This window comes from Arthrobacter sp. TJ-270 (genome assembly GCF_058269075.1).
Genome location: NZ_JBZCNB010000003.1, coordinates 169,615 through 226,089, shown reverse-complemented (window position 1 = coordinate 226,089; position 56,475 = coordinate 169,615). Strand labels below are relative to the sequence as shown.

Here is a 56,475-nt window from a genome sequence, read left to right as displayed (position 1 = left end):
TGTAGCGGCCAGGAGAATTCACCTTCCTTGACTCCACGTTCACGCAGCTTCTCCAGGGCCACCATGACTTCACCGACGACGTCGGCCTGGTACTGGGTAACGGCCCCGTTGCCGATTCGGACGGGCGCCGAGTCGGCGTAGCCGGGTAAGTGACCCAACACCTTCTCGGGCAGGTTGCGCTCACCGGAGACGCTGTACATGATCTGCAGATCCTCCGGATCGCCGGCGACCGCGCGCAGCAACCAGTTGCGCCATCCGAACGCTTCATCCTGGTAGCCGTGCGTCATCATCGCTTCAAGGGTCAGCGCCGCATCCCGCAGCCAACAGAACCGGTAATCCCAGTTGCGTTCACCACCGAAGGCTTCGGGCAGTGAGGTGGTGGGAGCCGCGACGATGCCGCCCGTATCTTCGTGTGTCAGCGCACGAAGCACCAGAAGCGAACGCTTGACGATCTGGTCGTACTCACCCTGTTTCTCACAGCTCGCCGCCCAACCCTGCCAGTAGTCGATCGTCGCCTGCAGTGTGGCGTCGAAGTCCAACGGCGTGGGCTGTGGACGGTGTGAGGGGTACCAGACCAGCTCAAGGTCGACCTTCTCACCCGCCTGCACAATGAACTCACCCGCGTGGCGATGGTCTGCAGCATGGGGCAGATGTGTGCCGCGCAGCAGCAGGGCATCCGGGCCGGCCATGGCGAGGATGCCGGCTCCACCGTCTTCGTTGGTGCGCCGCACCCATGGCAGGACCTCCCCGTAGCCGAAGCGCACCACGAGTTCCTGCCGCATCGGCACGGCTCCGCTGATCCCTTCGATACGGCGTGCAAGGGACGCCCGGCGGTCGTGAATGGGCATGTAGTCGGTCACAAGGACCTCGCCGGCCTCCGTACGCCATCGGGACTGCACCACGAACGTTGAGTCGATGTACTTCCATTCCACCAGCTCCGCATTGCCGGCGTCATAAGCCGGAGCAACCAGCCATCGCCCGTGGTTCTCGTTGCCCAGAAGAGCGGCGAACACGGACGCCGAATCGAACCGCGGATAGCAGAGCCAGTCGACGCTTCCCCCTCGGGACACGAGCGCGCCTGTGTGGAGGTCGGAGATCAGTGCGTAATCCTCAATCGGCATAGCCATGCGTTAACTCAATCACATACGACCGATGGTGGGCTCCCTCTTCAGCCGGCGAAGAACATCGGCCGGTCGGTTGGTCGTGATTTCCTGGACGCCGAGCTCCCGGAGCAGGTCGACGTCGTCGTCCGTGTCCACGGTCCAGACGCGGAGCCGCAGCCCCGCCGCGAGCCATCGTTTCACCCGCTCGGGATGCGCACGCACGTACTCGATTCCGGGCCCGGCGATCCCCACCGCTCCGCTCGCAATGATGCGCTCACCCTCATGCAGCGCACGGCGCAGGAGATTCATGACGGCGGCGGCGGTGAGGGGCCCCAGGGTTTCGCGCACGTCATCCGGCTTGACGTCGGCGACGAGCTGGCAGACAACGTCGGCCGGGACGCGCTCCAGCAGGTGCCTCACCGAGTCTGGATTGAAACTCATGAAGGTGATGTGCAGGTTCGCGAGGCGGGAGGTTTCCGGGTCATAGCCCTCCCTCATCAGGAAGGCGACCAGGCGTTCCTCGAGCTTGAGGCCGAAGGGGCTCGGGTGCTTCAGCTCAATCGCCAGCTCCAGTTCGCGCCCGTCCTTGCGCAGCAAATCCAGCAGGTCCTCAAGGGTGAGCAGCTGATCGGCCAGTCCGCCGTACTGCGGCGGGATCCTGGCACCCTTCCATGAGGCGAAGTCCAGCTCGCGCAGTTGCCGCAGCGTGTAGTCACCCACTTCCCCCGTACCGCTCGAGGTGCGGTCCAGGGTGGGGTCATGGATACAGACAAGCTGCAGGTCCTCCGTGAGGTGCACGTCGCATTCCACGCCATCCGTATCTTCCGCGAGCGCCTGAAGGAAGGCGGCACGCGTGTGTTCAGCGAACTGCTCGCTCGCGCCCCGATGTGCAAATACCAGGTGTCTGACCGCTTGTTGTTCTGCCACAGGCCTTACGCTAGCGAATCAGCGGCGTGACTGTGCCCGCCGGTGACTGGTTAGATTGGGAATCCAGCACCGATGCGGAGGACTAAGTGAGCATTGCGTTGACCGATACGGAGCGCGCGGCAGGTCTGAGGCGGATGAAGACCGTTGCAACGGGCCTGCTCGCCGTCATGGCGGTGATCTTCCTGGTGGCGTTCGCGCTGCAGGATCAGTATCCGTGGCTACAGTATGTTCGCGCCGCCGCGGAGGGCGGCATGGTGGGTGCTCTGGCCGACTGGTTCGCCGTGACGGCCCTGTTCAAGTACCCGATGGGCCTCAAGATTCCTCATACCGCGATCATTCCGCGCAAGAAGGACCAGATCGGAACGTCCCTGGGGCAATTCGTGGAGGAGAACTTCCTCGAGGAGTCAGTGGTGCAGGAGAAACTCACGTCGCTCGGGATCGCCCAGCGCGCCGGCTCCTGGCTCTCACGGCCGGAGGGCGCCGACCGGGTGGCTGTGGAGGGGGCTGCCCTGATTCGTGGCGCTTTCACCGTGCTGGATGACGATGCAGTCCAGAAGGTCATCGAATCCATGGTTCGCAAACACTTGGTTGACCCGCCGTGGGGTCCGCCCGTCGGGCGGATGGCCGAGCGGATCTTTGAGGAGGGACACCACCACCGCCTCGTGGACCTGCTGGTGGATCGGGCGGCCGAATGGGTGGACACCAATTACGACGTCGTCTCCCGCGTAGTTTCCCAGCGCTCCCCTACCTGGGTGCCGCAGTTCGTGGACGGACTGGTGGGCGACAAGGTGTACGTTGAACTCGCGAAATTCATGCGGGCCGTTCAGGCGGATCCGCAGCACGATGTCCGGCTCTCCATTGACAAGTACCTCAAGGACCTGGCCCAGGACCTGCAGTATGACCCGGCGGTCATCGCGAAAGCAGAGGAGATCAAGGCCGGCATTCTCGACGACCCACGCGTGCACGACGTCGCTGTCCGGGCCTGGTCCACGGTCAAGACGGCACTGCTGGAAGCAGTCAATGACCCCGACAGTGAACTGACCCGCAACTTCAAGGCAGCGGTCCGGGATTTCGGGCGCAGACTGACCACTGACGAGGACCTCGCCGACAAGATCAACCGGTGGATTTCCGACGGCGTCGGTTATCTCGTGCGGACCTATCGCAGTGACGTTGCCGGCATCATCTCCGAGACGGTCGAGCGCTGGGACGCCGAGGAGACTTCCCGGAAAATCGAACTGCAGGTCGGTAAGGATCTCCAGTTCATCCGGATCAACGGCACCGTTGTCGGCTCCCTCGCAGGGTTGCTGATCTTCAGCATCGCGCACGCCCTGTTCGGCTGACGCGAAGGGGCGGAATCAGTCCCGGCTGTCCTTTTCGGACGCAGTCAGCTTCTCAAGTTCGGTCAGCAGCTCACCAGGAATGACGGTGGGCGGCGGACCAAAGGCTTCCCTGGTCGCGTCGATGACCGTACGCCCCATCTTGTGGTTGGCCACACCGCCGACAGCTGCACCCACGCCAAACGGTAGGGCCCTGCCCAACAGGGCTCCGCCCTGGCGTGCGAGCATACGCTTGAGGAAACGTTTGCGGATGCTGGCCCCGATACTGCGGACGGAGGGGGCAGACATCGACCCGCCCACAACGTTTCCCCAGTGGCGCGTCACTCCGCCCGCGGATGATCCGATAGTTGCTTGAATCAGGGCTGACCCTTCTTCCCCCATGAGAATGCCCATGACGAGGGTGCGTGCCCGCTCGGGATCCTCGGTGGAGATGCCGTGCAGCTCTGCCACCGACTGGGCATAGAGCGCCGTTGCCTCCAGAAAGCCGACCGTGGCTGCGGCTGAGAGGCCCAGCGCCACTACCGTGCCGATTGCAGGCACGACGGCGGTACCCCCTACCGCGGCTCCGGCCGTTGTGATTGCTACGAGATAGTCCCGTTCAAGTTTTGCGCTCAACTCGGCCGCCGTGGCCGTTGGGTCTTTCCTACGTAGCCTTCGGATATTCGCCAACACTAACGGCCGCTGGATGTCGATAGCCCGTTCCACCGCGCGCTGGACGCCTGGTTTCGGTTGGCCGTGGCGGTCGAATACCGCTCCGCTGGCGAATTTCCCCGCAGGGTTGAAGCGAGCCATTACTGATCCTTCCGTCGAGTAGTTCAAGTTTGGGTTAGGAGGGTTGTGGCTGTCACGCAAAACGCCCCGTCGGGTGGCGCCGACGGGGCGTTCTAGCGGATCTCGCCCTAATTAGGCGTGCGAGCGATTCTTGGTGACGGCACCGTAGATGAGGAGAACGATGATTGCTCCACCAATGGCAAGCAGCCACGAGGAAAGGGAGAAGAATTCGTCCACTCCGACATTGAAGAGCAGGTTACCCAGGAAGCCTCCGAGAAGAGCTCCGACCACGCCGAGGACAAGCGTGATGATCCAGCCGCCACCTTGACGCCCCGGCAGAATCATTTTGGCGATGGCGCCTGCGATAAGACCCAGAAGAAGAAATGCTAGAAAATTCATGAAGTACTCCTTTATTGAACTTCTATCCGCGCGACATGTTTGTCGATTTCGACGGTGCACCGAAGTGCAACTGATACCACCCTACTTCATCAGTGAGCTTAGTAAACGTTTTGGCCTTGCCAGTGCAACCATTAAACTCCTGCTTCGATACTTTGCAACCATCCGTAATCAAAACTTCACCGGCAGCAGGATTGACCTGCAATAGCGCAGACGGCAATTGTGTCCGCGCCGCCCGATTCTCCCGAGCCCGATGCCAGTACGGTGATTACGTAGAGCGTTATTCGCCACCTGTTGCGGCTACTGTGACAAACGGAAGAATTTCCCAAGCAGGTCAAATCCCTGAGTAGTTGGCAGGAGAATCGGTTCCTCCATCGTCCTGATTGCGATCGGTGCAATCCTCGCCTTCGCCGTCGGGATCTAGCCAAACTCCACCAGTCGGGTTCTCGAACAGCCCGGACGCCTGTCAAGCCACCCGCGCCTCTGCGCGGGTGGCTTCCCTGCTTAAGGCGGTCCGTCCAGATTCGAAACGATTACGTCACACCGATCTGTTTTTTCTTCTGTTTTTCGTTGACAGGCAAACACAAACAAAGATAGAGTCACTGAAACAGACACGCATGTGACACTAGTCACCGGCAAGGAGGGCCAGCTTGTTCGCCGAAGAACGCTACAACAGGATCGCCGCACTGGTTGCCTCCGAGGGCCGCGTAAGCGTCGCGCAGCTGGCCGCCCGTTTCAACATCACGAAAGAAACCGTCCGGCGTGACCTTGCTCTTCTGGAGAAGGACGGGCTCCTGCGCCGCGTTCATGGCGGCGCCGTCCCGGCTACCAGCGCAAGCACCAGCGAGCTCAGCCTGACCAGCCGGGAGGGCCGCAACCAGGCGGAGAAGGCCCGTATCGCCAAGGCAGCCTTGACCATGGTTCCAACGGAGGGCTCAATTGTGCTCGACGGCGGAACCACAACCGGCAGCCTCGCATCGCTCCTCGCGCAGGAAGCCAGTGAGCAGCTCCTGATCATCACCCATTCCGTGCCGGTTGCCCACACCCTCATCGGCTCATCCCTCCAGCTCGAGTTCATTGGAGGGCGCGTCCGCAGCCTCACCAGCGCGTGCGTTGGCAGCGGCACTGTGGCGCGGTACAGCGGCTTCCGCCCGGACGTCGTTTTCATCGGCGCCAACGGTGTGCATCCGGAATTCGGACTCAGCACCCCAGACCCAGAGGAGGCCTCCGTGAAGGCGGCAATCGTTCGATCGGCGCGCCGCGTCGTCGTACTGGCGGACGCATCAAAGCTGAACGCGGAGACGCTCGTCGGTTTCGCTGATCTCAGTGAGATCGACGCACTCATCACAGATGTCCAGCCGGAGGCCGGTCTCGCCCGTGCGTTGGCTGACGCGGACGTAGAGCTGGTGGTCGCATGATCGTCACGCTTACCGCCAATCCCAGCCTCGACCGCACGATCGAGCTCGCTGCTCCGCTCACCCGCGGCGCAGTGCAGCGTGCCAGCGCCAACCGTCAGGAATCGGGAGGCAAGGGTGTGAATGTCTGCCGCGCGCTTTCGGCCGGTGGCACAGAGGCTCTTGCGATTCTGCCCGGCCATGACGAAGATCCGGTTCTCATCGGACTTCAGGCCGCGGGCGTGCCTTACCGGAACCTGCCCATCTCCGCGGCGCTGCGCAGCAACGTGACCATCACGGAGCCGGACGGCACCACCACCAAAATCAATGAACCCGGCCCGGCGCTGTCACCCCAGGACGCCGACGCACTCATTGACCTGGTAGTGGACCTGTCCGACGGCGCCCGCTGGCTGGTTCTCGCGGGTTCCCTGCCGCCGGGGCTTGAGTCGGACTTCTATGCGGCGACAGTACGCGCGGTAAGGAACCGACACGGTGACCGGGCGCCGCTGATCGCGATCGACGCATCCGAAGCAGCGCTCATCGAGGCGATTGACGGTAACGCCGCACCGGACCTGCTCAAGCCGAACGCCGAGGAACTCTCCCAGCTCACCGGGCTCGGCGCCGGGGACGACCTCGAAGGCCGGCAGGAGCTCGCTGTCGAAGCTGCCACGCGACTACTCGACCGGGGTGTCCGCGCGGTACTTGCAACCCTGGGCTCCAAGGGCGCCCTGCTGGTCACGGCCGACGGCGCGTGGCATGCGCAGCATCCGCCCATCACTGCGATCTCAACGGTCGGTGCGGGAGACTCCGCACTGGCCGGTTACCTCCTGGCGCATACCCGCGGCGCCAGTGCCCCCGATTGCCTGCGCCAGGCGGTGGCTCACGGCTCTGCTGCGGCATCCCTACCGGGATCCACAGTGCCGGCCCTGCACCAAACCACACCGGACGCCGTCACTGTCCAGGCACTCACCCCAGCCAATACCTCCCCCAACCACCCATAACCTCCGAAGGAATCCCCATGTCCGCAATGATTACGCCCGAACTTGTCGTTCTCGACAAGTCCCTGGGCAACGACCGCGCCGACGTCATTCGCCGACTCGCCGAACTTGTGGTGGCGCAGGGCCGCGCCGACCAGGTGGAAGGGCTGTTCGCCGACGCGCTGGCCCGCGAGGAGAAGACAGCCACCGGCATCCCCGGCGGAATCGCCATTCCACACTGCCGCTCCACTTCTGTTCTTGAGCCCACGCTGGCGATGGCCCGCCTCGAGCCCAAAGTCGACTTCGGCGCCAAGGACGGACCGGCAGACCTCGTGTTCTTCATTGCCGCTCCGGAAGGTGCCGACCAGCAGCACCTCAAGCTCCTGTCCAAGCTGGCACGCTCCCTGATCAAGAAGGACTTCAACGCATCGCTGCGTGCCGCCGCTACCGAGCAGGAGATCGTGGCCCTGGTTGAGGGAGCGCTCGAAACGGCACCGGCACAGAAGGAGGGCGGCGGCGCCACTTCCGCTACCACCCCCCAAGGCGGCGGAGCCACTGCCGTTACCACTCCCGAGGCGGCCGACCCCGGAACCACCACGCCGCCCGAAGCAGCCCGGACCAAACGGCTTGTGGCCGTCACTGCGTGCCCCACTGGGATCGCCCACACGTACATGGCCGCCGACTCACTGGTCGCCGCCGCCAAGGAACGCGGCGTCGACCTCCAGGTTGAGACGCAGGGCTCGTCCGCATCCACTCCCCTTGACCCTTCGATCATTGCGGCGGCAGACGCCGTGATCTTCGCTGTCGACGTCGATGTCCGCGACAAGCACCGCTTCGCCGGCAAGCCGGTCATCAATGCGCCCGTCAAGCGCGGCATCGATGAGCCCGGCGTCATGGTGGATGAAGCGCTCGCAGCGGCGGACAATCCCAACGCTCGCCGGGTCGCCGATTCCTCGATGCAGGGTTCCGACGACGACGGCCGCGGCGAGAGCGTCGGTGGACAACTGAAGCGTGCGCTGCTCACCGGCGTCAGCTACATGATCCCGTTCGTTGCCGGCGGCGGTCTCCTCATTGCCCTGGGCTTCCTGCTCGGCGGCTACGACATCACCGGCTTCGCTGACGACATGGTCCTCAACAACAGCCTGTGGAACCTCCCCACGGAGTTCCCGGAGACGGCGCAGGGCGCGCTCGGCGCCTACCTCGGCGCGGTGTTCTTCAAGATCGGCGCCCTCTCGATGGGCTTCCTGGTGCCGGCGCTTGCCGGATACATCGCCTACGCGCTCGCCGATCGTCCGGGTATCGCTCCGGGCTTCGTCGCCGGTGCGGTTGCCGGCTTCATGGGCGCAGGGTTCCTCGGCGCGATCGTGGGTGGCCTGCTGGCCGGTTATGTCGCCATGAAGATCGGCAAGCTGGCGGTCCCCCGCTGGCTGCGCGGCCTCATGCCGGTGGTAATCATTCCTTTGGTGGCCTCGATCATTGCATCCGGTCTCATGCTTCTGGTACTCGGCGGCCCAATTGCCGCCCTTACCGTTGCCCTCAACGACTGGCTCTCTGGCCTCACCGGCACCGGTGCCGTACTGCTCGGCATCATCCTCGGACTCATGATGGCGGTGGACCTCGGTGGCCCCATCAACAAGGTGGCCTACGCCTTCGCAGTCGCAGGGCTCGGCGCAGGTGCCGTGGCCAACCAGGCTCCGTGGCAGATCATGGCCGCGGTCATGGCCGCCGGCATGGTTCCGCCGCTGGCAATGGCCCTGGCAACCGTCATCGACCGCCGTCGGTTCTCCCTCGCCGAGCGTGAAAACGGCAAGGCTGCGTGGCTCCTCGGCGCTGCTTTCATCTCTGAAGGCGCCATCCCGTTCGCTGCCGCGGACCCGCTGCGCGTCATCCCTGCAGGCATGGTCGGATCTGCGATCACCGGGGCCTTGATCATGGGCACGGGCGTCACCTCCCAGGCACCGCACGGTGGAATCTTCGTATTCTTCGCAATCGGCAATGTCGTTATGTTTGTTGTATCGATCCTGGTGGGCATGATCGTCTCGGCTCTTGTGGTGGTGGCACTGAAGCGGTTCGCTGTACGCAAGCCGGCCGAGGCCACCGCCTCCGAATCGGTTGCAGCCTAGTCCCTAGCTGAGGAGTTGGACCATTGAGCACTTTCACAGGCGTAGGAGTGAGCCCCGGTCGCGTGATCGGGCCGGTGCGGCAGATGCCGCGTCCGGTCTCGGAACCGCCCGCCGGGGACAGATGGTCCAACACCACGGTTGATGATGAGACTGCACGGCTGAACACCGCCGCCAAACAAGTCCAGGCCGAACTCCGGGGGCGGGCTGACTCCGCCACCGGCGACGCCAGGGCAGTCCTTGAGGCGACTGCCATGATGGCGGCAGACCCAATGCTCCTGAAATCGGCCAACACCCTCATCGTGGCCGGCACCTCCGCCGAGCGTGCTGTCTGGGAGGCGGGCGCCCAGGTAGCTGACATGCTGAAGGGACTGGGCGGTTACATGGCGGAGCGGACACAGGACGTCCTGGACGTCCGCTCACGGATCGTCGCCGAACTGCGCGGTCTGCCGGCACCCGGCATACCGACTGCCGATCATCCCTTCGTCCTCGCAGCGGAGGATCTTGCGCCGGCTGATACTGCCACCCTCGACCCGGAGCTGGTGATCGCGCTGATCACCAGCTCCGGGGGGCCGCAGTCCCATACGGCGATCCTTGCCCGCGGGCTGGGCCTGCCCGCCGTCGTCGCAGCCCACGGCGTGGAGGATATCGACGACGGCACGGAAGTTTTCGTCGACGGCGCCGCCGGAACTGTGCACGCCGGGCCGGGAGATGTCGAACGGACTGCCGCCGCCCTCTGGGCTGAGCAGTCGCAGGCCCTCGGCAGCTACAGCGGCACCTGCACGACGACGGACGGTCACCGGGTTCCACTGCTCGCCAACGTGGGTGCCGGTGCTGATGCACGCAAGGCGGCTGAAGCCGGTGCTGAGGGCGTGGGGCTTCTCCGCACAGAATTCTGTTTCCTCGACCGGGATACCGAACCGACGGTTGCCGAACAGGCTGCGGCGTATCGGGAAGTGTTCGAAGCCTTCCCCGAAGGGAAGGTTGTGGTGCGCACGCTCGATGCCGGCGCAGACAAGCCCCTGCCGTTCCTCACAGACGCCACCGAACCGAACCCCGCCCTGGGAGTTCGCGGCTACCGGACCGAACTGGCCACTCCCGGGGTGATGGACCGCCAGCTGAAGGCGATCGCCGAAGCGTCCGACGGCGCCACCACGGACATCTGGGTCATGGCGCCCATGATCTCCACCGCCGAGGAAGCCCAGCGATTCGCTGAATCCTGCGCGGCGGCGGGTCTGAAGGTCCCCGGGGTGATGGTTGAAGTGCCGTCTGCAGCCCTGACCGCCCGGCCCATTCTTCAGCGCGTGAACTTCGCGTCAATCGGCACCAACGACCTCACTCAGTACGTGATGGCTGCCGATCGCCAGCTTGGACCGCTCGCCGCCCTCAACGACCCCTGGCAGCCTGCCGTCCTTCAGCTGATCCGCCAGACAGTAGCCGGCGCCGACGCTGCCCGAAGGGATGCTGCGTCAGGTAGTGAAAACAATGGTGACGACGAGAAGTCCGTCGGCGTGTGTGGCGAGGCGGCCGCCGATCCGGCCCTCGCCGTCGTACTGGTGGGTCTGGGTGTCAATTCACTGTCCATGAGCGCGCGGGCGCTGGCCGCGGTAGCCGCCGTCATTGGTTCGGTGTCCCTCGCCGAAGCCAGGGACATCGCCGAGCGTGCGTTGGCTGCCACTACTGCTCTTGAGGCACGCACAGCTGTGCGAGCCTCTTTACCGATTCTCGAAACGCTGGGCCTGTAGGCTCGCAGAAACGCAACCGGAAGGAAGATCATGATCGAACGCAAAGCAACCGTAGCCAGCCGGGTGGGGCTCCATGCCAGGCCTGCAGCCATCTTCGCCGAAGCGGCGGGGGAACTGCCCGTTGAGGTGACCATCGCCCTTGAGGGCAGCCCGGCAGACGAAGCGATGGACGCATCAAGCATCCTGTCCCTCATGAGTCTCGGAGCCGAGAACGGCGATGTAGTTGTGCTCCGTTCGGAGGACGACGGCGCAGAGGAGTCGCTGGACTCCCTGGTGCGCATCCTCGAGACTGACCACGACGCCTAGCAGCAGATCCTGTAGCGGGCCAACTCCCGCAAGTTATACGAAATAGGTGCGTCCACCCGTTCTAATGGACGCACCTATTTCTGTGTAACCCGGAGACCCCCCACGGTCACCGGGAGTTACATAATCATAATTTTGACACACCATGATGAAAACGTGAATAGTGTTTCTCACTTCGATTGAAAAAATTTTATCGTGGGCCGCAGGCGGGCCGAGAAGTATCAGTGCTCGCCCGCAAGGAAATTCACGGAACGGTCCTTCTCCGCGCGCTTGCGGGATGACCAGATCATAGTGAGGCCAACCGTCACCAGGACGATCCCACCGAAAGGGAGGAGCACTTCGGCCGCCCCAATATCGAGCGGGAACAACAGAAGCACCGCCATCATCAGCACCATCAGCAACCCAGTACCAATCAGCGCGGCGGACACCCGATGCAGGCTGCGGCGGCTGCGGTCGCGCACGCTCGCAAAAGCCGGGCCCATCAGGCAGGCAGCTACGAATCCCGGGTAGAGGCGGCCCATGTCTGCGTACCAGTGCACCGTGGGCTGATCGGAGTAGGCGGCAAGTCCGGTAGAGGACTGCGGAAGATCACTCAGGGCGAATAGGACCACCGTCACGAGCACTGTCAACGCCAGAACCGCCATTCCCACCGGTCCTTCGATGCACCTGCGTGCACGGTCCGATCCGAAGGCGGCCGCACAGCGCACCCCCAGTAGCAGCATGACGACGTAGAGGCTGATCCGGATTACAAGGTTCGCCAGATTCGCTCCGCCGAGCAGGCCGTCAACGAAAAGATAGATCGGTGACAGGCTCAGCGCCACTGCGAGCGAAAGAAGAACCAAGACGGCAAACATGCTCCGGCCCTTGCCGCGAACAGCGTCCGGCAGGCGCATGGCCGCGAAGATGACACAGAGCGCGAGCGCCAGCCACTGTATGAATGTTCCACCGTTCATCCGAGGTTCTCCCATAGCGTCTGTTCACGTGAATCGTCCTGCTCCTGTTTTCGCAGGCGCTTTCCCAGTCCGTCGAGCCGGTCCCGCGCTATCAGGATGAGCTCTGAGTCGGGCAGGGCGCTCAGGACCTGCTCCCGACCGTCGTCGGCCCAGCCCCCTTCTTCGGGGGTAAGAAGTCCGGTCACCACCAAACCGTTGGCGAGCGAAACCTCAGAGATCCTGGCGACTTCCACGCACAGCTGGGTGCTCAACCGGCCCGCACTCAGCTGAGCAGAGAGGTTCTGGGGAGCTATTCCGGTTCTGAAGGTGAGTGCCTGGCGCAGTTCGCCGGGGTCGACGGCGTCAAACCAGGCGCGTACTGAATAACGGTGGGGAAGCGGCGAAAGTTTGAAGCTCACGGGGCTGCCCACGCAGTCGGTCTCCTCGCTGCGCCCCAGGATCAGGCGTAGAAGGTCCATCGGGGAGACCTGGCTGAGATATTCCGCCGAGGTGGGCGGCAGGATCCCGGCTGCGAGATCCCGATATCCGTCGAACTCACTGAGCGCCTGCACTGGAGAAATGTTGTACGCGCGCGCAATATTGATCACGGTCTCCACAGAGACTTTTCCACGAACCAGCTGCTGCGCGAGGGTGGACCGCTTGATGTCCGCCTTGCGGCAGAGGTCCGAAACCGTCGCTTCCGGGGCAACCTGGGTACGCCACAGCTGGAATGATTTGGCTGTGACTGTCATCATCACCCTTCAGGTGGATTGCGACTGGACTTTTAACCCCTACTTTGCAGTATAGTTGGAGGTGCTGGCTCCCCATTCTGCGATTCCCCCATACGCAGAACGCGGAGCCAGTTTCACTTTAACCTTCCTCCACCGGCGTGCGGTCGGCAGCCAAGCTACCAGCGCACCTTCTTCTCCCGCTTTCCTTGCCGGTTGCTGGCATGGATGGACTTGTTCCTGCGGCCCGTACTGTGTGCGCTATCCAGCTCCCCAAAGGCCGGGTTCTTCCGGGCGAGCGCTTCGCGGGCGCGTGGATCGTCCACCAGTTTCCTGGCAGCGTCTTCGGTGAGATGGACGTTCAGGGGCTGCTCGTTATCTTGCTGGGTCATGACTCTCCTTCAATGGCTATGACCGGTTGAGCCACTCACCTACAGCCAACCCGTGAACAGCAGCGGTTGTTGCCTCCACTGGTACTCGGCTTCCGTAGGGATCCTTCTGCAATGACTGGGGCAAGGCACGGGAACAGCCGAAGCCGGGCTCATGCGCAGGAGGAGCGGAAACAAACGTGGAGGCGAAGGCCTCAACACGGTCTTTTCGAATGATGTTCTTGTTATTGCGGCGGGCAACGGAAGTGCCCACCCGGCACAATTACTCGAAAATTATTGTTTCCATGCGTTTCAACCTACACGAGCACCCGGACACTGACCAGAGGCTCGGTGGTCTTCCTGCACCGCGCGCACTTACCCCGACGCGGCAGAACTAGTAGATTTCCAGAACAGGCCAGGAGGAACCATGGGCGAGAACACGCCGAACATCGACAACCGGTACAGCCCCATCTACCAGCGCGGCGGCACGGGAACTCCGGCAACCCCTGGCAACCGCAGGACTTCTCCCGGGGAACCGCAGCGGCACCAGCAGCGGCCGGTCGCGCCTTCGGAGGCGCCGGCTCACCCATCGCCCGAAGAGGAGGCGAACGTGGTCGAGGTGATGCCGCAGGGTGGCGGACCTCCCGGCCCCGCCGCAACCACCGGCCAGCGAATCAACCCGTTCGTGCTGGTGCTGTGGCTGCTCGGTGCGGTGCTCCTCGCCCTGGGCCTGTGGGCGGTCTTCGCGCCGCTTCAGGTGGACGAAACCGCGATCAACGGTCCATACCCTCAGTGGATCTTCATCATCAGCCAGTCTGCCGGCGGCATTGTTGTCAGCGGCAGCATTCTTCTCGCTGCGGCCGGCGCGCTCAGCGCAATCTTCTGGGACCGGCGGCGCCGTTAGCGCTTCTTGACGTCCACGTCGACGTACACAAGCCTATGGTCGCTGGTGGGGAACGGGAATACGCCGGTCAGCTCCGAGCCTGGGGTACCAGCCCGCGGCCAAAAGATGCCTGAGCTACGTACCTTCAGCGTCTTCGAGGGAAGCACGTAGTCCACGCGCATGTTGCCTGCTCCGGCGTCTTCGAAGTCAGCGGTGTCCAGGGCCGGATCTCCACGATGCTCCAAGTTCACGCTGCCCTGCAGGACCGATGCTTCCGCGGCGCCCTCCGCGGTGGGCAGCGGGTCCTGTACGTCCTTCAACCCGAGAAGCCGGGCAATCGATCCCGGGCGTGAATCACCGTCAGCCGGGTCGCTGTTGAGATCGCCCAACACCACGAAGTTGGCGCGCCGTTCGAGTCCTCCGCGGGCGCCGTCGTCGTCGTAAATGTAGTTCGCGCTCTGGCCGCCGCGGATGTAATCGGCCCAGAACCGGATCTCGTCGCTGTTTCGCCGCCCATTGCGGTCTTCCTCGCCGTCGAAAACCGGCGGTGTGGGGTGGCTCGCGAGCACATGCACCGTTGAGCCGCCGACGGTCACCGGAACGTCCCAGTGCGACTTGCTGGACAGACGGACAACAGCGAGTTCCTCTTCGGTAAACCAGTCCCTGGGTTTGGACGTCGCGGGGTCATCGGGTAGGAGCGCCCCCGGCATGTCCTTCCAGAGAAAGTTCTGGAACGTACGTACGTTCTCGGTATCGATGGGGTACCTGGAGAAAAGGACCATCCCGTACTGGCCCTCGAACTGACCGAATCCGAGCGCGTCATCCGGGCCACCGACGCTGCCGTCGTTATTCAGGTCCATCCCGCTGGGGATGCCGGTGTTGGATGGTGCGGTATAGACGTAGGGGTAGCTGACCGGTGCCTTGCCGTTCTGGCTCACCTCAAGGTATTTCGTCCGGAAGAGGTCGGCTGCCCTGTTGTCGGCGTCATAATCGAACTCGTTGAGCAGCACCACATCGGGATTGTTGATCTGGATGACCTCGGCGATTCGCCGGGCCTGCTCATTGTCACCGGTGCTCAGATCCGCTGCGAGCGCTCCCTCGGCGGATCGGTTCAGGCTCGCGTTGTAGGTGGCGAAGCGGACGCTCTCCTTGCCCTTGCCCTTGGCCTGTGCGACGCCGGGCTTGCTGTCATGGCGCGCAGTCGCAGCGGGCGCCGACACACCGATAGCAGTGACGGCGAGCGCTCCAACGGTCAGGAGGACGGCCGCGCGGTGGCGACGTGTATGTGCTGAACCCATGGACATTCCCCTTTGATCCTGAGTGACCGGTCCAGCCTAGCCGTCCCTCCGGTGGGGGGTCGAATGGGCCCCGGCCGCCCGCTCGGCTGCCTCGAACGCCGTCTCCAGCTCAGCGACGGCCCTCTCGTAGTCCGGAGCGGCGGCGGCGTCGTCGGTATCTGCCTGCTCACGCAACGCTGCGGCGTTCCGCATGGCACGCACCAACTGAGCCGTTTCAGGTTGCTTCACGTCCGTCATGTTGGGGTAGTCGATGGCGACAGCCGGATCCAGTTCATAGCTCACCCACCGCTGCAGAACCGATTCGTGGCGGGCCCGCAGGGCTGACCACGCCTGTTCCACACTCTGACGACGACGGCGCGCCTTCCGCTCCTGCTCCCCGCGCCACACCCAGCCGGAGGCCATGCCGAGGCCCAGCACGCCGGCCAGCCCTGTGACAGCTGCGGTCTCCGGGACGAGCACCACGGCGCCCGTGATGGCTCCGAGACAAGCGAATCCGCCCGTGAAGCCGTACCAAAAGACGCCGTCGCGGTCCTCATCGGTTGCCAGGCAGCGTGACACCGCGAGCGCCGTCAGCGCAATGAGGGCACAGATCACGGCGACCGCGAGCGCTGTCTGGACGGGTATCGCCAATAGGGCGGGCATTGGTTTTCCTCCCGGCACCACGTGCCGTTTTGCTGGAAAGAGTCTGCACTTCCAGTACAGACTTCCTGTCCGCGGGAGTCAATGGTCGTTGCCGGAAAGCAACAAGCGGGAGTGATCGGCAACATCCCGATAAGAGAACATCCCCGCCGATACCTCGACGGGGATGTTCCTCGATGCGCTCAAAGTGGGCCCTGTGGGACTCGAACCCACGACCCACGGATTAAAAGTCCGATGCTCTACCAACTGAGCTAAAGGCCCACATCATTCGGGCACCCCGAATGACGTGTCTACTTTATCGCACCCGATCGGGGGATAAGGCAACCTGGCTCCGTTGGGGTGAAACTGCCGAGGTTCTCCGCGTGTCTAGCCCCTCAATAGGCGCAGGAGTATTCTCAAGCCATGGACGGCGAATACATCGACAACAGCCCTCGGCACCACAAACCCAAGCCGTTCGCGCCTGCAGACTTCGAGGTCTTTGCCGGCGGTGCCGACCCCTCCCGGGTCTCGGAAGCCGCCCACCTTGCTGCGCACGCACTGGTTCACCATGGCCGGGAGGCCGAAGACCCGCAGGTGACGCAGCGCCTTGTGCAGCTGGCGGATCAGCAGGGACTTGAGGCTATAGCCGAGCTGTGGGCCGAGAGCCCTGCGCGCTCGCTTCCCGGCGCACTCTGGCGCCTCTATGCCCTGCGTGCCGCCACCCAGCAGAGTCCCGAGAGAATCGCTGCCTACTTCAAAGCCGGCAAGGAGGTGGCTCAGGTTTCGAAGGTTGTTGCCGGCGTCGCTGAGCCGCCCGGCGCCGATGAGGTCCAGAAGATGGCAGACACCATCCTCTCCGGCGCATTCGATGGTGAATTCGATGTAGCGCTTGAGCGTTTCGCTGCTTTCTGCCGGGTTGTTGCCCTGGGCCAGACCAACCACGCTGACGACGCTGAACCGTCCAACGGCGCCCACGCGAGCAAGCTCACCCGCAGTTCGCACCAGCTGGTAAAGACCGCCGAGGACCTGGAGCACGCTGCCGCTTCGTGGCGCCGCGGCGAACTGGACTAACTGTTCGCCTGCAGCGAACAGCCACGGTTCAGTTCTTCACCGCTAACGGCAGCAGCTTCCGCAGGCCACGGTTCTCATCGGGATCGAAAACGGAGTGCTGGACGCACGCAGGCACCAGACGGCCGGTTTCCGGGTGGCTCATGGTGTACATGCACGCCGCCAGCCGCTCCTGCGCCTCCCTGACAGCCGGTGCTTCACTCACCTCTCCGCGTTCCATCAGCTCCCAGGCCGGCGCAACGACGGAAGCGTCCATGAAGTTGTGGACGACGAATGACTTTAAACCCAGTTTCCCGCGTCGCCACGAACGCAGGATGGCTGAAGCCCCGCCCGCCCGATTCAGCATGCGGCGCCCGATTCCGAGTGCTACCGCCACGTCACCGGGATGGCGAAACACGGCCCGGACCACCCGGGCTGCCACCACAGGGCGCGGCTGTCCACCGAAAAACATCCCGCCATGGTGGGCAAGGAGGCGATCGCGGGCCGCCGTGTCGACCGGATCGGCCGGATCGATGACGACGGCGAACCTGCCATCGGCCAGCAGTCCGCTCGTATAGCGATTGCAGCGCGGATCACCGAACTGGGTGCCCTGCCATGGCAGCTGCTGGCCTGCCCCTTCCTCGATGCGTTGCCACACTTCGTCAATGCCGACCTCGGTGAAATCCTCCTTCCAGCGGCGGTCGTCACCGATGAACGCCGCCGGCTGAAAGGACAGCATGTTGTAGGGCATTGTCAGAACCGAGCGCGTCACCGCGGCGACTTCCCCGAGATTGGAAGGAGTCACCGTCATGTTGTGCGCAAGGTAGGACCCGATGCCGTGCTCATCGCGCAGCCGCCCGAACATTGCGGCGAAGTTGCTCCGGAAAGGGTCGAGCTCCGTCTCGCTCCGCGGCCGAACAGCGCCACGGCGCCCCCGCATCAGGGAGTCAAAGTGTGCGGCGAAGGAAACCCGGTCGAACCGAGGCCTGCCCATCCCGTCAAGTACGACGGCGAGCAGATACTCATAGTCGAAATCACCATGCGTCATAGACATCGGCTCACGCCCGTTAGCGCGCATGATCTGAAGCGCGGCGGCGTGGTCGTCGGGGCTGAGCAGGCTCACTTCCCCGCCGATGAGTTGGGCATGTGCCCGCGGGCCGCGCATGTGCCGCAGGAAGCTCATTTGCCGCTCCACCTCGGTAGCTGTGTGCCGCCCGTCGACCCTGACCTGGTTGGCATCGGCCGAGTGATAGCAGGGTGAGCAGGTCAGGTTGCATTTCGGGAACACGCCATGGGTCCCCTCGCAGCCGACGGCGCAGCGGCCCAGTAGCTGGCTGGGAGTTTTCACGTGGTCGGGCAGCGCTTCCCACCGCGCGTCCATGGCAGCACGCGAGGCGGGGTGTACCGGCCGGGTTTGCAGCTCAATCCGTCGGAGAAGCTCCACCAACTGCATGGTCATCTTTCCTCTCCGGGGGTTGTCCCCGCCTGGTCGAAACCAACCCGGATCTGCAGGTGCTCCCCGCGAGCGGATGCGGCCTCGACGTCTGAACAATCCCGTTCAACACCCGTCCATGGGTGCGCATCGATGTCAGCCCCGCCCAGCCGACAGGCCGCCACGGCCAGGGGCGTCAACACGGAGTAGCGACCGGTGGGCTTCTGCATGTCGACGACGCCCAGCCGCGCCGCCGTCGTCGTCATGGTGCGCATATTCGCCCACGCACGCTCCCACTCAGGCATGAGCGAGAGCGCGTAGGTGGCGAGGGCGGCGTCGGACAGCTCCCTGCCACCGGCGGCCGCCAGCCGTTTTCCGACGTCTGCGGGTGTCATGGTTGTAGCGTCCGCCTGGATAAAAGTGACGTTCCGCCAGCCCCTGCGGGCCGCTCGGCGTCGCGCCTGCTGAAGCATCTCGGCACTGCGGTCAATAGCGACGACGTGTCCCGCCGCTGTGATCTTCTGCTGCAGCAGGGAGAAGTTGAGGCCGGTTCCGCAGCCGACGTCGAGCACCTGCTGACCCGGCGCGAGCCGGAGCATATCGATACCCAGCCGACGTCCAACACGGTACACGGGGTATTCCCCTGAGAGCAGGTCGTACAGAGGCGCGAAAGTGCTGTACTTCTCGATGATCTGACCTCCGGACGCGTTCGGGTGGTGAGCACAGCCTAGGGGTACGCTCCCTGACAAGCTACGGGGTGGCTCACCGGGCTACGGTGTCCTGGATTACAGACGGTTCGCAGGAATGGGGTGACCGTAGGCTGGATGCACTCTTACCCTGACTTTGGAGAGCGATGACGAACGTGGATGATCCAGTTGACTTTCTGGTGCTCGGTGGCGGAACAGCGGGGATCGTAGGTGCAAAGACCGCAGCCCGCCTGGGTGCCCGGACCGTTCTCGTGGAGCAGGCTCGTACAGGAGGCGACTGTCTATGGACTGGATGCGTCCCTTCCAAGACGCTGCTGTCCGCGGCAGCGCATGCGGCCGCAGACCGCCGCTCGGCCGGCGTCGAATCCAACTTCGCGCAGGTGCGTGCCCGGATAACCGCGGCGATCAACGCCATCCAGCCGGAGGACTCCCCGGAATCACTGCAATCTGCCGGCGTTACTGTCCTGAACGGCACGGTTCGTTTCACTGGCGACGGCGAAGCCGACGTGGACGGCAGAAAGATCCGGTTCCGGCACGCGCTCATCGCCACAGGAAGTACCCCCACCGTTCCGCCCATTACCGGCCTGGAGACAGCCCGGATGGTGACGTCGGAGACAATCTGGGACCTCCCCGACCTGCCGCGCAAACTGGTGATCATCGGCGGCGGGCCAATCGCCTGCGAACTGGGGCAGGCCTTCGCACGCCTCGGTTCCAACGTCACCATCCTCGCCCGATCCGGCATTCTGCCCAAGGAGGACCGGCAGGCAGCGGCGCTGGTCAGGCAGAGCCTGAAAGCCGACGGCGTCATCGTTGCGGAGAACGAGAGCGCCGACAGGGTGGAGACCACCGACGCCGGTGACAACACAGTCCATACCTCAAACGGCAGCACGGTCGACGCGGACGTCATCCTGGTTGCCGCCGGCCGCACCCCGCGGACTTCGAGCCTGGGACTTGAGCACGTCGGGGTGGAGTGTGACGACGCCGGCCACGTACAGGTGAATTCAGCGATGCGGTCGTCCAACAGCTTCATCTGGGCTGCCGGGGACGTCACCCAGAACCCGAAATTCACCCATCTGGCGGGGGTTCACGCCAGCACGGCCGCGTCCAATGCAATCCTCGGTCTGCGCAGGCCGGTCAGCAGCACCATCCCCCGGGTGACATACACCTCGCCTGAAGTGGCCGCCGTCGGCGTCACTGATCCCTCCGGTCCCGGCCTGACGTCCTCGAAGGTTGCGCTGGAGGAGACCGACAGGGCGATCACCGAAGATGAAACCGCCGGTTTTGTACAACTGGTCATCGGAAAGCGTGGACGCATTGTCGGGGGCACGATCGTCGGCCCGCGGGCCGGTGAGTCACTGGCAGAACTCACCCTCGCCGTCGAACGGAAGATGAGTACGCGTGAGCTGGCCGGAGTGACCCACCCCTATCCCACCTATAACGACGCCGTGTGGAACGCGGCGATTGCCCATGCCCGCTCCGGGCTGGACTCGCCGCTGGCCAGGATAGTGGTGAAGGTGCTTTCCGCTGTGGCGCGGGTGCGGACCAGACGATGAGGTCAGCGAAGCGCCCGGAAGCCGGCGACTACGCGCTGGGCGGCGCTCACCGACACCACCAGCGCCCACACGAGCGCTATCTGGCCGGCAAAGGCGGGAAAGATCAGCCACAGGCTGTGCACGAGCACCGTTTCCGCGCCCTCAGCGAGTCCACCGAGGAACGAGAGCGAGCGCCCGTCGTCGATCTGCCTGCCGCTTCGCTCCGCGATGGAAGAAAACGCAAGGAAGACGCTGCCGTTGATGTAGTACGCGAACAGAACCAGCAGGAACGGAAGCCACGCGGCGTCGTACGCAGCTGTTGCGCCGATTGCCACGCCGACAACGGTTGCGCCGTAGACAATGAAGTCTGCTGAGATGTCCCAGAAGCCGCCCTGCCCGGCATCCGTCCGGTCTGATGCCGGAGTCCGCTCGAACCTGCGCCGGGCCAACGGTCCGTCGAGTCCGTCCGCGAGGCGGCACAGGAGCCACGCCATGAGGGCTGGTATCCAGAGCTGCCCCGCAGAAAGTGCGGCACTGAGAAGGCCCAGCACGAGGTTCAGCGACGTCAGGCGGTTGGGCGTGATCCAAGGGACGTCGAGCCGTCCCGCAGCCGAATCCAGCAGCGGCGCAATCAGCGGGCGGAGCCGGGAATCAAACATCGGAGCCCCGGTCCTTCCGCCGCGACCTGATCGCGTAGACCGCCCCGGCGATGGTCAGGACTCCCAGCCCTGCAGCTGCTGCCTGGGCCTGCCAACCCAGCTCGAGACCGTACGCTCCGAGGGCGAGGAAACTGACCGTCCCGGGCAGGATCCCGAGTGCCGTCCCCAGGAAGTACGGCCACCAGCCAACGGAAGTAAGCCCGGCAGAGTAGTTGATGGCCGTGAACGGCAGGACGGGCACCAAGCGCACGCCGACCACTGCCGCGAATCCGCGGCGCCGCAGCACCTCGTCGACCTTCGCGACCCGGGTGCCGGTGAATCGTTCGACGGCTTCCCGCCCGAGGTGACGGCCAAGCCAGAACGCCGCGGTGGCCCCCAGCATGGCGGCAAGGTAGACGATGGCGATGCCGGCACCGAAGCCGAACAGAACACCTGCGGCAATGGACAGGACACTTTTAGGAACCGGCGCAAGTGTCAGAGCAGCGTAGCCGAGCGTAAACCCGACAGGCCCCCACCACCCGGCCGAATCGACCATCGCCCGCAGCTCTTCAACGGGAGGAATCGGCAGAAGGAGCACAACCACAGTCATGACAGCGACGAATGCCACGAGAAGCAGCACGCGTTTGAGGGCATCCGGGAAACGACTGCCCTGACCGTTGTCCTCCGTCACTGCACCTGCCGCCCGTCCAACCCTGTCCTCCCCTGCTGAGGCAAGCCTCGAGCATACTTGACCACACCACTCACCCCTGAAGGAAACAATGGCCCGCCGAAGTCCCCATTCCGTCCTTGCCCGCCGTCTGCCGGTCTGGCCGTCGGCGCTATTGTCGGTGCTCGTGCTGACTTCCTGCGGGAATACCGCGGCAGCACCGGCCGGGGAACTCTCAAATTTTGATGAAGTGCTGGAAGTCGCGGAAGGCCAGACCGTCGACCTCTGGATGTACGGCGGAGACGAACAGGGCAACGCCTACGTGGACCAGACGCTTGCTCCGGCGGCCGAGGAGCTGGGAATAACTCTTCGCCGGGTTCCCGTCGCTGATACTGCGGATGCAATGAACCGCGTACTGAGCGAACTGCAGGCCGGCCGGGATGACGGCTCAGTGGATCTCGTGTGGGTCAACGGCGCAACCTTCAGCACGGGCCGCCAAGCCGAGGCGTGGCGCTGCGGATGGACAGAGATGCTGCCGAACATGGCCTACACCGATCCGGATGATCCCCTACTTGCGAACGACTTCGGTACCCCCGTGGATGGCTGCGAAGCGCCCTGGCACAAGGCTCAGTTCACCTACTTCTACAACGCCGATGCCGTGTCCGAGCCGCCCACGAGTCTGGCCGGGCTCCTCGACTGGGCGGAGGCCCACCCCGGGCGCTTTACCTATCCCGCGCCTCCGGACTTCACGGGCAGTGTGTTCCTGCGCGAAGTGATGATTTCCGCAGCCGGCGGGGCTGGAGAGGTTCCACTGTCCTACAGTGAGGACCTTTTCGATGAGCATGCACCGGCTGCTCTTGAGACACTCGCGGACCTTGAACCCTCGCTTTGGCGCGAAGGGGCAACCTACCCGCGAGATGAGCAGGCACTAAATAAGCTGTTCAATGAGGGCCAGGTGGATTTCGGTATGACCTACGGTCCGGCCCGGCTCTCTGAGCTGGTGGCCTCCGGAGCCCTCCCCGAGTCCACCAAAGTCCTGCCTCTGGCGGAGGGCACGGTGGGTAACGCCAGCTTCCTCGCCATCCCGGTGAATGCCACAGACGCGGCCGGCGCCATGGCGGTCGCTAATCTGGCCCTGTCCCCCGCCCAGCAGGCTGCAAAAGCAGACCCCGACATCTGGGGACAATTCACAGTGCTCGACGTCGGCCGGCTTGAACCGGAACAGCAGGAACTCTTCACCGTCCTGCCCGAGTCTCCCGTCGTTCCCGCATATGAGGAACTCTCGCGCAACGCTCACTCCGAACTCGGTTCCGACTGGGTACCGGCGCTTGATGAGGCCTGGCGCCGGTCCGTCGCCGGAGGTTGATGGACACACAGCGCAGGGCATTGCTGACCGTCGCCCCAGCGGTCATCCCGGTGATCCTGGTAGTGATGGGTGCACTGGTGGCAGCCCTCCTGCAGAGCTTCGGGCTGATGCCGTTCGTCGGCCAACCCGAGTTCAGCACCGAGGCATGGACCGCTGATGGTGAACTCATCGCTGCCACGGGACTTTCCCTCTATATTGCTGCCGCCTCCACTGTGCTGTCGGTGATTGTGGGATTCCTGATCGCCGCCTACGTGCTCTCAGCAGGGTGGCGTGGCCGGGTAATCGGGGCGCTGAGCGCGGCTTCGGTACCCATCCCGCATCTGGTTGCATCGGGGGCGATGGGGTTGCTGCTGTCCGACGCCGGTTTCCTCGCCCGGTTGTTCGGCTTGCCCGATGGGTTCCCCCGGCTGGTTGGGGACGCCTGGTTTGGTGCCGTGATCCTGGAGTTCGCATGGAAGGAATCGGCCTTCGTCGCTCTCGTGGTGGCGGGGAGCATAGCGGGCTCGGCCGGCCAACTCTGCGAAGCGGCGGCCAACCTCGGCGCGTCCGCCCGGCAACGGATGGTCCATGTCGTTCTGCCGCTGGCTGCGCCCTCGCTGGCGATCTCCGCTCTCGTGGTCTTTGTCTACACGCTCGGATCCTATGAGGCGCCCTGGCTCCTTGGTCCCATTGCGCCGGAACCACTGCCGGTACGAGCGGTCCGGCTGTTCGGCGCCATCAACCTCGAGGCCCGGCCGCAGGCGATGGCCACTGCCCTGGCTTCTGTCCTGGCAGGGCTCGCTGCGATTGTCCTCGGGCTCCTGGTGCTTCGACGTCTGAGGGGGTTGCGATGACGGCCGCGCACCGTGTAGGTGCCGGACCACGGCAGCGCCGGTTCAGTCCCAGTACAGGCGTGCATACGCTGCTGGGCGCCATTCTCCTCGTTTGGATCGCGCTGCCGGTCGTGCCCCTCGGGCTGTGGTCCGTTGCCGGGCAGTGGAGGGCACCGAATATTCTTCCGGCCTCCTTCTCTGCCGAGGGCGTACGGGCACTGTGGGCGGGAGAAACCCTTGCAGCCGGTGCGGCGTCGCTGGCCCTGGGTGCGAGTGTCGCGGTGACCGCCACGCCGCTCGGGGCACTGGCTGCCCTTGGTCTTCGGCGGCTCAGGCCAGCGGTCGCCCGACCCATCGAGATCATCCTCCTGGCACCGCTTGCCATTCCACCATTCGCGCTGGTGATGGGGGCGAATGTCGTGCTGCTCAGCGCGCGCGTGCCGACCTTTCCGTCCGTGGTCCTCGTATTGACGGTAACCGCCCTCCCCTACACCGTCTTCATGTTCCGCGCCGCGCTGGCTACCTACGATGATCGCTTTGAGGAGGTGGCCCGAACCCTCGGCGCTCCCATGAGGCAGGTAGTCACACAGGTACGAATCCCGCTGCTTGCCCGGGCCACTGCGCGCGCAGGGTTCCTTGCCTTCCTCGTTGGATGGGGTGACTACATCACTACGGTGCTGGTGGGCGGCGGACAGGTTGTGACGCTGCCCCTCCTGCTCGGCTCTGCGGCATCGGCCACCGGGAACGAGCAAGTGACTGCTGCTCTTTCGCTTGCGATGATAGGACCGCCCTTGATCCTGCTGGCTCTGCTCGCGGGTTCCAGCTTCCGTGGAAGGACCGTGGGATGAGTTCAAGCCTGACCTTCCACGAAGTGTCCCGGCATTTCGGTGACGGGGAAGTTCTCCGGGACGTCTCCCTCGAAATTCCCGCCCGGCGGTGCGTTGCCCTGCTGGGTGCCTCGGGGAGCGGGAAATCCACCCTGCTGCGCATTGCGGCAGGCCTGGATAGACCCTCATCCGGATGCGTTCTGGTGGATGGGCAGGATCTTGAGGGTGTGCCGGCAGAAGGGAGGGAACTCTCCCTGGTGTTTCAGAAGCCGCTGCTCTTTCCGTATCTGACGGTGCTCGACAATGTTGCATTCGCAGGGAAGATGGCCGGTCTGCCCAAAAAGACGGCGCGTTCAGAAGCCCTGGCATTCCTTGAACTCGTCCAGCTTGAGAGCTTCGCCAAGCGAATGCCGGGCCAACTCTCGGGTGGCCAGGAACAAAGGGTTTCCTTGGCACGCGCCCTGGCGAGGAATCCCCGCATCCTCCTGCTCGATGAGCCTTTCAGTTCCCTCGACTTCCGCCTCCGGGAGGACATGTACGCTCTCCTTGCGAAGATTCGCTCCCAACTCGAGCCGACGATCGTCCTGGTCACACACGATCGGCGGGAAGCTTCCATATTGGCGGACACGATCGCGGTACTGGACGAGGGCAGGATCCTGCAGCACGGCGCGGTAGCACAGGTGCACTATGAGCCTTCTACCCGGGCGGTCAACCGCATTCTGGGCGGACTCAACGAGGTCCCGGGCACCGTGGCCGGCGGATACCACGAGTCCGGCCTCGGCCGTATCAAGGTTCAGCCGGAGGCACCAAACGGCCCCGGGCTCCTTGTTATCCGGCAGGAAGCCCTGCGCCTTACCCCTGCAGGTGGGGGAGCCGCCGAAGGCACAGTGACGGAAGTGAAGTCGATGGGCGCCCACACCCTGGTCCTGGTCCGGATGGGTGCCGAGGTCCGAGACGGTGGTGACAGCATCGCCGTCGAAGTCGTCGGCGCACCGCCGGTGCGTCCCGGTGACCGCACAGGCGTGATCACGCACGGTGCCGGCGGGTGGGTGGTGCCTGTATGACGGCCGCGCGCAAGGGCAGCTCCCGGTGAGTGTGTCCTGGATTGCAGAACACGCTCGCCGAACGTCCGTAGCGTGTTCGACAACGGGGAAATAGTCTTCAGGAGGGCGATCCCATGGTGACCGAGACAGCCAGCACGTGTGCGCCTGGCCTCGCCCAGGCGCCAAAGGGCGGAGACCAACCCTGGTCCCCTCAGAGACGGGAGACAGACTCTTTGACAACAGGACCTTCTGAATTCACCTGTCTGCGGGAAGTCGACCTTTTCGCCGACCTCAGTCCGGCGGAACTGGAGGCGATGCAACTCATGGTGCCGGAACGGCGGTTCTCGGCAGGTGAGCTCGTCTTCTCCCAGTCGCAACCGGTCACTGCCCTGTTTGTCCTGAAGTCAGGTAGAGTCCGGATCTTCCGGATCACCGAGGACGGCAAAGCCCTGACCATGGCGATCCTCGAGCAGGGGGCCGTTTTCGGTGAGATGCTGCTGGTCGGCCAGCGCATGTACGACAACTATGCCGAAGCGATCGAGGAATCCGTCATCTGCCAACTCACGGTGGACGACGTCGAACGGCACCTCGTCGCCGACCCGCGGATTGCCGTCCGAATCTCCCGGCTACTGGGTGAGCAGGTGGCCCGGCTTGAGGAAAGACTCACGGACCTCGCGCTCCGCCCCTTGTCAGCACGCACCGCGAAAACGCTGCTCACGCTTGCCGAATCGGCACGCCCCGGCAAGCTCGGCAACAAGCTCGGCCAGCCTCCGGCAATCCGGATCACTCACGAGCAGCTGGCCGGCCTGCTGGGAGCAACCCGTGAAGCGACGAGCAAGACCATGGCTGAATTCGCCACCGAGGGACTGATCCGGCAAAGCCGCGGACGAATCACGGTGAGAGACCCCGACCGGCTGAGGATCATCGCCAAACGAACCTCCTGATAACGAGTCAGCGCAGGCTGACCCGTTGAGCACAAACAGCATGAGCCTCACGACGTCTATCTGGAAGGGTTCCGCCGTGGAAGAAAAGGCCGGCACAGTAAACGGGAGCACGGTCCGTTGGCTTGAACATGGCAGCGGAAAGCCGGTGGTCCTGGTTCATGGGATTCCAACTTCGCCCCGTCTCTGGCGGCGTGTGATGCCGCTCGTCCAGGGCCCCACTCTCGCCTGGGAGATGCCCGGCTACGGCACCAGCATCCGGGAGGGCCAGGATCGAGCCCTAAGCCTCAAAGCGCAGGCCGGCTACCTGCTCGACTGGATCGATTCGTTGCAGCTCGATGCCAAGCCCATCCTGGTGGGCCACGACCTCGGGGGCGGCGTGGCGCAGATCGCGGCTGTACGCCGGCCCGGTACGTTCTCCGGTCTCGTGCTGACACATGCGGTGGCTTACGATTCCTGGCCCATACCGAGCGTCAAGGCGATGCAAAAGGTTGCCGGGCCGCTGTCACATCTGCCTCATGCCCTTCTTTACCCGGCATTAGTGCAGCTTTTCCACCGGGGGCACGATGACCTCCAGCAGGCCCGGGAAGCGATCGCCCAGCACTGGCCGCCCTACCTGACCGAGGGCGCCGCGCGAAGCATGATGCGCCAGATCCGGGCGCTTGATGTCCAGGACACCCTCGATATTGCACGGGACATACCACGCCTGGGCCTGCCCTCACGCGTGGTCTGGGGCGCTGCGGACAGGTTCCAGAAGGTTCGCTATGGCGAAAAACTTGCCGCGGACCTCGGCACCGAACTTGTGCGCATACCGGGCGGAAAACACTTCACGCCCGAGGACCACCCGAGGCGATCGCAGACGCGATCAATTCGCTGTGAGCAGGGCAAACTGCTGACCAATTCTCCTTGGCGGCCCACCGCCGTCGTCATGTCGTTGACATGCAGGCGGGTCAGTAGCAGACTGAAACTGGTGTCGGACCGTGGAACCCCCGGGCTTCAACATTTAGCCGCTTCGAGCGGCCTTCCGCCGAGAGGCGCTCCCGGTTCGGCGCCACTTTTGTGCCCTTAGGTGGCCGGTTGCACAGCACCGGTCACCTAAGCGCGGCACAGGTATTCTTAGGTGGCAACCGTCCGTGCGACCCTAGGTGACTTTAGTGAAGCTCCACCTCTTCCCGCAGGAGAACGCAGGACTGGAACTGCTCTCCAGCATGGCCCAGCAACTGGTCCTCGGAGTCCGCAGCATGTCGGGCATCCTCGGAGCTGCTCGTCAGGATTACGACCAGCTGGCCGAAGAGCTCCATCAGTACGAAGGCACGTCCACCGACCTGCATTTCGCCCTGCTGACCTCAATGCGCACCAGCTTCATCAACCCGCTGCCCCGCGAAGACCTCTATGCCATGTCACGCCTTCTGAGCGAAGCAATGGAAAAGCTCGACGGCGCCGCGGAATTGATTGCCCTCTACAAGCTGAACAAGCTCAGCCGCCGCGCATCCGAGCAACTGGAGGTAATCACGCGCCAGGCGGAACTGACCGCCGAAGCGATGCGGCAGCTGAACTCCCTCGACGATCTCGAGGACTATTGGATTGAAATTTTGCGCCTCGCCAAACGCGCCGAACGTACCCACAGAATCTGGTGCTCGGAGCTGCTCGCGGACCACAAGCCCCTTGTCTATGCCCGGCACCGTGACGTGGCAAACCAACTCGTCGACGTCACCAAGGACATCCGCAAGGTCGCAACTCACGTCGGTGCCATCGTCGTCAAGGAATCGTAGGTGGAGGTCTTCCTCCTCGGTGCCGTAATTCTGTTCGCCGGCGGTTTTGCCTTCATCAACGGTTTCCACGATGTCTCCAATTCCATCGCCACGTCCGTCCGGACCCGGGCCCTGACGCCAACCGTCGCCGTCCTGCTCGCAGCGCTGTTCAACCTCGTCGGTGCGCTGATGAGTGCCAGTCTTGCCACGCTCTTCACCGGTGACAGCATCGATCTTCCCCGTGGTCTGAGCGGCCTCGGCATTCTCCTGGCCGCTCTGCTGTCGGCGTGCGCGTGGGGAATCTTCACCTGGTACCGAGGCAAGCCGTCGTCGTCCACGCATGCGCTCATCGGTGCGCTGGCTGGGGCGGGCGGAGCCGCGGCCGTGCTCGGAGGCGAATCCATCGCGGGTTCCGGCCGGGTGTTCCTGCTGGACATCGCGCTGCCGCTGCTGCTCTCGCCGCTGATCGCCTACCTGCTGGCGTACGTCGTCGTCTTTCCTGCGACATGGCTGCAGCGACACAACTCACCGCGGAAGGTCAACGACGGTAACCGGATGGCGCAGGCTGTCCTGACAGCCGCGTTTGCGCTTGGCCACGGACTGCAGGACGGCCAACGGACCATGGTCGTGATCGTTCTCGCGCTGGTGGGAGCCGGCGTGTATTCCGGGAGCGGCATTCCGCTGTGGGTCCAGGTTTTCGCCGCAGTGCTCCTGGCGGGAGGTTCTCTGCTGGGAGGTTGGCGAATCACCCACACGCTGTCCAACCGGCTGGTGCGCATCGACCCCCTGCGCGGCATGACCGCCCAGGGAGTCAGCGCCGTGATGCTGTTCGTGGGCTCATTGTCGCTGCACATGCCGCTCTCCAGCACGCACACCATGACCTCGGCGATTGTGGGCGCCGGCGCCAATCAACGCTACGCCACGGTTCGCGGCCGCGTGTTGCGGTCCGTACTGCTGGTCTGGATTACGACGGCGCCCGTCACCGCGCTGCTCGCGGCGATCCTCTATCTGGCGATGAGTCCGCTGCTCTAGGCACGGTCTTTATCCGAAGCGGCCGGAGACGTAATCCTCGGTTGCCTTCTGGGAGGGCATGTTGAAGATGTCGGTGGTCTCGCCGTACTCGATCAGCTTGCCGGGCTTGCCGGTGCCCGCAATGTTGAAGAAAGCAGTCTTGTCGGAAACCCGCGCCGCCTGCTGCATGTTGTGGGTAACGATCACCACGGTGTACTCGTTCTTGAGCTCATTGATGAGGTCCTCAATGGCGAGGGTGGAGATCGGGTCAAGTGCAGAGCAGGGCTCGTCCATGAGAATGACCTCAGGAGAGACCGCTATGGCACGCGCAATGCAGAGGCGCTGCTGCTGGCCGCCAGACAGGCCGGAACCGGGACGGGCAAGGCGGTCCTTGACTTCATTCCACAGGTTGGCGCCACGCAGGGACTTTTCGACCAGAGCGTCAGCGTCCGACTTTGAGATGCGCTTGTCATTCAGCTTTACGCCGGCCAGCACGTTGTCGCGGATGGACATGGTGGGGAACGGATTGGGGCGCTGGAAGACCATACCAATCTGGCTGCGGACCGTGACAGGGTCCACTGCGGAGTCGTACAGGTTGTCGCCGTCGAGCAGCACTTCACCCTCAACGCGTGCACCCGGGATAACCTCGTGCATACGGTTCAGGGTCCGCAGGAAGGTGGACTTTCCGCAGCCGGACGGGCCGATGAACGCGGTGACGGAGCGTGCGTCGATGCTGATGTTTACGTCTTCAACAGCGAGGAACTTGCTGTAGTAGACGTTGAGGTCCTTGACGTCGATTCGCTTGGACAATGGGGATCCTTCTGGTTGTGCCGGCGGGTCAGCGGCTGGTCTTGGGAGCGAAGAGGCGGGCGATCATGCGCGCCACGAGGTTCAGGAGCATGACCATGACGATCAGCACCAGCGCCGCCGCCCAGGCGCGCTGTGTGCTGGGGTCAGTGGCGGTCGGCGAGGTGGGCGTCAGGATCTGGTAGTAGATGAACGTCGGCAGGGTACTCATCCAATCGCCGAAGACGTTCCAGTTGATCGAGCTGGCAAAGCCGGCGGTTACGAGGATGGGCGCGGTTTCGCCGATTACGCGGGCGATGGCCAGGGTGACGCCGGACGCAATGCCGGAGATCGCTGTCGGGATCACTACGCGTGTGATTGTGCGCCACTTCCTCACGCCGAGCGCGTAGGCGGCTTCCCGGAGCTCGTTCGGGACGATCTTGAGCATCTCCTCGGTGGAGCGCACAACAACCGGGATCATCAGTACTGACAGAGCGACGGCGGCAACAAAACCGGTACGTGTTCCCGGCCCGAACAGCTGGCCGAACAGCGCCGCGGCGAAGAGACCGGCGACGATGGACGGGATACCGGTCATCACGTCAACGAAGAAAGTGATGGCGCGTGCCAGTTTCCCACCCGTGGAGTACTCCACAAGGTATATGGCCGCCAACAGCCCGATCGGCACGGAGATGAGGGTTGCCCACAGGGTGATCTGGAGGGTTCCGACAATGGCATGGTAGGCGCCGCCGAGAACCGGCGATCCTTCTGCAACGGTCTGGTTGTCGATCGCGCCGGTGACACCGTTCATCGACGTGAACAGGAAGTTGTAGGTCAGCCCGGGGAATCCACGTTCCAGAACAGTCCAGATAACCGAGAGCAACGGCAGAAGAGCCACCAGGAAGGATCCGTAGATCAGGAACATGGCCAGTCGGTTCCGGGCTTTGCGGGACCCCTCCACGACGCCGGTGACAGCCGTCCCGGCCACGATGAAGAGGAGTGCGCTGAAGAGGGCCCACGGCACCAGGCCGAAACCGACCAGCGCGGCCAGCGCAGCACCAACTACGACCGACGCTGCCAACACCGCCCAGAGGGTGTAGGTGGGCATCTTGCCCTTGGTCAGTTGGGAGCGACGCGGAGTCAAGGTGGCATTCGCCATTAGTTAGCCCCTGAGAATTCTTTGTGCCGGCTGATGATCCACCGTGCAACGATGTTGACGGCAAGGGTGATGAGGAAGAGAACCAGGCCGGCGGCGATCAGTTCGGCCAGACGCAGCCCAAATGCCTCGGGGAAGTTGAGCGCAATTTCGGCCGCGATTGTCTGGTTTCCGGATTGAATCAGGCTGGCGGTGAGCGCGCCGCCGGAAAGCACCAGGGCCACGGCCATGGTTTCGCCGAGAGCGCGGCCGAGGCCGAGCATTGCTGCACTGATGATTCCGGGGCGGGCGAACGGCAGTACCGCCATGGTGATCATTTCCCAGCGTGTGGCGCCCATGGCGAGCGCTGCTTCTTCGTGCAGCTTCGGCGTCTGGAGGAAGATTTCCCGGCTCAGTGACGTGATGATGGGGAGGACCATGACTGAAAGTACGACGCCAGCGGTGAGCATGGTGCGTCCGGTCTGGCTCGCGGGTCCCTCGAAAATCGGGATCCAGCCGGCGTTGCGCGCGAGCCAGTCGTAGGCGATAGCCATCTGCGGTGCGAGGACCGCGTAACCCCACGCTCCGTAGACCACTGACGGGATAGCCGCGAGCAGGTCGATCACATAGCCGAGTCCCTGGGCGAAGCGCCGCGGAGCGTAATGGGAAATGAACAGGGCGACGCCGATACCGAGCGGGGTGGCAATCAACAGGGCAATGGCCGCCGCGATGACCGTCCCGATGACGATCGGGAAGATGTAGGTAAAAAAACCTTCCCCGCCGGAGATGTCGGCCGGGTCGGCGCGGAAGACCGGAAGAGCCTCAACGATCAGGAAGACTGCAACGCTGAATAGCGCCGCCAGGATCAGGCAGCCTGCGGCGAGGCTGGCCCCGGAGAATATTTTGTCTCCGGATTGACCTGCACCACCTGCTCGTTTCACTGCATTCGTGGACACGGGGGACCTTTCGGCGCTTCGCGGGGATCGTCTGGGACAGTGCTCGCGCAACTGCCCCGCTTATACAAGGTACCTGCAACCCCGTCGGGGCACAGACAGCCAACAGCCCCGCCAGGGCCTCTCGGCCTGGCGGGGCGTCGTTGACTTGTTAGGAAGCAACCTGAATGGTGTCGATCGCTTCCATTGCCTGCTCGCGGAGGGTCTCCGAGATAGGCGCGTTGCCGGCGGAGGACTCGGCCGTCGTCTGGCCTTCCTCACTGACTGCGTAGCTTGCGAAAGCCTTGACCAGGTCTACGGTCTCCTGGTCCTCATAGGCGCTGCAGTAGAGGTGGTAGGAGACAAGCACGATCGGGTATGCACCCGACTCAGTGGTATCGCGCTTGAGGTCGAGGGACATGTCTACTTCGCTGCGTCCTTCAACCGGCTCTGCAACCTCGACGGCGCGTGACGCGGCATCCGCGCTCAGCGCTACGTACTCTTCGCCAACCTTGACCAGTGCCTGTCCCAGGTCACCGACGGCGGATGCGTCCGTGTAGGTGATCGCGCCTTCGGTGGAAGAGGTGGTGGAGACGACGCCGTTAGTACCCTGAGCGTTTTCGGCGACGATCTCGGCAGGCCAGTCTCCGGAGACCTCATAGGTCCAGGCGTCAGGTGCGGCTGCCGAGAGGTACTCAACGAAGTTCTCAGTGGTACCGGAGTCATCGGCGCGGTGAACAACCGTGATCGGCAGGTCGGGCAGTTCCACGCCCTCATTCTGCGATGCGATGGCTTCGTCGTTCCAGTTCTTGATCTCGCCCTTGAAGATGGCGGCGATGGTGGCGGCGTCGAGGTTCAATTCCTTGATCTCAGGAAGGTTGAACGCGACAGCGATCGGAGAGACGTATGCGGGGACGTTGATGGCACCGTCGGGGCCGCAAACCTCCTTGGACGCCTCATACTCCTCGTCATCCAGGTAGGCGTCTGAACCGGCGAATTGCACGCCCTCTGCGAGGAAAGCTTCGCGACCGGCACCGGAACCGTCCGGGGAGTACTGAATGGTAGCTTCAGGATTGGCCTGTTCAAAGCCGGTCTTCCATGCGGTCATGGCTGCGTTCTGGGCGGAGGAACCGGCACCGGTCAGAGTGCCGGAAACGGTGCTTTCGGTAGCGGAGCTCGAGCCGCCTTCAGATCCTGGGCTAACGGCGCTGTCAGAGCCACACGCCGTGAGGGCCAGAGCGGCCACAGAGATTACTGCCGCAGCGCGGCCAAAGCGAAGAGCCTTCACTTGAATATTGCCCCTTCCAGGGTTTAACAGTCGGTGCTCAGAGGGCACCCGCGTTGTCTGTACGAGATTCGGTACGCACCTCACGCTAGGCACCGCAGGTAACGAGACTGACCGGTCAAAGTGAACAGAAGGTGAACGGAGGAAGGATTCTTGCCCCTATTCGCCATGCAACTCTTGTGCTTTGGAATGAATGCGTTATTTAGCTCTGATCTTTCTCCTTGTCACAGCGATTAGCGTGGTACCCATGACCATCGAAAGCAGCTCTGACGGCGGCCTCGCCGAGAACGAAGGCTTTTCCGCTGACCACCCAGGCCATGCGCTCAGGTGGCGCCGCCTGCTGTTCGGTCTCGGCATCGTGCACGTGCTGGTTGTCACCCTGAGCTTCGTCGCTCCCCTGCTGACCGGCCAGCCGAGGGGCGAAACGCTCTTCAGCGTGTACGTCGATGTGAACCAGGAAGGGAACCTCCCCTCCTGGTGGTCCGTTGCACAGCTCGCCGCAGCGACCACCAGCCTCCTGTTCGTTGCAGTGCTGGCCCAACACCAGAAGATCAAGGGATCCGCTGCCTGGTGGATCCTGGGAGGGCTGGTGTTGCTCTTCTGCCTGGATGAGGGCACCGGACTGCACGAACGGATGGACGCACTCGTCCTGCAGTTCGTCGACGTTACTGATTTCACGTTGGTCTGGCTGGTCCTCGGCATCGTGATCGCTGTTGTCGTCCTCGTGCTGGCGATTATCAGCGCCCGCTACCTGCCGGAGAAATCAACCCGGTTGATCGTGCTGGGTGTGGCGACCCTGCTGTTCGCCGCCGTCGGGCTTGAGTTTGTGGCAGGCGAGCTCACGCGCCTTGGCGCGCCGGCGCCGGTACTGCTTGTGCTTTCCCATCTGGAGGAATTCATGGAGCTTGCCGCCGGCTCGCTCCTGCTCGTTGCGCCGCTGGCCGCCGTTCGTACGCGGACAGCCGGCCACCTGACCAGCTTCACCCTCACTCACCGCTCCCGGCGGTAAGGTCAGGCGTATGACCCGGGGATCCCGACTGGACCGCGCACGTTCCTTTGTGCGCAACCGATCCCGGGTCGGGCTGCGGCGCAGCCGCTCGTCGCTGTTTCCCGCCATGCAGATCACCGTCGGCGCAGTGGGTGCGTACGCCTTCGCCGAGCAGGTGCTCGGACATGAGGGCCCGCTCTTCGCTGCCACCTCAGCCCTCATCGCGCTGGGATTCTCCCGTGATCCCCGTTTGCGCCGGGTGCTCGAGGTGGGCTTCGGCTGCACGCTGGGCATCGCCGTGGGCGACGTGCTGTTGGCGGCGCTCGGCACAGGGCTGTGGCAGGCCGCCGTCGTGCTTTTTCTGTCCGTACTGCTCGCCCGGTTCCTGGACAGCGGGACCATCTTCACCACGCAGCTGGCCCTTCAGTCTCTCCTGGTTGTGCTTCTGCCCCCGCCGGAAGGCGGGCCGTTCACGCGGAGCGCGGACGCCATTGTCGGTGGTGTCTTCGCCCTGTTGATCACCATGGCAATACCCCGGGACCCGCGCCGAGAACCCAAGGGCGATGTACGGAAGCTTCTCGGGGAACTCTCGGGGGTGCTCCGGGAGAACGCACGGGCGCTGTCCGCGAGCGACCCGACGCAGGCGTGGCATGCACTGGTCCGGGCGCGCAACTGCCAGCCGCTTATGGACGGCCTGTCCGGTTCAATGCGCGCGGCCGCGGAGGTTGCACGTATGTCCCCGGCGTATCGGAGGCACCGCGGAGAGATTGGCGAGCTCAGGGGGTCGATCGGCTACATCGATCTGGCAATCCGCAACAGCCGGGTGTTCTCACGGCGTCTTACCTCGGTCATCAACCATGCCGCGCTCTCGGATGATGCAGTGCAGTCCCTCTCGCAGGTGATTGAGGATACTGCAGACGCCGTGGATGTCCTGGCGCTCGCCCTGCATTCGTCCTCCACAGCCGAACGGGACCAACACCTGCGCAGGGCGCGCGAGGACCTGGCGGCCGTGGCCACGGTGCTGCATCCGACACGGCTCAATGTGGAGCGTCTCGAGGGTGAGGGGCTGGTCATCCTGTATCGGCCGCTCGTCGTCGACCTGCTCGAGGCCACCGGGCTGTCCCATGAGGACGCCGCCGGGTATCTGCCGAAACTGTGAGCCTCATCAAGACTGTCAGAAGCACCGAGTACGTTTGAGGCATGGCAACAAAGACCTCCCGCTCGCGCACGCAATCCCCCGCCTACCGCTGCGGCGAGTGCGGCTGGAGTACCGCCAAGTGGGTCGGCAGGTGCGGTGAGTGCCAGGCCTGGGGAACGGTGGAAGAGACTGCCGCCGCGGGCGTAGCGCGCACGACGGCGGCCGCTACCGTTGCGCACCCGGCCCTCCGGATTGCCGATGTAGACGCCACCACCGCCTCCTACCAGCCCACCGAAATCGGTGAACTGGACAGGGTCCTTGGCGGTGGGCTCGTCCCGGGCGCCGTAATCCTGGTGGCCGGTGAACCCGGCGTCGGCAAGTCCACGCTGCTGCTCGATGTCGCGGCGCGGGTTGCACGGCTGGGACGAACCGTCCTTTACGTCACCGGTGAAGAATCCTCCGCTCAGGTGAAGCTGCGTGCTGAACGCATCGGCGCCCTCGCGGACACGCTGTACCTCACGGCGGAGTCGGACCTCAGCCAGGCACTCGGCCAGGTTGAGAAGGTCGATCCTGCATTGCTGATCGTGGACTCGGTGCAGACGCTCAGCAGCCCGGACGTCGATGGGAGCGCCGGCGGCGTCACGCAGGTACGGGAGGTGGCTGCCTCACTGATCAACGCGGCGAAAACCCGCGGGATGACCACGCTGCTGGTGGGGCACGTCACCAAGGACGGTTCAATCGCGGGCCCACGCCTGCTGGAGCACCTGGTGGACGTAGTGTGCCAGTTCGAAGGTGAGAGGCACTCGCGTCTCCGCCTGATGCGCGCGGTGAAGAACCGTTACGGTCCCACTGATGAGGTCGGCTGCTTCGACCTGACTGATACCGGCATTGAAGGGCTCGCTGATCCGAGCGGCCTGTTTGTCTCCCGTACCAAGGAGCCTGTGTCAGGCACCTGCATCACGGTGACCCTCGAAGGCCGACGGCCGCTGCTGGCTGAGGTTCAGGCACTGCTGGCCGAGTCGGCGAACGCCCAGCCCCGTCGCGCAACCAGCGGTTTGGACGGCTCAAGGGTTTCAATGCTCCTCGCCGTCCTGCAGCGCCGCGCGTCGCTGCAGCTCCACAAGGATGACAGTTACGTGGCCACGGTCGGCGGGGTGAAACTGACCGAGCCGGCAACGGATCTCTCGGTTGCCCTCGCCATCGCGTCGGCCAAGACCAACCAGGCGCTCCCCTCCCGCATGATCGCGTTCGGGGAAGTGGGTCTCGCCGGTGAGGTGCGGCCCGTCCCCGGTATCTCGCGGCGCATCCAGGAGGCCGAACGCCTTGGGTTCACCCACGCCGTCGTACCGGAATCGCCGAACGGGCCCGGCAAGGTTCCCGCAGGCTTCACTGTGAAGCAGATCAGCACCCTCACCGAGGCCCTGGAACTGCTCTTCTGACCCATCCACGGCACCTGCGGCGTCGTAGATGGGTTGAACTGCGCCGAACGTTACGCTTTTGAGCAGGAACTGGGCCGTCAAGCGGATGCGTGCTCCCATAGGATTAGGAACTGCCGGGCCGTGCATTTGCCTGTCCAGCAGGAAGAGGGAGTGAGATGGTACGCAGTCCGGAGGACGCGCTGAAGGCAACCCTGGCGCGGGTGGCGCCGGGTACGCAGTTGCGTGACGGCCTTGAGCGGATCCTGCGCGGCCGCACCGGCGCCCTGATTGTCCTTGGCTTTGACCGCACAGTGGATTCAATCTGTTCGGGTGGCTTCGACATCGGGATCGACTTCTCACCGACGCGCCTGCGCGAGCTCGCAAAAATGGACGGCGCGATCGTCTGCGACCGCGATGCGAGCAAAATCCTGCGCGCCGGCGTGCAGCTGGTGCCGGACCATCGTATCGAGACGCAGGAATCGGGAACCCGACACCGGACGGCTGAACGCGTTGCCATCCAGACCGGCGTCCCCGTGATCTCGGTGAGCCAATCCATGCAGATCATCGCGCTCTACGTCGACGGCCTCCGTCACGTGCTTGAGGGATCCGAGCCGGTACTGGCTCGTGCCAACCAGGCGCTCGCCACCCTCGAGCGCTACCGTGCCCGGCTCGACCAGGTCACCGGGTCTCTATCCGCGCTGGAAATTGAAGCCATGGTCACCGTCCGCGACGTCGCAGTTACCCTGCAGCGCCAGGAAATGGTACGGCGGATCTCCGAGGAAATCTCGCAGTACGTTCTTGAGCTCGGCATCGACGGCCGCCTCCTCTCACTCCAGGTTGAGGAGCTCACCACCGGCCTGGGTCCGGGCAGCGAGATGGTGCTCCGCGACTACTCCGGGCTGGGCGGCAGCACCACGCCGGTCGAGGATCAGCTGGCACGCCTTCAGGGGTTCAGCTCCACCGACCTCATCGACCTCGGGACCATCGCGAGCGTGCTCGGGTTCAATCCGTCCGCGGACTCACTCGACGCCGTCGTGCAACCCAAGGGTTTCCGGCTGCTATCCGGCATCAAGGCCGTCCCGCCCACCGTTGCCAACCGGCTGGTGGATCACTTCGACGGGCTGCAGAACCTAATGGCCGCCAACATCGATGACCTCATGGCGGTGGACGGTATCGGCGAGCAGCGGGCGCGGACGGTCCGGGAAGGCCTCTCCAGGATCGCGGAGACCAGCCTCCTCGATCGCTTCATGTAAAAAGGCCGCTCTCTTGTGTGGACCGTGCGAGCGTCTACTCGAGCGTGAATGCGACGTCGTCACTGGTGCGCTCACCAAGGCGTGTCTGGAACGCGTACTGGCCCGGTCCCGGCACAACGTCCACCTCGGTGCACTCGGGCGCGCTTCGAATCCGTTCCCACGTGAACCGTGCTGTCTCCGACTCTCCGGGCTCGATAGTCACCTCGAGGTCGTCGGCGCCTTCCTGGCAGTCGCGGGAGGAGAAGATCCGGTCATCGCCACTGGTGATAAGGAACTCCATCTGTGACGTCCCGACGTTCACGGGACAGGGCGCGTCGCCCGTGTTGCTGACCGTCAGGGAGAGAACCGGGGACTGATCAGCCGCGTAGGTCTCGGCGTCGGTGCTGCCGGTGACCTCGATGGAGGCCGGGTTGCACACCGGCTCTGTGGGAGTTGCCGACGGTGTCGGGGACGCCGACGCGCTTGCTGTGGAGGGAGCAGACGGATCAGGAGCAGCGCTGGTGGGAGCGGCCACGGCCGGAGCAGGTGTCCCATCACCGCGAAACATACCCGCGATGGCGATGCCTGCCCATATGAGGCCACCGAGGAGCAGGAGGGCGAGCAACGCGACCAGTTGACGGCGCCGCTTGTACACCCGGGGGCTCGGTTTCCCGTGGGGCCTTCTCACCCGGCTGCTGCCTGTACCTCCTGCCGAGCTCATGGTTCAAGGCTAAGAGACGGAGGGCCGGCAGGCCCTCGCACCACGCCGCGAAGCCCTGATAAGCGATGCGTTGACCCACCTTACATGTAAAGGTCGGGCCGCCGATCGTGTATCGAATCATTGTGTGGCCCTATCCAGGCACGGTCTGCTGCAATGTTAATGACCGCGTCCAGTCTGCCGAACTCGTCTGTGCTCCCATTAAGCCAACCGTCGGTACCGATTACTGCCGTACCTTGCGTCCAGCGGTGTCCTCTCTCCGTTCCTCTGCGATCGCAGCAAACAATCGCCATCGCGGACGCCCTCGCTGCCGCCATACCCTGAATCACTTCGGGCGCGTGTTCACCGGCCGGACGAGGTATCAAAGGCCAATTCGTCGGTACAGCGGTAATTTCAGCACCTCTGAGGGCGAGAGATCGTGGCATCTCCGGAAATTCAAGGTCATAACAAATGAGGACTCCGACTGCGCCAACCGGGGTGGGAACGACTGGCGGCGGGTGTTCTCCAACAGAAAAGATCGACTTCTCCGCATCCCATAAGTGTGTTTTGCGGTACACATCCTGCACGCCTGCCTGAGTGATAACTGCGGCGCTGTTGAATAGTTCACCGTCTCCCTGCTCACAGAAACCGACAATCAACACCATTTCGGATCTGAGTCTCGCTGCCCAACGATCGAACAGGGGATGATCGGCTCCCAGCGCGCATCGTTCAGCTTCGACGGCTTCAAGGTAGTACCCGCTTGTTGCGAGTTCCGGCAACACCAGCAGCTGCACCCTATCCTCTACAGCTTGTTGGATAGCGTTCTCGATCATGGCGAGGTTCTCTTCGAGCTGTCCAGCTATCGGCGCCAGCTCATGTGCTCGGACCGACACGACCCGCGGGACACCGTAAGCAGCGGAGCGACCAGGATCTTCCAAGCTCACTTCACGGTCACCCCCGGAGTAGTTTCTGTAACCGGATTCAACCTTTGCAAGCGCAAGGACGCTGTAGCGAGATGGGCCATCATTCCTTCGGAGCCAGAGATTACTGCGACCGCGTCGGCGAGACTGGGGGTCGCGTCCCGTTCCACACGCTGGTAGGTGAGAGGCTTCAGGAACCGGGATACCGAGAGCCCGGCGGAGTGTTTCGCACCACCGGCGGTCGGCAGAACATGATTTGTCCCGGCCATTCCTTTGTCAGAATAAGCAACAGTGCTCCACTCGCCAATGAAAAGCGAACCATAATTGCGCAATGTCGAATGGTAATAGTCGTTGTCTCCGGTGAGGAGCTCAAGATGCTCCGGCGCAAGATCGTCCATGAGCGCGACTGCCACCTCGCGGTTGGCTGCGACAGTCACAGAACCATAATCACGCCACGCCGCGCCGGCAATCTCCGCGGTCTCCAGTGTCAGAAGCTGGCGACCAACTTCCTCTATGACTTCATGTCCCAGGTCCGCGGATGTGGTCACCAAAGCTGCAGGAGAGTTGGGACCGTGTTCTGCCTGGCCGAGCAGGTCTGCTGCGACCAGAACCGGGTCGGCCGTCTCGTCGGCAATGACAGCCACTTCCGAAGGTCCGGCGAGCAGGTCAATTGCCGCAGTACCAAATAGCTGACGCTTGGCTTCAGCCACGTACGCGTTTCCTGCGCCTACCAGCATGTCGACCGGGAGATCGCCGAGTAGCCCGAACGCCATCGCGGCCAAAGCCTGCACTCCGCCTAAAACAAAGACACGGTCAACTCCAGAAAGGTGCGCTGCGTACAGCACGGCATCGTTCGCGCGACCGTTCGGCTGGGGTGGCGTACACGAAAGAACAGTCGGTACGCCAGCAATCTTCGCTACTCCAACAGTCATGAAGGCGCTCGCTGTAAGTGGGAACCGGCCAGCGGGCAAATAAGCCCCTACGCGGGAGACCGGAATGTAGCGAACACCAGCCTTAACGCCCGGCACAACCTCGGTTTCGAAATCGACTAGGTGTCTCCGCTGAACCTCTGCAAATGATTGGGTTCGCTCCGCCCCGAGTTCTATTGCAACCCGAAGGTCTAAAGGAAGCCGGGATCCGCTGGAGCTGATGTCGCTTCCGGTCAGCTCGAAATCCCCACCGTCCCATCCATCGAGTTTGCGGGCATAATCCAGAACGGCGTCCATGCCGCCGGCCTCTATGTTGCGCAGCATAGATGACACAGTTTCGACTACGACGGGATCACGTTGAGCGGCGGGCGCATCGATCAAGGGTTCCTTGAGGTGCCGGTAATTGCCGCGGAGACTCTCCAGAACTGAGGGTGTGAATAGCATGCCGTGATCGTACGCATGTGCGCTTACCGCCCACAAGGGCTATAGGAACTATCCAAGGGATAGCCTTTGGCTATGACTCTTACCCAGCTCCGGGCCTTCTTACTCGCCGCAACTCTGGAATCTTTCACCGCTGCTGCCGCTGCATTAGGAACCACCCAGCCGACAGTCTCCGAACTGGTCCGCAAACTTGAAGCCGAAAGCGGCCTGCAACTCTTCATGCGTGGTGGCAGGAGCTTGGTGCTTACATCGGCGGGAAGGGAGTTACTGCCCTGGGCTCGCAGGACCGTAGATGGAGCAGACGGCGCTGAACAATCGCTGAACGCCTTTCGTGGAATGAAGGGAGGGGTGGCTTCCGTTGGAGTGCTGCGTAACGCCTCTTATTACTTCCTCTCCGATCTTGCTGTGCGATTTCATTCTGAACGTCCGGGTGTTCGGACACGCCTGGTCGGTCAAAACTCTGTCGAGGTGGCCGAAGGCGTGCGCTCCGGGCAACTTGAAGCGGGCCTAGTCGTCCTCCCCATCACTGATGACGGACTTGCCGTGACTCCACTTTTACGTGATGAAGTGGTATGGGCAACCACGGACCCTGCGCGCGCGGCGAAACCGATGACTGTTGAGGCCATCATGGAAGCGCCCCTGATTCTCTATGACGCGCATTATGGATGGGACGATCCAACACGTCGCCAATTAGCCGAGCGCGCGCAGCTCGCTGGCGTTCGTTTGGAGCCGATGATCGAGGTGGAGAATGTGGAATCTGCCCTCGCGCTGGTAGCTCGTGGCGTAGGGGACACCATCGTGTCCCGCGCGGTAACGGCCAGCACCATCTTTCCGGAGCACATCCTCACTGTGCCATTCCGTGAGCCGCTCTACGACACAATCGCAGTGATAACGCGCGAAGACGCGGCACTGTCTCCAGTGACGTCGGAGCTAATTCGTTTGGCTACCGAGATGGTGATGACCAGTCGGGCCGCCGCAGATTGAACATAGGCTCTTCCTATGCCTGACACAAGGAAATATCGTCTTGTGCGATAGGTGGTCACCTCCTAGTCTCAATGCAACCGCAACTACCAGCCACCTGAGGCGTAAGCCGCACTATCCCGGAGGAAAACTATGAGCGGATCGACTAGGGCACCACAGGAGCCTGCTTCACCACCAGAGTTGATCGAAAAGCGCTCAATCGACTGGGTGCCCCTCACTGAGCGCACTGGAAAACCCTGGAGCCTATTTCCTCTATGGTTCATGTCCAACGCCAACGTCACCACCTTGGCAACCGGCATGATCGGTGCAGCACTGGGAGCTTCGTTCCTGACGTCGCTTCTGGCTATCATTTTGGGCGTTGCAGTAGGGACGGTATTCACCGCGTTCCACTCTGCTCAGGGACCTCAGTTGGGTCTCCCGCAAATGATTCAGTCCCGGGCGCAGTTCGGCTTCCGCGGTGTTGCACTTATCTGTGCTGTCGTGGTGTTCAGCCTCGTCGGCTTCAACATGTTCAACCAGATGCTGGCCGCCGAAGTTCTCACCATGACAACCGGTATAGCAATGAGCCCGCTCTGGTACTTCATCATCAGCACCCTGGCCCTGGTTCTTGCAGTATTTGGTTACCACTGGATTCATAAAACCCAGAAGTGGCTGACCCTGCTTTTCCTTCTAACTTTCGGTCTTTTCACAGTCGCCGCCGCAATAGCTATTCCTCTGGAAGGCAACCAACTCTCGCTCGCGGGTTTCGATTGGGCACCCTTCCTTGTACAGTTTGGTGCCTCGGCAGCGTACGCCCTTGGATGGGCTCCCTACGTCTCTGACTACTCGCGCTACCTTCCACCGGAAACCAAGCCCGGGAAGGCGTTAGCTTACACCTATGGCGGGGTGTTCGTGGGCGCGGCGTGGCTGATGGTCCTCGGCGCATTCATCGCCGCAGTGTTTCAAGGAACCGCGCCCTTGGAAGGCGTACGGGACGCCGCTGACCAGATACTTCCAGGGTCCGGCTACTGGCTGCTCATTGCCGCACTTCCAGGTTTGGTGAGCGTCATCACCGTCAACATCTATGCAGCGGCCATGGAACTCATCACGGCAGCTGACTCTATAAAGCCCATCCAACCAACCCGCGCAGTTCGTATCATCGCCTGTACTATCATCGCGGTGGCCGCCTTTATCGGCTCGCTTCTTAGCACGGGGGAATTCCTCGCCAACTTCGGCAGCTTCCTCGTTATCCTCCTCTACGTCCTGGTGCCATGGACCTCGGTCAACCTTGTCGACTACTACTTTGTCCGGCGCGGACATTACGCCATCGGGGAGATCTTCAAGCCCAACGGCATCTACGGCAACTGGGGTTGGCGAGGTATGACAGCCTATGGAATTGGCATCCTCGCCATGGCACCCTTTGCCGTTACCGCCTGGTATGTGGGACCGGTCGCGCAGGCGCTCGCTGAGGCAGATCTTGCGCTTTTTGTCGGTCTCGCAGCATCAGCTATTGCCTACCTCCTCCTCGCCCGAACGATCGAGCTAAGCGCAGAACGCCGCATCGCGGATGAGGGCCGCAACATCTCCGGACAAGAAGCCGTGCAATTCGGGACGCGATAGACAATCGTGTAGGCAGTGGAGGATCCGAATACTAATGACGCGACGCGAGCCAATCGCAGGCGGTTGCTGAAGGTCACTCAAGGCGTCTCCCTCGAGTCCGGGTATACGAGCATTCGATAGGGTGGATCCTGCCCGTTTCCCAAATCTCTGGAGCTCCCCGTGGACACCGCCGTGCTGCATGGTCGCCTGAGCAACTGGTTCGACGACGCGGCCCGCGACCTCCCGTGGCGACTCCCCTCCCGCACGCCCTGGGGAGTTCTGGTCAGCGAGTTCATGCTCCAGCAGACTCCGGTCTCGCGGGTTCTGCCCGTCTGGGAGGACTGGATGACCCGGTGGCCGACACCGGCAGACCTTGCCGCAGCACCGTCGGGGGAAGCTCTCCGGCACTGGGGCCGTCTGGGTTACCCGCGAAGGGCCCTGCGCCTGCATGCGGCGGCGACCGCCGTCGTCGTTCGCCATGAGGGTGAGGTACCCGGCTCGTATGAGGATCTGCTCGCGCTGCCGGGCGTCGGCACCTACACTGCTGCCGCCGTCGCTGCCTTCGCTTTCGGACGCCGGGAAACGGTGGTCGATACGAATATCCGCCGCGTGCACGCGCGGCTGGTGGTTGGAGCGGCACTGCCCGCGCCGTCGCTGAATGCAGCCGAAATGAAGCGGGCTGCAACCCTCCTGCCCGACGACGCCGCCGCCTCCGTGCGCTGGAACGTGGCAGTGATGGAGTTGGGGGCACTGGTGTGCACCGCGCGGGCTCCTGCCTGCGAGCGCTGCCCGGTGATCGACCGCTGCGCCTGGGTAGCGGCGGGAAAGCCCGCTCCCACGTATGTGCCGAAGGGCCAATCGTGGGCGGGCACTGACCGTCAGGTGCGCGGCGCGATCATGCACGTCCTTCGGCACGCCGAGACACCGGTGCCTCGGCCCCTGATCCACGAGCGCCCGGTTGACCTGGCGCACGGCACACCTGCGGCGCTCGAGAAGCTGTATGGGCTGAACGCGCCGCTGGAACAGCTCGAGCGCGCCCTCGACGGTCTTCTCGCGGACGGACTGGCCGAGGAAACACCGCGCGGCTTCCGGCTCCCCGCCTAACCTCCCCGGAAGTTTTCCGCACCTTTGGCGGCTTCAACCGTCCGGAAGTCGCCAGAACTGCGTAAAGCTCCGGGCCGGGAGCGGATCGGTATCTGATCGTTTCCGGCGGCCGACGGGAAAGCGCCTATCCTGCTTCCATGGGAGGCTTCCGGGCAGCACCTGGAATCACCGGCGTCGTGCTGTGTACAGCCTGCGTGGGCGGCGGCACGGCCCCACTGGCGTGCACGGAGATTGGTGCCGAACCGGGCATATCAGTCACCGTCGCAGAAAACATGGCGGACGAAATCCTGGACCCTGTGCTCGAGGTCTGCACCGATGGATGCCGGACCTACGACCTGGAACTTCGCCCGGGAAGCGAGACGGTCGATCTCGGCTGCGATTCAACCGAGCCGGAGGACAGCTGCTCCGCAAGTGTGCGGCCAGACGGCACCCTAGTTGGCTTCGTCAATGTTGATGAGCTGGACGCCGAAGAGGTTGGCGTGACGGTGATATTCGACGGCAAGTATTACCACACCTCGGGCACACCGGAAATGGTCTATCCGAACGGCCCCGGTTGCCCTGGCGAGGCTCTACAACTGTCTCTCACGCTCGACGACGGCGCGCTCACCGCCTGAACACCGGACACCGCCTGAACCCCCGAACTTTCGTGCAGCTACGGCGGCTCTCCAATCTGGGAAGCCACCGGAGCTGCATAAAACTTCCGCTAGAGCTCCCCGAAGCCCGCCTTCACTTCACCGCCGATGTACTCAATGGCTTCCTGCGCCTGGGGGCCGGTGGCCTCCGCCTTCAGCTCCTGCCCCTCGCCGAGCGCGAGCGACATCAGCAGCATCACTGATTTGCCGTCGACGCCGTTGACGTTCACTTCAGCGTCCATATCCGTCAACGCCCTTGCAATCACAGCCGCAGGGCGGGCGTGCAGGCCCATCTTGTTCAGCAGCGTCCACGCACCGGTTACAGGGGGTCCCGATGGCTCCTCCGGCTGTGCCGACGGGCCGGGAGCCGCAGCCCCGTGGGACACGAACGGCTCGAGAGCTTCAGGGTCTATGGACACGATGGCGCGTTCGGCGGACGAAGCAACCTCGTCCACCGTGCTGCCGGACTCCGCCTGCACGGCTGCCGCGACAGAGCCCTCGACCAGCGCAGCCCGGGGTAACCGGATCCGCGATCTGGCCTCTGCCGGCAGGAACTCGAGCGTCATTTCCGCCGTCATCACAGCCGATCCAAGGTCGGTGAGGACTACGACGCCGTCGCCCTGGTCTGCTTCCTCGAGTGCCGATTGCACCTTCTCGAGGCTCGTGCCGATGCGGGACGGTGAGTCGCTGGTGCCGCCGGCAGCTACCATCTGGACGTTGGGCGCCATCTGCGCAGCGAGCTCGACTACTCCTTCGGCGATCTTGCTGCTGTGCGAGACAATCACCAGACCGACCGTCATTGCTCCGGCCTCGCAGTGTCAGCCGCCGCCTGGAGGATCAGCGCGGTGGACTGTGCACCGGGATCACGGTGACCGGCGCTGCGCTCACCCAGGTAGCTGGCCCTGCCCTTCCTGGCGATGAGGGGCTCTGTGGCAGCGGCACCCGCCTGTGCGGCATTGGCTGCAGCTTCCAGCACCTCTACGCTCGACACGTCCGCCGAGTGCGCCGTTTCGGCCGCCTCAACGGCCGGGGTCCAGGCATCGATCATTGTTTTGTCACCCGACTCGGCCTTGCCGCGCGCCACCACTCCGTCGCGAGCCGCGGTGAGGAAGGCGACGACGGCGGGAGGATCGATCTCGGCTGCGTCGCCCAGCGCCGTGGCCGCGCGGAGGAAGGCGGTGCCGTACAACGGGCCGGCAGCCCCGCCCACGGTGGACATCAGGGTCATGGCCGTCAGCTTGAATACCGCCGCCGGGGTGTCCTGGCTGCCGTCGTCGAGCTTGGCCGCCACAGCAGCGAAGCCGCGCTGCATGTTCTCGCCATGGTCGGCGTCACCGATCGCACGGTCCAGCTCCATCAACTCAGAGCGATGTTCCGTGAGGACACGCGAACATTCCCGGATCCAGGCTTCAGCCCATTGCGCAGTCAACGCCATTTACACTCCCCATCGCAGAGCCGGTGTCCACACCGGCGTGTCCCAGAGTTCCACCATTTCATCGTCGAGCTTCAGCACGGAAATCGATGCTCCCTCCATCTCGAGGGCAGTGATGTAGTTGCCTACGAGGGATCGCTCCACTGAGACGCCGCGCTCACCGAGCACCTGCCGCGCACGACGGTACACGATGTAAAGCTCGCTGGCCGGGGTGCCGCCCATGCCATTGACGAAGAGCAGCACGCGGTCGCCCTCGGAAGCTTTCAGGTCACTGAGAATGGGCTCCAGGAGGCGATCCGTGATGCCGTCCGCGTTCTCCATGGCGATCCGGTGCCGGCCGGGCTCCCCGTGAATACCGATGCCAATCTCGATCTCTTCCTCGGTCAGCTCGAAACTGGGTACGCCTGCATGCGGGACCGTGCAGGCGGAGAGCGCCACGCCCATCGATCGGACGTTGTCGTTGACGCGTTGGGCGATCTCAGCTACGCCGTCGAGCGAATCACCGCGCTCCGCCGCTGCCCCTGCTATCCGCTCCACGAGCACCGTCCCGCCGACGCCCCGCCGTCCGGCGGTGTAGAGCGAATCTTCCACAGCGACGTCATCATTGATCAGCACTGATCGGACCTCGACGCCCTCGGCCTGCGCCATCTCCGCCGCGGTTTCGAAGTTCAGGACGTCTCCTGTGTAGTTCTTGACGATGTGGAGCACCCCGGCACCGCCATCAACGGCAAGTGTGGCTGGAATGATCTGGTCCGGGGTGGGCGAGGTGAACACCGCGCCGGGGACGGCAGCGTCGAGCATTCCGCGGCCCACGAACCCGGCGTGCAGGGGTTCATGGCCGCTGCCGCCGCCCGAGACGAGGCCTACCTTGCCTTTCACCGGAGCATCCTTGCGGGTGATGAACAGCGGGTCAGAATGCACCTCGACCAGATCAGCGTGGGCGGCCCCGAAACCCTCGACGGATTCAGTTACCACTGACTGCGGGTCATTGATGAGCTTCTTCATGCGACTCTCCTTGACGGTGATCGACGGGTGGATAACCGGTTCGCCATTGATCGGCCCGCTTCGTGTCCTGATACGGAAAAGGCCACACCCGGCAGGCCGCAAGGGTACTTGAACAGTACTCTGCGGCAGCGACGGTTGCCCAGACCCTCCCGGGCCCTAACCGTCAGACACAGCTGTGGGAAGGACCCACAAGGGTCCTTCCCACAGGTGGTGGTCTAAAGGCGCCGAATCCGATGCCGACTATTTCTTGAAGGCGTCCTTGATGTTTTCGCCGGCGTCCTTGAGATTGGCCTTGCTCTGGTCCTGCTGACCTTCGGCTTCCATCTTCTTGTCACCGGTAGCCTTGCCCAGACCTTCCCGGACCTTGCCGCCCAACTTCTCGGCCTTGTTCTGTGTCTTGTCGTCCGCACCCATGGCGTTCCGCCTTTCGTCGACGTTCCGTCCCCCAGTTGGGAGGACTCACCTGGCCTTCAAATACCAAGCACCCTTAGTTTATCGAGAACTGCCCGTCTCTGGCCAGGTGGGTCCTTAGAGATCGCAGATCATCCTGGTATTGCCGAGGGTGTTCGGCTTCACCCGCGCCAGGTCCAGGAACTCCGCCACGCCCTCGTCATGCGAGCGCAAAAGCTCCGAGTAGACCACCGGGTCCACGGCCGACTGGTCCTCCATCACCCGGAACCCGTGGCGGCGGAAGAACGCCTCCTCGAAGGTCAGGCAGAAAACCCTCCGCACTCCGACGGCGCGTGCTTCCTCCAGCAGCGCAGTAACGATGGCGCTGCCCACTCCCCTGCCCCGCGCCGCCTCAGCGGTTGCCAGGGTACGAATCTCCGCGAGGTCCTCCCACATGACGTGGAGGGCTCCGCACCCCAGCACGCCGCCGCCGTTGTCTTCGGCGATCTTGAACTCCTGGAGGCCCTCGTAATAGGCGACCGTTTCCTTGGCGATCAGGATGCGCTCCTCCGCAAGCGGGGCCACGAGCTGCTTGATGATGGGCACGTCAGCGGTGGTCGCGCGGCGGATACTAAAGGATTGGCTCACCCGATCCAGTCTAGAGACCTGCGAGGCTTCTACAGTCCGAGCTCAGCAGGCAGATCCACCTTCTCGCCCAGTACGTGACGGGCAAGGAAGTGCTCGACGACGGAGTACCAGATTTTTGCATGCTGCGGCTTGAGGATCCAGTGGTTCTCATCCGGGAAGTAGAGGAACCGGTGTTCGGTCTCTCCGTCAGGCCCAGCGGGAAGCTGTGATCGGGACAGGAGCTCGTACCAGAGCCTCAGGCCCTCACCGATCGGCACACGGTAGTCCTTGTCGCCGTGGATGACGAGCATCGGCGTGCTGATTTTTTCGACGTGGGTGTGAGGAGAGTTGGCGAGCGCCATCTCGGGCGTCATCTCCTTCTCCCAATAGAACGAGGCGTCAGTGGTCGGGCCGAACTGGTCCAGCGCCCACAGGCTGGCATGGGTGACGATCGCGTTGAAGCGGTCGGTGTGCCCAGCCACCCAGTTGGCCATGTAGCCGCCGAAGGAACCGCCCATCGCCGCCGTCCGGCTCTCATCGATGTCATCGCGGGCAACTACTGCGTCTGTCGCCGCCATCAGGTCCGTGTAGGGCGCGTCTCCCCACGCACCCCACCCACGTTCAATCATTGCCTGCCCGTACCCCGTGGAAAGTGCCGGATCCGGCAGCAGCACCGCGTACCCCTTCGCCGCCAGCAGCCACGGCGACCAGCGCCACGTCCACGCGTTCCAGGAGCCCAGCGGCCCTCCGTGGATCCAGAGCAGCAGCGGCACCGGATTGGAGTCACTGGCGCCTTCCGGCAGTACGAGGTAGGACTTCACCGGGTGCCCGTCCGCCCCTGTGGTCTCTACCCGCTCAAGCGTTCCGGGAAGGGCCGGGCGCTCACTCGGGGCGGGAAGTGCCGAAACCGTTCCTGTGGCCAGCTCAATCCGGACCGGCTCCGGCGGGAACTCATAGGAGCTGCGCAGCGCGTAGGCCGTTGCCCCACCTGGTGAGACGACGACGTCGGTGTACGACGCCGCGTCCGCCGTTACCCGCCTGACCTGGCCTGTGGCGACGTTGATGGTGAAGACCGGGGACGCGCCGTCCTCGTCGGCGGTAACCACCAGTGCGCTTCCATCCGGCAGCCATGCCGCGGGATCGGGCCAGCGGTCCCAGTCGGGCGCGAGCGGCGTGAGCTGTCCGCCGGTCGCGGGAAGGAGACCGAGCTCTACATCGGGCGGAGAATCCGGTCCGGTCCGGTGCCGCACCACTACGACGGCGGTGGAGCTGTCCGGGCTAATGGGGCCGGCGTCGTAATTGAAGTCAGGATGATCGAGAATGACGGTGCGGTCCCCGGTTGCAGCATCGATGCGCACGAGCACCGAGCGCTGGTCTCCTCCTCTGACGGGCACTGTCTGCGAGGTGAGCAGGAACGTGCCGTCCGGACTGATGCGGGGAGTGGCGTTCCGCAGGCCGGTTCCGATGTCCCCGGTGACGTTGCGGAGCGTGAGGGGAGGTTCGTCGTCGACAGTGACCGGCTGCGTCTCGCCCTGCTCGCCGTGCTCGGCGAGGAAGTAGCGGGGCTCTGCCGGGCCCAGATCGGCATCCCAGCGGCGGACGGGATAGCCCGTGTGCAGGATCGCGGCGACGCCTGCTTCCTTGCGTGCCTTACGGCGCTCCTCGTCATTCTCCTCGTCAGTCGATCCCGCCAAAACCTCCGCCACCACGACGACGGCGTCCGCCTCCGCTGCAGCGATGACCGACTGCACTCCTCCCGTTCGGGAATGCACAACACGGGCTTCGCCGCCTGCGGCAGGAATCTTCCAGAGCGCCGCGATGGGCTCTTCGTCCGAGTTCTCCGGGTCCGGCCGGGCGGAGGTGAACAGCAGGTCACCGCCTGGAAGGAAGGCGGCACCCGATTCGCCCTTTGAGCTGCGGGTGATGCGTCGGGCTGGTTGGCGACCAGCCGGATCGAGCTCCCAGAGGGCAGACGCGTACGCCGTGCCCTTGGGATTGGGAGTAGCCACCGAGGTAACCAGGCGTGTGCCGTCGGCGCTCAGTGAGAGCCCGCTCAGGCGCGGCAGGGCCACGAAGCGATCCAGGTCATGGAAGGCAGAGTCGGGGTTCGCGGGGGTGGGCGAATCGGATGCGGAAGTCATGAACCATCTTTACCACCCGATGTGGGCCACTTCACAACCCTGCCGTGCGGGGCGCGCTCATAAAGCCGTGCGAAGTCCGCGCTTAAAGCGGTCATGCCCGCACCGGCAATCCGGTGCGGGCATGACCACTTGATGAAGTTCCGGCTTACTCGGGAACGACCGCCTCGATAGCCGGCGGCACGTCCTCGATCTCCTTGGGGGCGCCGCGTCCCACGAAGGTGAAGCGAGCTTCGTCGCCCTCGCCCTCGACGTCGACCGCGACGATCTCTCCGGACTTAATGTCTCCGAAGAGGATCTTCTCGGACAGCTGGTCCTCGATCTCGCGCTGGATGGTCCGGCGCAGCGGCCGCGCGCCCATCGCCGGGTCGTAGCCGCGAGTTGCGAGCAGCACCTTGGCCGCGGGGGTGAGCTCGATGCTCATGCCCTTGTCCGCCATGCGCTTGCTGAGACGCTCGAGGAACAGGTCGACGATCTGGATGATCTCGTCCTGGGTCAGCTGCGGGAACACCACGGTGTCATCGACACGGTTCAGGAACTCTGGGCGGAAGTGCTGCTTGAGCTCCTCGGTGACCTTCGCCTTGATTCGGGTATAGCTCGTGTTGGTGTCGGTGCCCGACTGGAAGCCGGTCATGACGCCCTTCGAGATATCCCGGGTACCGAGGTTGGTGGTCATGATGATCACGGTGTTCTTGAAGTCCACCACGCGGCCCTGGCTGTCGGTCAGGCGGCCGTCTTCCAGGATCTGGAGCAGCGAGTTGAAAAGATCAGCGTGTGCCTTCTCCACCTCGTCGAACAAAACCACGGAGAACGGACGACGACGGACCTTCTCGGTGAGCTGGCCGCCCTCTTCGTAACCCACATACCCGGGAGGCGCACCGAAGAGACGCGAAACCGTGTGCTTCTCCGAGTACTCCGACATGTCCAGCGTAATCAGGGCGTCCTCGTCGCCGAAGAGGAATTCGGCCAGCGCCTTGGCGAGCTCCGTCTTACCGACGCCGGTAGGACCGGCGAAGATAAATGAGCCACCCGGACGCTTGGGATCCTTGAGGCCGGCGCGGGTACGGCGGATGGCCTGGGAGATCGCCTTGATGGCGTCATCCTGGCCGATGACCCGCTTGTGCAGCTCATCTTCCATCTTGAGCAGACGAGAGGACTCTTCCTCGGTGAGCTTGAAGACGGGGATGCCGGTGGAGTTGGCGAGGACCTCGGCAATCAGTTCCTCATCAACCTCAGCGATGTCATCCAAGCCGCCGGACTTCCAGCGGCGCTCCTTGTCCACGCGCTCGTCGTGGAGCTTCTGCTCACGATCGCGCAGGCGGGCGGCACCCTCGAAGTCCTGGGCGTCGATGGCGGACTCTTTCTCCCGCTTCACGTCGGCGATGCGCTCATCGATCTCCTTGAGCTCCGGCGGGGCCGTCATACGACGGATACGAAGACGCGCTCCGGCTTCATCAATAAGGTCAATGGCCTTGTCCGGCAGGAACCGGTCGGAAATGTAGCGCTCAGCCAGGTTCGCAGCGGAAGCGAGGGCGGCATCAGTGATGGAGACCCGGTGGTGCGCCTCGTAGCGGTCCCGCAACCCCTTCAGGATTTCGATGGCGTGCGCTACCGAAGGCTCCTGGACCTGGATTGGCTGGAAGCGGCGCTCAAGTGCGGCGTCCTTCTCGATGTGCTTGCGGTATTCATCCAGCGTGGTGGCGCCGATGGTCTGCAGCTCGCCACGGGCGAGCATGGGCTTCAGGATGGAAGCGGCGTCGATAGCGCCTTCAGCTGCGCCGGCACCGACCAGGGTGTGGATCTCATCGATGAACAGGATGATGTCGCCGCGGGTGCGGATCTCCTTCAGAACCTTCTTCAGGCGCTCTTCGAAGTCACCGCGGTAGCGGGAACCGGCAACGAGCGAACCGAGGTCGAGGGTGTAGAGCTGCTTGTCCCGGATGGTCTCGGGGACATCGCCGCGGACGATGGCCTGTGCCAGGCCCTCCACCACGGCGGTCTTGCCGACACCGGGCTCGCCGATGAGCACCGGGTTGTTCTTGGTGCGGCGCGAGAGGACCTGCATGACGCGTTCCATCTCAAGCTCGCGCCCAATAACCGGGTCCAGCTTGCCCTCGCGGGCAGCCTGAGTGAGGTTGCGGCCGAACTGGTCCAGGACAACGGAACCGGCAGGAGTGCCCTCCTGCTGCTGACCGCCGGACGCCACGGGCTCTTTGCCCTGGTAGCCGGAGAGCAGCTGGATGACCTGCTGGCGGACGCGGTTCAGGTCAGCGCCGAGCTTGACCAGCACCTGCGCAGCAACACCCTCGCCCTCACGGATGAGGCCAAGGAGGATGTGCTCTGTGCCGATGTAGTTGTGGCCGAGCTGGAGCGCCTCACGCAGAGAGAGCTCAAGCACCTTCTTGGCACGCGGAGTGAAGGGGATGTGACCGGAGGGAGCCTGCTGGCCCTGCCCGATGATCTCCTGCACCTGCTCGCGCACCGCTCCCAGGGAAATGCTGAGTGATTCGAGCGCCTTTGCGGCGACGCCCTCACCCTCGTGAATTAGCCCAAGCAGGATGTGCTCGGTGCCGATGTAATTGTGGTTGAGCATGCGGGCCTCTTCTTGGGCCAGCACTACAACTCGACGGGCACGATCCGTAAATCTCTCAAACATGAGGCACACTCCTAGCTAACGCGTAATTCGATGCTACGTGCCTAGGAAGGGCTTGTGGGGCGTGTTCGCCACAGGCGAGATAGCCCGCTTGCGGCAGGAAGCCCGGACCGCTGGCGAACGGACTAGCGCTGGGCCGCCCGGTATGCCTCAATAATCTCGGAATTGACCCTGCCCCGTGCGGAAACGTTGTACCCGTTCGCCTTGGCCCATTCACGGATCTGGGCCGCTTCCTGGTTCCGCGCAGCAGGAGCATTCTGGCGCTGCTTGGGCTGGCTCTCCCGCCGGGCAGCGGAAACGTAGCTTGAGAGAGCACTCCGCAGTTCCTCAGCGTGCGCTGAGGAGAGGTCTATTTCATACTGGGTACCGTCGAGGCCGAACCTCACGGTTTCATCTGCCTCGCCGCCATCGAGGTCGTCAATCAGAATGATTTTGACTTTCTGCGCCACGATAATCTCCTCTATCGGCTCGGACAGGTATTCAACAACAATTATCGTCCGTATTAAAGCCAAACGTCAAAGAGAAAAAGTCCCCCGAAGGGCTTTACTGCTCCCCCGGTACATCATCCTGCGACGGCGGCGGTTTTGTAATTGCATTCTCCCTGCTGCTCCGTTCCGCAGATTCTGCTTCACGCTCCGCGCGGTCCGCGTTGAAGATCGCCTTCATGACGAAGTAGAAGATGACGCCAACCGCAAGGGAGGGCAGGAGAACAGCCAAATACTCCATGAATTATCCAAGCTCCGGCTTCAACAGGGGGAAAAGGATGGTTTCCCGGATTCCGGCGGAGGTGAAAAGCATGACAAGGCGGTCGATCCCCAATCCAATCCCACCCATCGGCGGTGCTCCGTATTCGAGGGCGCGAAGGAAGTCCTCGTCCAGCTGCATGGCTTCCTCATCACCGGCGGCTGCCCGTCGCGATTGCTCGGTGAGGCGCTCGCGCTGGATCACCGGGTCAATGAGTTCGGAGAACGCCGTACCCCGTTCCATGCCTCCGATGATCAGATCCCATGCCTCGATCAAGTGTGGCTGATCCCGGTGCTGTCGAGCCAGTGGCTGCGCGGAGGGCGGGTAATCGTAGACGAACGTCGGCTGCAACAAAGTCGGTTCGACAATTTCTCCGAAGAGTTCCAGGACCAGCTTTTCCTCGCCCCAGGCGGGATCGACTGAAATGTTCCGCTCTCCGGCGATCTCCAGGAGCGTTTCCTTGCCGGTTTCCGGAGTGATTTCACGGCCTACTGCTTCGGAGAGTCCGGGGTAAACCCCGAGCCAGCGCCATTCCCCGTCCAGGTCAACGGTCCCGGCCTCGGTTTCAATCTGCCTCGATCCGAGGAGGTCTGCGCAATTGAGGATGATCTCCTTCATTCGTTCAGCCATCACGAACTGGTCGGCATAAGCTTCGTAGCACTCCAGCATGGTGAATTCCGGGCTGTGCGTGGAATCAACACCCTCATTGCGGAATATCCGCCCAATTTCGTAGACGCGGTCGATCCCGCCAACAACTGCGCGCTTCAGATAGAGCTCCAGCGCGATGCGGAGGGTCATTTTCTGGTCGAACGCATTCACGTGCGTCTCGAATGGTCTTGCCGCCGCGCCGCCGTGAATCAGTTGGAGGATTGGCGTCTCGACCTCGATGTACTCACGGGAGTGGAGTGTCTCGCGGATGCTGCGGGTGATCATTGCCCGCGTTCTGACCATTTGCCGCGCTTCCTCACGCACCAGGAGGTCAACGTAGCGCTGCCGTACACGGGTCTCCTCATTGACGCCTGCGTGCAATGTGGGCAAGGGACGCAGCGCCTTTGACGCCATCTGCCATCTCGAAGCCATGACGGAGAGTTCACCCCGGCGCGAACTGATCACCTCGCCGGTGACCTGCACGTGGTCGCCGAGGTCAACAGTTGCCTTCCAGTCCGCCAATAATTCCTCACCCACGGCCGCGAGACTCAGCATGGCCTGCAGGCGAGTACCGTCACCCTCCTGGAGCGTGGCGAAGCAGAGCTTTCCGGTGTTGCGGAGGAAGACCACCCGACCGACCACGCTGACGTTCTCACCGGTGGAATCGCCGGGCTCCAGGTGCGTGAAGCGTTCGCGGATTTCACCCAGAGAGGCGGTCCTCTCCGGCTTGACCGGATACGGTTCGTGACCGCGCTCCAGCAGGCGTGCGCGCTTTTCCATGCGGATGCGCATCTGCTCGTTGAATTCTTCGGTGGTGAGGATCTGCTCAGTGGTCACGGTATCTAAGGTTACCGGTTCGGCCTTGCGCTCCCGCCGGGACCGCTTTCAACGGCTGGTTGTCGATGAGCCTGACGCTGCCCACACGGGCGGCAATCAGGGCCAGGCCCTCCCCCGAGAAGGGAGCCTCCCGG

At 63.6% G+C, this 56,475-nt stretch carries 56 protein-coding genes and 1 tRNA gene (2 of these 57 cut by a window edge); 25 read left to right on the top strand and 32 right to left on the bottom strand.

Going from position 1 to position 56,475, the window contains the following annotated elements; all coding sequences use genetic code 11:
* Both AC4D2M_RS08320 and AC4D2M_RS08315 read right to left on the bottom strand, forming a co-directional pair.
* Positions 1–1,127 carry the 5' portion of a glycoside hydrolase family 15 protein gene (locus AC4D2M_RS08320; protein WP_490891203.1) on the bottom strand. 676 nt of this gene lie to the left of the window's left edge, so only the first 1,127 of its 1,803 coding nucleotides appear in the window; the start codon lies at positions 1,125–1,127; the stop codon falls past the left edge of the window.
* A 12-nt stretch (positions 1,128–1,139) separates the two neighbouring features.
* On the bottom strand, positions 1,140–2,030 hold the full coding sequence (locus tag AC4D2M_RS08315) for a glycerophosphodiester phosphodiesterase family protein (RefSeq protein ID WP_490891202.1): 891 nt from the start codon (positions 2,028–2,030) through the stop codon (positions 1,140–1,142).
* A gap of 134 nt (positions 2,031–2,164) precedes the next feature.
* On the opposite strand from AC4D2M_RS08315, the gene AC4D2M_RS08310 reads away from it, so the two are divergent.
* Complete coding sequence (locus AC4D2M_RS08310) at positions 2,165–3,370, top strand: DUF445 domain-containing protein (protein ID WP_490891391.1); 1,206 nt, start codon at positions 2,165–2,167, stop codon at positions 3,368–3,370.
* A 15-nt stretch (positions 3,371–3,385) separates the two neighbouring features.
* Here AC4D2M_RS08310 and AC4D2M_RS08305 read toward each other — a convergent pair whose 3' ends face one another.
* On the bottom strand, positions 3,386–4,159 hold the full coding sequence (locus tag AC4D2M_RS08305) for a hypothetical protein (RefSeq protein ID WP_490891201.1): 774 nt from the start codon (positions 4,157–4,159) through the stop codon (positions 3,386–3,388).
* 111 nt (positions 4,160–4,270) lie between these two features.
* Entirely contained in the window at positions 4,271–4,537 is a 267-nt protein-coding gene (locus AC4D2M_RS08300) for a GlsB/YeaQ/YmgE family stress response membrane protein (protein WP_490891200.1), read from the bottom strand.
* 647 nt (positions 4,538–5,184) lie between these two features.
* On the opposite strand from AC4D2M_RS08300, the gene AC4D2M_RS08295 reads away from it, so the two are divergent.
* From AC4D2M_RS08295 to AC4D2M_RS08275, 5 genes are read left to right on the top strand one after another with little or no spacing between them, the layout of a single operon-like run.
* Complete coding sequence (locus AC4D2M_RS08295) at positions 5,185–5,952, top strand: DeoR/GlpR family DNA-binding transcription regulator (protein ID WP_490891199.1); 768 nt, start codon at positions 5,185–5,187, stop codon at positions 5,950–5,952.
* Positions 5,949–6,929, top strand: coding sequence for a 1-phosphofructokinase family hexose kinase (locus AC4D2M_RS08290; protein ID WP_490891198.1), 981 nt, complete (start codon positions 5,949–5,951; stop codon positions 6,927–6,929). The genes AC4D2M_RS08295 and AC4D2M_RS08290 overlap by 4 nt, the downstream gene beginning before the upstream one ends.
* A 17-nt stretch (positions 6,930–6,946) precedes the next feature.
* Positions 6,947–9,028, top strand: coding sequence for a PTS fructose transporter subunit IIABC (locus AC4D2M_RS08285; protein WP_490891197.1), 2,082 nt, complete (start codon positions 6,947–6,949; stop codon positions 9,026–9,028).
* Positions 9,029–9,051: 23 nt separating this feature from the next.
* A complete protein-coding gene (gene ptsP, locus AC4D2M_RS08280; RefSeq protein ID WP_490891196.1) occupies positions 9,052–10,770 on the top strand; it encodes a phosphoenolpyruvate--protein phosphotransferase in 1,719 nt (572 codons plus the stop codon).
* 30 nt (positions 10,771–10,800) lie between these two features.
* On the top strand, positions 10,801–11,076 hold the full coding sequence (locus AC4D2M_RS08275; protein WP_490891195.1) for an HPr family phosphocarrier protein: 276 nt from the start codon (positions 10,801–10,803) through the stop codon (positions 11,074–11,076).
* 218 nt (positions 11,077–11,294) lie between these two features.
* Here AC4D2M_RS08275 and AC4D2M_RS08270 read toward each other — a convergent pair whose 3' ends face one another.
* From AC4D2M_RS08270 to AC4D2M_RS08260, 3 genes are all read right to left on the bottom strand, one after another.
* Entirely contained in the window at positions 11,295–12,026 is a 732-nt protein-coding gene (locus AC4D2M_RS08270) for a hypothetical protein (protein WP_490891194.1), read from the bottom strand.
* A complete protein-coding gene (locus AC4D2M_RS08265; RefSeq protein ID WP_490891193.1) occupies positions 12,023–12,760 on the bottom strand; it encodes a hypothetical protein in 738 nt (245 codons plus the stop codon). Before AC4D2M_RS08265 ends, AC4D2M_RS08270 begins: the two co-directional genes overlap by 4 nt.
* A gap of 152 nt (positions 12,761–12,912) precedes the next feature.
* Positions 12,913–13,125: a hypothetical protein gene (locus AC4D2M_RS08260; protein WP_490891192.1), complete on the bottom strand. Its 213-nt coding sequence runs from the start codon at positions 13,123–13,125 to the stop codon at positions 12,913–12,915.
* 403 nt (positions 13,126–13,528) lie between these two features.
* On the opposite strand from AC4D2M_RS08260, the gene AC4D2M_RS08255 reads away from it, so the two are divergent.
* Positions 13,529–14,005 carry a hypothetical protein gene (locus tag AC4D2M_RS08255; protein ID WP_490891191.1) on the top strand — a complete coding sequence of 159 codons (477 nt, stop codon included), beginning with the start codon at positions 13,529–13,531 and terminating at the stop codon, positions 14,003–14,005.
* Here the strand turns inward: AC4D2M_RS08255 and AC4D2M_RS08250 are convergent.
* The 3 genes from AC4D2M_RS08250 to AC4D2M_RS08240 form a co-directional block, all read right to left on the bottom strand.
* The gene (locus tag AC4D2M_RS08250; protein WP_490891190.1) at positions 14,002–15,282 is read right to left on the bottom strand and encodes an endonuclease/exonuclease/phosphatase family protein; all 1,281 of its coding nucleotides are present in this window, start codon (positions 15,280–15,282) and stop codon (positions 14,002–14,004) included. The two genes, AC4D2M_RS08255 and AC4D2M_RS08250, sit on opposite strands and share 4 nt — an antisense overlap.
* Before the next feature lie 36 nt (positions 15,283–15,318).
* On the bottom strand, positions 15,319–15,924 hold the full coding sequence (locus tag AC4D2M_RS08245; protein WP_490891189.1) for a hypothetical protein: 606 nt from the start codon (positions 15,922–15,924) through the stop codon (positions 15,319–15,321).
* Positions 15,925–16,109: 185 nt separating this feature from the next.
* A tRNA-Lys gene (locus AC4D2M_RS08240) sits at positions 16,110–16,182 on the bottom strand.
* A gap of 141 nt (positions 16,183–16,323) precedes the next feature.
* Between AC4D2M_RS08240 and AC4D2M_RS08235 the strand changes: the two genes are divergently transcribed.
* Positions 16,324–16,971 carry a hypothetical protein gene (locus tag AC4D2M_RS08235; RefSeq protein ID WP_490891188.1) on the top strand — a complete coding sequence of 216 codons (648 nt, stop codon included), beginning with the start codon at positions 16,324–16,326 and terminating at the stop codon, positions 16,969–16,971.
* Between the two features lie 28 nt (positions 16,972–16,999).
* On the opposite strand, the gene AC4D2M_RS08230 is transcribed toward AC4D2M_RS08235, so the two are convergent.
* Together AC4D2M_RS08230 and AC4D2M_RS08225 are read right to left on the bottom strand one after the other, a co-directional pair.
* Positions 17,000–18,406, bottom strand: coding sequence for a hypothetical protein (locus AC4D2M_RS08230; RefSeq protein ID WP_490891187.1), 1,407 nt, complete (start codon positions 18,404–18,406; stop codon positions 17,000–17,002).
* The gene (locus AC4D2M_RS08225; protein ID WP_490891186.1) at positions 18,403–19,011 is read right to left on the bottom strand and encodes a class I SAM-dependent methyltransferase; all 609 of its coding nucleotides are present in this window, start codon (positions 19,009–19,011) and stop codon (positions 18,403–18,405) included. The genes AC4D2M_RS08230 and AC4D2M_RS08225 overlap by 4 nt, the downstream gene beginning before the upstream one ends.
* Positions 19,012–19,232: 221 nt before the next feature.
* Here AC4D2M_RS08225 and AC4D2M_RS08220 point away from each other — a divergent pair, with 221 nt between their 5' ends.
* Positions 19,233–20,639 carry a dihydrolipoyl dehydrogenase family protein gene (locus AC4D2M_RS08220; RefSeq protein WP_490891185.1) on the top strand — a complete coding sequence of 469 codons (1,407 nt, stop codon included), beginning with the start codon at positions 19,233–19,235 and terminating at the stop codon, positions 20,637–20,639.
* A 2-nt stretch (positions 20,640–20,641) separates the two neighbouring features.
* Here AC4D2M_RS08220 and AC4D2M_RS08215 read toward each other — a convergent pair whose 3' ends face one another.
* Positions 20,642–21,277, bottom strand: a complete 636-nt coding sequence (locus AC4D2M_RS08215) for a CDP-alcohol phosphatidyltransferase family protein (protein WP_490891184.1) — start codon at positions 21,275–21,277, stop codon at positions 20,642–20,644.
* Positions 21,270–21,947 (bottom strand): TVP38/TMEM64 family protein, encoded by a 678-nt coding sequence (locus AC4D2M_RS08210; protein WP_490891183.1) that lies wholly within the window; start codon positions 21,945–21,947, stop codon positions 21,270–21,272. The genes AC4D2M_RS08215 and AC4D2M_RS08210 overlap by 8 nt, the downstream gene beginning before the upstream one ends.
* Before the next feature lie 88 nt (positions 21,948–22,035).
* On the opposite strand from AC4D2M_RS08210, the gene AC4D2M_RS08205 reads away from it, so the two are divergent.
* From AC4D2M_RS08205 to AC4D2M_RS08170, 8 genes are all read left to right on the top strand, one after another.
* Complete coding sequence (locus AC4D2M_RS08205; RefSeq protein WP_490891182.1) at positions 22,036–23,289, top strand: ABC transporter substrate-binding protein; 1,254 nt, start codon at positions 22,036–22,038, stop codon at positions 23,287–23,289.
* Positions 23,289–24,122 (top strand): ABC transporter permease subunit, encoded by an 834-nt coding sequence (locus AC4D2M_RS08200; protein ID WP_490891181.1) that lies wholly within the window; start codon positions 23,289–23,291, stop codon positions 24,120–24,122. The genes AC4D2M_RS08205 and AC4D2M_RS08200 overlap by 1 nt, the downstream gene beginning before the upstream one ends.
* Positions 24,119–24,949: an ABC transporter permease gene (locus AC4D2M_RS08195; protein ID WP_490891180.1), complete on the top strand. Its 831-nt coding sequence runs from the start codon at positions 24,119–24,121 to the stop codon at positions 24,947–24,949. Before AC4D2M_RS08200 ends, AC4D2M_RS08195 begins: the two co-directional genes overlap by 4 nt.
* Entirely contained in the window at positions 24,946–25,992 is a 1,047-nt protein-coding gene (locus AC4D2M_RS08190; protein WP_490891179.1) for an ABC transporter ATP-binding protein, read from the top strand. Before AC4D2M_RS08195 ends, AC4D2M_RS08190 begins: the two co-directional genes overlap by 4 nt.
* Positions 25,993–26,204: 212 nt before the next feature.
* Positions 26,205–26,915, top strand: coding sequence for a Crp/Fnr family transcriptional regulator (locus tag AC4D2M_RS08185; protein WP_490891178.1), 711 nt, complete (start codon positions 26,205–26,207; stop codon positions 26,913–26,915).
* Between the two features lie 25 nt (positions 26,916–26,940).
* Positions 26,941–27,981, top strand: a complete 1,041-nt coding sequence (locus AC4D2M_RS08180; RefSeq protein ID WP_490891176.1) for an alpha/beta fold hydrolase — start codon at positions 26,941–26,943, stop codon at positions 27,979–27,981.
* An 85-nt stretch (positions 27,982–28,066) separates the two neighbouring features.
* Complete coding sequence (locus tag AC4D2M_RS08175) at positions 28,067–28,684, top strand: DUF47 domain-containing protein (protein WP_490891174.1); 618 nt, start codon at positions 28,067–28,069, stop codon at positions 28,682–28,684.
* Entirely contained in the window at positions 28,685–29,695 is a 1,011-nt protein-coding gene (locus AC4D2M_RS08170; protein WP_490891173.1) for an inorganic phosphate transporter, read from the top strand.
* Positions 29,696–29,704: 9 nt separating this feature from the next.
* Here AC4D2M_RS08170 and pstB read toward each other — a convergent pair whose 3' ends face one another.
* The 4 genes from pstB to pstS form a co-directional block, all read right to left on the bottom strand.
* Entirely contained in the window at positions 29,705–30,484 is a 780-nt protein-coding gene (gene pstB, locus AC4D2M_RS08165) for a phosphate ABC transporter ATP-binding protein PstB (RefSeq protein ID WP_490891172.1), read from the bottom strand.
* 28 nt (positions 30,485–30,512) lie between these two features.
* Positions 30,513–31,616, bottom strand: a complete 1,104-nt coding sequence (pstA, locus tag AC4D2M_RS08160) for a phosphate ABC transporter permease PstA (protein WP_490891171.1) — start codon at positions 31,614–31,616, stop codon at positions 30,513–30,515.
* Positions 31,616–32,548 (bottom strand): phosphate ABC transporter permease subunit PstC, encoded by a 933-nt coding sequence (pstC, locus tag AC4D2M_RS08155; RefSeq protein WP_490891170.1) that lies wholly within the window; start codon positions 32,546–32,548, stop codon positions 31,616–31,618. Before pstC ends, pstA begins: the two co-directional genes overlap by 1 nt.
* A 148-nt stretch (positions 32,549–32,696) precedes the next feature.
* The gene (gene pstS, locus AC4D2M_RS08150) at positions 32,697–33,812 is read right to left on the bottom strand and encodes a phosphate ABC transporter substrate-binding protein PstS (protein ID WP_490891169.1); all 1,116 of its coding nucleotides are present in this window, start codon (positions 33,810–33,812) and stop codon (positions 32,697–32,699) included.
* Positions 33,813–34,056: 244 nt separating this feature from the next.
* Between pstS and AC4D2M_RS08145 the strand changes: the two genes are divergently transcribed.
* From AC4D2M_RS08145 to disA, 4 genes are all read left to right on the top strand, one after another.
* Positions 34,057–34,818: a DUF8692 domain-containing protein gene (locus AC4D2M_RS08145; RefSeq protein ID WP_490891168.1), complete on the top strand. Its 762-nt coding sequence runs from the start codon at positions 34,057–34,059 to the stop codon at positions 34,816–34,818.
* 10 nt (positions 34,819–34,828) lie between these two features.
* Positions 34,829–35,956, top strand: coding sequence for an FUSC family protein (locus AC4D2M_RS08140; RefSeq protein WP_490891167.1), 1,128 nt, complete (start codon positions 34,829–34,831; stop codon positions 35,954–35,956).
* A gap of 41 nt (positions 35,957–35,997) precedes the next feature.
* Entirely contained in the window at positions 35,998–37,374 is a 1,377-nt protein-coding gene (radA, locus tag AC4D2M_RS08135; protein WP_490891166.1) for a DNA repair protein RadA, read from the top strand.
* 155 nt (positions 37,375–37,529) lie between these two features.
* Complete coding sequence (gene disA, locus AC4D2M_RS08130; protein WP_490891165.1) at positions 37,530–38,606, top strand: DNA integrity scanning diadenylate cyclase DisA; 1,077 nt, start codon at positions 37,530–37,532, stop codon at positions 38,604–38,606.
* A 34-nt stretch (positions 38,607–38,640) separates the two neighbouring features.
* On the opposite strand, the gene AC4D2M_RS08125 is transcribed toward disA, so the two are convergent.
* From AC4D2M_RS08125 to hisD, 3 genes are all read right to left on the bottom strand, one after another.
* The gene (locus AC4D2M_RS08125) at positions 38,641–39,306 is read right to left on the bottom strand and encodes a DUF4232 domain-containing protein (RefSeq protein WP_490891164.1); all 666 of its coding nucleotides are present in this window, start codon (positions 39,304–39,306) and stop codon (positions 38,641–38,643) included.
* Between the two features lie 80 nt (positions 39,307–39,386).
* Positions 39,387–40,175, bottom strand: a complete 789-nt coding sequence (locus tag AC4D2M_RS08120; RefSeq protein ID WP_490891390.1) for a nitrilase-related carbon-nitrogen hydrolase — start codon at positions 40,173–40,175, stop codon at positions 39,387–39,389.
* Positions 40,176–40,222: 47 nt separating this feature from the next.
* A complete protein-coding gene (gene hisD, locus AC4D2M_RS08115; RefSeq protein ID WP_490891163.1) occupies positions 40,223–41,512 on the bottom strand; it encodes a histidinol dehydrogenase in 1,290 nt (429 codons plus the stop codon).
* 135 nt (positions 41,513–41,647) lie between these two features.
* Between hisD and AC4D2M_RS08110 the strand changes: the two genes are divergently transcribed.
* The 4 genes from AC4D2M_RS08110 (at position 41,648) to AC4D2M_RS08095 (ending at position 45,849) form a co-directional block, all read left to right on the top strand.
* Entirely contained in the window at positions 41,648–42,556 is a 909-nt protein-coding gene (locus AC4D2M_RS08110; RefSeq protein ID WP_490891162.1) for a LysR family transcriptional regulator, read from the top strand.
* 129 nt (positions 42,557–42,685) lie between these two features.
* The gene (locus AC4D2M_RS08105) at positions 42,686–44,152 is read left to right on the top strand and encodes a purine-cytosine permease family protein (protein ID WP_490891161.1); all 1,467 of its coding nucleotides are present in this window, start codon (positions 42,686–42,688) and stop codon (positions 44,150–44,152) included.
* A gap of 147 nt (positions 44,153–44,299) precedes the next feature.
* Positions 44,300–45,235 (top strand): HhH-GPD family protein, encoded by a 936-nt coding sequence (locus AC4D2M_RS08100; protein ID WP_490891389.1) that lies wholly within the window; start codon positions 44,300–44,302, stop codon positions 45,233–45,235.
* Between the two features lie 137 nt (positions 45,236–45,372).
* Positions 45,373–45,849 (top strand): hypothetical protein, encoded by a 477-nt coding sequence (locus AC4D2M_RS08095; RefSeq protein WP_490891159.1) that lies wholly within the window; start codon positions 45,373–45,375, stop codon positions 45,847–45,849.
* Between the two features lie 89 nt (positions 45,850–45,938).
* Here the strand turns inward: AC4D2M_RS08095 and dhaM are convergent, their stop codons facing one another.
* From dhaM to panC, 11 genes are all read right to left on the bottom strand, one after another.
* The gene (gene dhaM, locus AC4D2M_RS08090; protein WP_490891158.1) at positions 45,939–46,667 is read right to left on the bottom strand and encodes a dihydroxyacetone kinase phosphoryl donor subunit DhaM; all 729 of its coding nucleotides are present in this window, start codon (positions 46,665–46,667) and stop codon (positions 45,939–45,941) included.
* Positions 46,664–47,302: a dihydroxyacetone kinase subunit DhaL gene (dhaL, locus tag AC4D2M_RS08085; RefSeq protein WP_490891156.1), complete on the bottom strand. Its 639-nt coding sequence runs from the start codon at positions 47,300–47,302 to the stop codon at positions 46,664–46,666. Before dhaL ends, dhaM begins: the two co-directional genes overlap by 4 nt.
* A complete protein-coding gene (dhaK, locus tag AC4D2M_RS08080) occupies positions 47,303–48,304 on the bottom strand; it encodes a dihydroxyacetone kinase subunit DhaK (RefSeq protein ID WP_490891155.1) in 1,002 nt (333 codons plus the stop codon).
* Between the two features lie 240 nt (positions 48,305–48,544).
* Positions 48,545–48,718, bottom strand: a complete 174-nt coding sequence (locus AC4D2M_RS08075) for a CsbD family protein (RefSeq protein ID WP_490891154.1) — start codon at positions 48,716–48,718, stop codon at positions 48,545–48,547.
* 114 nt (positions 48,719–48,832) lie between these two features.
* Positions 48,833–49,342, bottom strand: a complete 510-nt coding sequence (locus AC4D2M_RS08070; protein WP_490891153.1) for an amino-acid N-acetyltransferase — start codon at positions 49,340–49,342, stop codon at positions 48,833–48,835.
* Positions 49,343–49,371: 29 nt separating this feature from the next.
* On the bottom strand, positions 49,372–51,462 hold the full coding sequence (locus AC4D2M_RS08065) for a S9 family peptidase (protein WP_490891152.1): 2,091 nt from the start codon (positions 51,460–51,462) through the stop codon (positions 49,372–49,374).
* A gap of 145 nt (positions 51,463–51,607) precedes the next feature.
* Positions 51,608–54,115: an ATP-dependent Clp protease ATP-binding subunit gene (locus AC4D2M_RS08060; RefSeq protein WP_490891150.1), complete on the bottom strand. Its 2,508-nt coding sequence runs from the start codon at positions 54,113–54,115 to the stop codon at positions 51,608–51,610.
* Positions 54,116–54,237: 122 nt separating this feature from the next.
* Entirely contained in the window at positions 54,238–54,561 is a 324-nt protein-coding gene (locus tag AC4D2M_RS08055) for a histone-like nucleoid-structuring protein Lsr2 (protein WP_490891149.1), read from the bottom strand.
* 94 nt (positions 54,562–54,655) lie between these two features.
* Positions 54,656–54,838 (bottom strand): hypothetical protein, encoded by a 183-nt coding sequence (locus AC4D2M_RS08050; RefSeq protein WP_490891148.1) that lies wholly within the window; start codon positions 54,836–54,838, stop codon positions 54,656–54,658.
* Between the two features lie 3 nt (positions 54,839–54,841).
* Positions 54,842–56,296: a lysine--tRNA ligase gene (gene lysS / locus AC4D2M_RS08045; RefSeq protein ID WP_490891388.1), complete on the bottom strand. Its 1,455-nt coding sequence runs from the start codon at positions 56,294–56,296 to the stop codon at positions 54,842–54,844.
* A 34-nt stretch (positions 56,297–56,330) separates the two neighbouring features.
* A protein-coding gene (gene panC / locus AC4D2M_RS08040; RefSeq protein ID WP_490891147.1) for a pantoate--beta-alanine ligase crosses the window boundary here: on the bottom strand, positions 56,331–56,475 show its 3' portion. The gene runs 797 nt beyond the window's last position; the window shows 145 of its 942 coding nt (coding positions 798–942); the start codon falls outside the window, past its right edge; it ends in the stop codon at positions 56,331–56,333.

Bases quoted from the DNA above. Each gene is read 5' to 3' on its own strand.
- AC4D2M_RS08200 (WP_490891181.1), top strand. From the start codon at position 23,289: ATGGACACACAGCGCAGGGCATTGCTGACCGTCGCCCCAGCGGTCATC.
- dhaM (WP_490891158.1), bottom strand. From the start codon at position 46,667: ATGACGGTCGGTCTGGTGATTGTCTCGCACAGCAGCAAGATCGCCGAA.
- AC4D2M_RS08250 (WP_490891190.1), bottom strand. From the start codon at position 15,282: ATGGGTTCAGCACATACACGTCGCCACCGCGCGGCCGTCCTCCTGACC.
- AC4D2M_RS08145 (WP_490891168.1), top strand. From the start codon at position 34,057: ATGACCATCGAAAGCAGCTCTGACGGCGGCCTCGCCGAGAACGAAGGC.
- AC4D2M_RS08205 (WP_490891182.1), top strand. From the start codon at position 22,036: ATGGCCCGCCGAAGTCCCCATTCCGTCCTTGCCCGCCGTCTGCCGGTC.
- AC4D2M_RS08310 (WP_490891391.1), top strand. From the start codon at position 2,165: ATGAAGACCGTTGCAACGGGCCTGCTCGCCGTCATGGCGGTGATCTTC.
- AC4D2M_RS08255 (WP_490891191.1), top strand. From the start codon at position 13,529: ATGGGCGAGAACACGCCGAACATCGACAACCGGTACAGCCCCATCTAC.
- AC4D2M_RS08125 (WP_490891164.1), bottom strand. From the start codon at position 39,306: ATGAGCTCGGCAGGAGGTACAGGCAGCAGCCGGGTGAGAAGGCCCCAC.
- AC4D2M_RS08285 (WP_490891197.1), top strand. From the start codon at position 6,947: ATGTCCGCAATGATTACGCCCGAACTTGTCGTTCTCGACAAGTCCCTG.
- AC4D2M_RS08220 (WP_490891185.1), top strand. From the start codon at position 19,233: ATGACGAACGTGGATGATCCAGTTGACTTTCTGGTGCTCGGTGGCGGA.
- AC4D2M_RS08300 (WP_490891200.1), bottom strand. From the start codon at position 4,537: ATGAATTTTCTAGCATTTCTTCTTCTGGGTCTTATCGCAGGCGCCATC.
- AC4D2M_RS08245 (WP_490891189.1), bottom strand. From the start codon at position 15,924: ATGCCCGCCCTATTGGCGATACCCGTCCAGACAGCGCTCGCGGTCGCC.
- AC4D2M_RS08275 (WP_490891195.1), top strand. From the start codon at position 10,801: ATGATCGAACGCAAAGCAACCGTAGCCAGCCGGGTGGGGCTCCATGCC.
- disA (WP_490891165.1), top strand. From the start codon at position 37,530: ATGGTACGCAGTCCGGAGGACGCGCTGAAGGCAACCCTGGCGCGGGTG.
- AC4D2M_RS08195 (WP_490891180.1), top strand. From the start codon at position 24,119: ATGACGGCCGCGCACCGTGTAGGTGCCGGACCACGGCAGCGCCGGTTC.
- AC4D2M_RS08260 (WP_490891192.1), bottom strand. From the start codon at position 13,125: ATGACCCAGCAAGATAACGAGCAGCCCCTGAACGTCCATCTCACCGAA.
- AC4D2M_RS08060 (WP_490891150.1), bottom strand. From the start codon at position 54,115: ATGTTTGAGAGATTTACGGATCGTGCCCGTCGAGTTGTAGTGCTGGCC.
- AC4D2M_RS08305 (WP_490891201.1), bottom strand. From the start codon at position 4,159: ATGGCTCGCTTCAACCCTGCGGGGAAATTCGCCAGCGGAGCGGTATTC.
- AC4D2M_RS08230 (WP_490891187.1), bottom strand. From the start codon at position 18,406: ATGACCATGCAGTTGGTGGAGCTTCTCCGACGGATTGAGCTGCAAACC.
- AC4D2M_RS08190 (WP_490891179.1), top strand. From the start codon at position 24,946: ATGAGTTCAAGCCTGACCTTCCACGAAGTGTCCCGGCATTTCGGTGAC.
- AC4D2M_RS08290 (WP_490891198.1), top strand. From the start codon at position 5,949: ATGATCGTCACGCTTACCGCCAATCCCAGCCTCGACCGCACGATCGAG.
- dhaL (WP_490891156.1), bottom strand. From the start codon at position 47,302: ATGGCGTTGACTGCGCAATGGGCTGAAGCCTGGATCCGGGAATGTTCG.
- AC4D2M_RS08140 (WP_490891167.1), top strand. From the start codon at position 34,829: ATGACCCGGGGATCCCGACTGGACCGCGCACGTTCCTTTGTGCGCAAC.
- dhaK (WP_490891155.1), bottom strand. From the start codon at position 48,304: ATGAAGAAGCTCATCAATGACCCGCAGTCAGTGGTAACTGAATCCGTC.
- AC4D2M_RS08110 (WP_490891162.1), top strand. From the start codon at position 41,648: ATGACTCTTACCCAGCTCCGGGCCTTCTTACTCGCCGCAACTCTGGAA.
- AC4D2M_RS08265 (WP_490891193.1), bottom strand. From the start codon at position 12,760: ATGATGACAGTCACAGCCAAATCATTCCAGCTGTGGCGTACCCAGGTT.
- AC4D2M_RS08270 (WP_490891194.1), bottom strand. From the start codon at position 12,026: ATGAACGGTGGAACATTCATACAGTGGCTGGCGCTCGCGCTCTGTGTC.
- AC4D2M_RS08215 (WP_490891184.1), bottom strand. From the start codon at position 21,277: ATGTTTGATTCCCGGCTCCGCCCGCTGATTGCGCCGCTGCTGGATTCG.
- radA (WP_490891166.1), top strand. From the start codon at position 35,998: ATGGCAACAAAGACCTCCCGCTCGCGCACGCAATCCCCCGCCTACCGC.
- AC4D2M_RS08095 (WP_490891159.1), top strand. From the start codon at position 45,373: ATGGGAGGCTTCCGGGCAGCACCTGGAATCACCGGCGTCGTGCTGTGT.
- lysS (WP_490891388.1), bottom strand. From the start codon at position 56,296: ATGCGCATCCGCATGGAAAAGCGCGCACGCCTGCTGGAGCGCGGTCAC.
- AC4D2M_RS08105 (WP_490891161.1), top strand. From the start codon at position 42,686: ATGAGCGGATCGACTAGGGCACCACAGGAGCCTGCTTCACCACCAGAG.
- AC4D2M_RS08075 (WP_490891154.1), bottom strand. From the start codon at position 48,718: ATGGGTGCGGACGACAAGACACAGAACAAGGCCGAGAAGTTGGGCGGC.
- AC4D2M_RS08065 (WP_490891152.1), bottom strand. From the start codon at position 51,462: ATGACTTCCGCATCCGATTCGCCCACCCCCGCGAACCCCGACTCTGCC.
- AC4D2M_RS08050 (WP_490891148.1), bottom strand. From the start codon at position 54,838: ATGGAGTATTTGGCTGTTCTCCTGCCCTCCCTTGCGGTTGGCGTCATC.
- AC4D2M_RS08235 (WP_490891188.1), top strand. From the start codon at position 16,324: ATGGACGGCGAATACATCGACAACAGCCCTCGGCACCACAAACCCAAG.
- pstA (WP_490891171.1), bottom strand. From the start codon at position 31,616: ATGGCGAATGCCACCTTGACTCCGCGTCGCTCCCAACTGACCAAGGGC.